This is a genomic window from Candidatus Roseilinea sp. NK_OTU-006, from assembly GCF_012931985.1.
Classification (GTDB): Bacteria; Chloroflexota; Anaerolineae; order J036; family Brachytrichaceae; genus JAAFGM01.
In genome coordinates, this window is the sequence record NZ_JAAFGM010000011.1 from 1 (window position 1) to 57671 (window position 57671).

51 protein-coding genes and 1 tRNA gene (1 of these 52 running past the window's edge) are annotated in these 57671 nt (G+C 64.1%); 26 read left to right on the forward strand and 26 right to left on the reverse strand.

Annotated features, from left to right (window positions below; all coding sequences use genetic code 11):
* Positions 1–157: 157 nt before the first annotated feature.
* The 4 genes from GXH28_RS07840 to GXH28_RS07855 all read right to left on the reverse strand — a co-directional run bounded on the left by GXH28_RS07840 (position 158) and on the right by GXH28_RS07855 (position 4513).
* Entirely contained in the window at positions 158–1639 is a 1482-nt protein-coding gene (locus GXH28_RS07840) for a CCA tRNA nucleotidyltransferase (RefSeq protein ID WP_169238470.1), read from the reverse strand.
* A complete protein-coding gene (locus GXH28_RS07845; protein ID WP_169238471.1) occupies positions 1636–2496 on the reverse strand; it encodes a substrate-binding domain-containing protein in 861 nt (286 codons plus the stop codon). Before GXH28_RS07845 ends, GXH28_RS07840 begins: the two co-directional genes overlap by 4 nt.
* Positions 2493–3680, reverse strand: a complete 1188-nt coding sequence (locus GXH28_RS07850; protein WP_169238472.1) for a M20/M25/M40 family metallo-hydrolase — start codon at positions 3678–3680, stop codon at positions 2493–2495. The genes GXH28_RS07845 and GXH28_RS07850 overlap by 4 nt, the downstream gene beginning before the upstream one ends.
* 353 nt (positions 3681–4033) lie before the next feature.
* Positions 4034–4513 carry a plastocyanin/azurin family copper-binding protein gene (locus tag GXH28_RS07855; RefSeq protein ID WP_240550274.1) on the reverse strand — a complete coding sequence of 160 codons (480 nt, stop codon included), beginning with the start codon at positions 4511–4513 and terminating at the stop codon, positions 4034–4036.
* 131 nt (positions 4514–4644) lie between these two features.
* Between GXH28_RS07855 and GXH28_RS07860 the strand changes: the two genes are divergently transcribed.
* The 7 genes from GXH28_RS07860 to GXH28_RS07890 all read left to right on the forward strand — a co-directional run bounded on the left by GXH28_RS07860 (position 4645) and on the right by GXH28_RS07890 (position 11264).
* A complete protein-coding gene (locus tag GXH28_RS07860) occupies positions 4645–5277 on the forward strand; it encodes a regulatory protein RecX (RefSeq protein ID WP_169238474.1) in 633 nt (210 codons plus the stop codon).
* Positions 5278–5411: 134 nt separating this feature from the next.
* Positions 5412–6959, forward strand: a complete 1548-nt coding sequence (gene rny / locus GXH28_RS07865; protein WP_169238475.1) for a ribonuclease Y — start codon at positions 5412–5414, stop codon at positions 6957–6959.
* A gap of 129 nt (positions 6960–7088) precedes the next feature.
* Entirely contained in the window at positions 7089–7829 is a 741-nt protein-coding gene (locus GXH28_RS07870) for a YebC/PmpR family DNA-binding transcriptional regulator (protein WP_169238476.1), read from the forward strand.
* 3 nt (positions 7830–7832) lie between these two features.
* Positions 7833–8324: a crossover junction endodeoxyribonuclease RuvC gene (gene ruvC, locus GXH28_RS07875; RefSeq protein WP_169238477.1), complete on the forward strand. Its 492-nt coding sequence runs from the start codon at positions 7833–7835 to the stop codon at positions 8322–8324.
* A gap of 46 nt (positions 8325–8370) precedes the next feature.
* Positions 8371–8946 carry a Holliday junction branch migration protein RuvA gene (gene ruvA, locus GXH28_RS07880; RefSeq protein WP_320447933.1) on the forward strand — a complete coding sequence of 192 codons (576 nt, stop codon included), beginning with the start codon at positions 8371–8373 and terminating at the stop codon, positions 8944–8946.
* A 114-nt stretch (positions 8947–9060) separates the two neighbouring features.
* Positions 9061–10728, forward strand: coding sequence for a murein biosynthesis integral membrane protein MurJ (gene murJ, locus GXH28_RS07885; RefSeq protein ID WP_169238479.1), 1668 nt, complete (start codon positions 9061–9063; stop codon positions 10726–10728).
* A complete protein-coding gene (locus tag GXH28_RS07890) occupies positions 10725–11264 on the forward strand; it encodes a hypothetical protein (protein ID WP_206156767.1) in 540 nt (179 codons plus the stop codon). Before murJ ends, GXH28_RS07890 begins: the two co-directional genes overlap by 4 nt.
* Before the next feature lie 60 nt (positions 11265–11324).
* On the opposite strand, the gene GXH28_RS07895 is transcribed toward GXH28_RS07890, so the two are convergent.
* From GXH28_RS07895 to GXH28_RS07910, 4 genes are all read right to left on the reverse strand, one after another.
* The gene (locus tag GXH28_RS07895) at positions 11325–13211 is read right to left on the reverse strand and encodes a hypothetical protein (RefSeq protein WP_169238469.1); all 1887 of its coding nucleotides are present in this window, start codon (positions 13209–13211) and stop codon (positions 11325–11327) included.
* A gap of 603 nt (positions 13212–13814) precedes the next feature.
* Positions 13815–14858: a phenylalanine--tRNA ligase subunit alpha gene (pheS, locus tag GXH28_RS07900; RefSeq protein WP_169238481.1), complete on the reverse strand. Its 1044-nt coding sequence runs from the start codon at positions 14856–14858 to the stop codon at positions 13815–13817.
* A 46-nt stretch (positions 14859–14904) separates the two neighbouring features.
* The gene (locus GXH28_RS07905; protein WP_169238482.1) at positions 14905–15477 is read right to left on the reverse strand and encodes a hypothetical protein; all 573 of its coding nucleotides are present in this window, start codon (positions 15475–15477) and stop codon (positions 14905–14907) included.
* On the reverse strand, positions 15474–16766 hold the full coding sequence (locus GXH28_RS07910; protein WP_169238483.1) for a cytochrome c biogenesis protein ResB: 1293 nt from the start codon (positions 16764–16766) through the stop codon (positions 15474–15476). Before GXH28_RS07910 ends, GXH28_RS07905 begins: the two co-directional genes overlap by 4 nt.
* Before the next feature lie 205 nt (positions 16767–16971).
* On the opposite strand from GXH28_RS07910, the gene GXH28_RS07915 reads away from it, so the two are divergent.
* Positions 16972–18204, forward strand: coding sequence for a S1C family serine protease (locus GXH28_RS07915; protein ID WP_169238484.1), 1233 nt, complete (start codon positions 16972–16974; stop codon positions 18202–18204).
* Positions 18205–18276: 72 nt separating this feature from the next.
* Here the strand turns inward: GXH28_RS07915 and GXH28_RS07920 are convergent, their stop codons facing one another.
* Complete coding sequence (locus GXH28_RS07920; protein ID WP_169238485.1) at positions 18277–19545, reverse strand: MFS transporter; 1269 nt, start codon at positions 19543–19545, stop codon at positions 18277–18279.
* 63 nt (positions 19546–19608) lie between these two features.
* On the opposite strand from GXH28_RS07920, the gene GXH28_RS07925 reads away from it, so the two are divergent.
* A complete protein-coding gene (locus GXH28_RS07925) occupies positions 19609–19896 on the forward strand; it encodes a hypothetical protein (RefSeq protein WP_169238486.1) in 288 nt (95 codons plus the stop codon).
* Here GXH28_RS07925 and GXH28_RS07930 read toward each other — a convergent pair.
* Together GXH28_RS07930 and GXH28_RS07935 are read right to left on the reverse strand one after the other, a co-directional pair.
* Positions 19893–21461 carry a cryptochrome/photolyase family protein gene (locus tag GXH28_RS07930; RefSeq protein WP_169238487.1) on the reverse strand — a complete coding sequence of 523 codons (1569 nt, stop codon included), beginning with the start codon at positions 21459–21461 and terminating at the stop codon, positions 19893–19895. The genes GXH28_RS07925 and GXH28_RS07930 overlap by 4 nt on opposite strands.
* Positions 21462–21493: 32 nt before the next feature.
* On the reverse strand, positions 21494–22450 hold the full coding sequence (locus GXH28_RS07935) for a cellulase family glycosylhydrolase (RefSeq protein ID WP_338140945.1): 957 nt from the start codon (positions 22448–22450) through the stop codon (positions 21494–21496).
* Positions 22451–22623: 173 nt separating this feature from the next.
* Between GXH28_RS07935 and GXH28_RS07940 the strand changes: the two genes are divergently transcribed.
* Together GXH28_RS07940 and GXH28_RS16825 are read left to right on the forward strand one after the other, a co-directional pair.
* Positions 22624–23712: an SH3 domain-containing protein gene (locus tag GXH28_RS07940; RefSeq protein WP_169238489.1), complete on the forward strand. Its 1089-nt coding sequence runs from the start codon at positions 22624–22626 to the stop codon at positions 23710–23712.
* Between the two features lie 96 nt (positions 23713–23808).
* Positions 23809–25290, forward strand: coding sequence for a M1 family aminopeptidase (locus GXH28_RS16825; RefSeq protein ID WP_169238490.1), 1482 nt, complete (start codon positions 23809–23811; stop codon positions 25288–25290).
* A gap of 41 nt (positions 25291–25331) precedes the next feature.
* Here the strand turns inward: GXH28_RS16825 and GXH28_RS07950 are convergent, their stop codons facing one another.
* Positions 25332–25493 (reverse strand): hypothetical protein, encoded by a 162-nt coding sequence (locus tag GXH28_RS07950; protein ID WP_169238491.1) that lies wholly within the window; start codon positions 25491–25493, stop codon positions 25332–25334.
* Positions 25494–25773: 280 nt separating this feature from the next.
* Here GXH28_RS07950 and GXH28_RS07955 point away from each other — a divergent pair, with 280 nt between their 5' ends.
* The 8 genes from GXH28_RS07955 (at position 25774) to GXH28_RS07990 (ending at position 32946) form a co-directional block, all read left to right on the forward strand.
* Entirely contained in the window at positions 25774–27090 is a 1317-nt protein-coding gene (locus tag GXH28_RS07955; protein ID WP_169238492.1) for a lactate racemase domain-containing protein, read from the forward strand.
* Positions 27091–27131: 41 nt separating this feature from the next.
* Positions 27132–28583 carry an FAD binding domain-containing protein gene (locus GXH28_RS07960; RefSeq protein WP_169238493.1) on the forward strand — a complete coding sequence of 484 codons (1452 nt, stop codon included), beginning with the start codon at positions 27132–27134 and terminating at the stop codon, positions 28581–28583.
* Positions 28558–29601: a GTPase Era gene (gene era / locus GXH28_RS07965; RefSeq protein ID WP_169238494.1), complete on the forward strand. Its 1044-nt coding sequence runs from the start codon at positions 28558–28560 to the stop codon at positions 29599–29601. Before GXH28_RS07960 ends, era begins: the two co-directional genes overlap by 26 nt.
* A 49-nt stretch (positions 29602–29650) precedes the next feature.
* Complete coding sequence (locus GXH28_RS07970) at positions 29651–29818, forward strand: hypothetical protein (protein WP_169238495.1); 168 nt, start codon at positions 29651–29653, stop codon at positions 29816–29818.
* A gap of 31 nt (positions 29819–29849) precedes the next feature.
* The gene (locus tag GXH28_RS07975; protein WP_169238496.1) at positions 29850–29999 is read left to right on the forward strand and encodes a hypothetical protein; all 150 of its coding nucleotides are present in this window, start codon (positions 29850–29852) and stop codon (positions 29997–29999) included.
* Positions 30000–30139: 140 nt separating this feature from the next.
* On the forward strand, positions 30140–31942 hold the full coding sequence (locus GXH28_RS07980) for an ABC1 kinase family protein (RefSeq protein WP_169238497.1): 1803 nt from the start codon (positions 30140–30142) through the stop codon (positions 31940–31942).
* A 65-nt stretch (positions 31943–32007) separates the two neighbouring features.
* A complete protein-coding gene (locus GXH28_RS07985) occupies positions 32008–32643 on the forward strand; it encodes an MBL fold metallo-hydrolase (protein WP_169238498.1) in 636 nt (211 codons plus the stop codon).
* Positions 32644–32667: 24 nt separating this feature from the next.
* Positions 32668–32946 (forward strand): hypothetical protein, encoded by a 279-nt coding sequence (locus GXH28_RS07990; RefSeq protein WP_169238499.1) that lies wholly within the window; start codon positions 32668–32670, stop codon positions 32944–32946.
* On the opposite strand, the gene GXH28_RS07995 is transcribed toward GXH28_RS07990, so the two are convergent.
* From GXH28_RS07995 to GXH28_RS08020, 6 genes are all read right to left on the reverse strand, one after another.
* Positions 32947–33912: a ribose-phosphate diphosphokinase gene (locus GXH28_RS07995; RefSeq protein ID WP_240550275.1), complete on the reverse strand. Its 966-nt coding sequence runs from the start codon at positions 33910–33912 to the stop codon at positions 32947–32949.
* Between the two features lie 202 nt (positions 33913–34114).
* Positions 34115–35278 carry an SRPBCC domain-containing protein gene (locus GXH28_RS08000; protein ID WP_169238500.1) on the reverse strand — a complete coding sequence of 388 codons (1164 nt, stop codon included), beginning with the start codon at positions 35276–35278 and terminating at the stop codon, positions 34115–34117.
* 138 nt (positions 35279–35416) lie between these two features.
* On the reverse strand, positions 35417–36694 hold the full coding sequence (locus GXH28_RS08005) for an ABC transporter permease (protein ID WP_169238501.1): 1278 nt from the start codon (positions 36692–36694) through the stop codon (positions 35417–35419).
* A 77-nt stretch (positions 36695–36771) separates the two neighbouring features.
* Positions 36772–38022, reverse strand: coding sequence for an ABC transporter permease (locus GXH28_RS08010; protein ID WP_169238502.1), 1251 nt, complete (start codon positions 38020–38022; stop codon positions 36772–36774).
* Positions 38019–38705, reverse strand: a complete 687-nt coding sequence (locus GXH28_RS08015; protein WP_169238553.1) for an ABC transporter ATP-binding protein — start codon at positions 38703–38705, stop codon at positions 38019–38021. Before GXH28_RS08015 ends, GXH28_RS08010 begins: the two co-directional genes overlap by 4 nt.
* A gap of 249 nt (positions 38706–38954) precedes the next feature.
* Positions 38955–40466 (reverse strand): efflux RND transporter periplasmic adaptor subunit, encoded by a 1512-nt coding sequence (locus GXH28_RS08020; protein ID WP_169238503.1) that lies wholly within the window; start codon positions 40464–40466, stop codon positions 38955–38957.
* 159 nt (positions 40467–40625) lie between these two features.
* Between GXH28_RS08020 and GXH28_RS08025 the strand changes: the two genes are divergently transcribed.
* Complete coding sequence (locus tag GXH28_RS08025) at positions 40626–41327, forward strand: metal-dependent transcriptional regulator (protein WP_169238504.1); 702 nt, start codon at positions 40626–40628, stop codon at positions 41325–41327.
* A 244-nt stretch (positions 41328–41571) separates the two neighbouring features.
* Here the strand turns inward: GXH28_RS08025 and uidA are convergent, their stop codons facing one another.
* The 7 genes from uidA to GXH28_RS08060 all read right to left on the reverse strand — a co-directional run bounded on the left by uidA (position 41572) and on the right by GXH28_RS08060 (position 52603).
* Positions 41572–43722 (reverse strand): beta-glucuronidase, encoded by a 2151-nt coding sequence (gene uidA, locus GXH28_RS08030; RefSeq protein ID WP_169238505.1) that lies wholly within the window; start codon positions 43720–43722, stop codon positions 41572–41574.
* Between the two features lie 41 nt (positions 43723–43763).
* Positions 43764–44669, reverse strand: coding sequence for a hypothetical protein (locus GXH28_RS08035; RefSeq protein ID WP_169238506.1), 906 nt, complete (start codon positions 44667–44669; stop codon positions 43764–43766).
* A 19-nt stretch (positions 44670–44688) separates the two neighbouring features.
* Positions 44689–48597, reverse strand: a complete 3909-nt coding sequence (locus GXH28_RS08040) for an NAD(P)-dependent oxidoreductase (protein WP_169238507.1) — start codon at positions 48595–48597, stop codon at positions 44689–44691.
* Positions 48590–50125, reverse strand: a complete 1536-nt coding sequence (locus tag GXH28_RS08045; RefSeq protein ID WP_169238508.1) for an aldehyde dehydrogenase family protein — start codon at positions 50123–50125, stop codon at positions 48590–48592. Before GXH28_RS08045 ends, GXH28_RS08040 begins: the two co-directional genes overlap by 8 nt.
* A gap of 245 nt (positions 50126–50370) precedes the next feature.
* On the reverse strand, positions 50371–51063 hold the full coding sequence (locus GXH28_RS08050; RefSeq protein WP_206156769.1) for an ATP-dependent Clp protease proteolytic subunit: 693 nt from the start codon (positions 51061–51063) through the stop codon (positions 50371–50373).
* A 107-nt stretch (positions 51064–51170) separates the two neighbouring features.
* On the reverse strand, positions 51171–52508 hold the full coding sequence (gene tig / locus GXH28_RS08055; RefSeq protein ID WP_169238509.1) for a trigger factor: 1338 nt from the start codon (positions 52506–52508) through the stop codon (positions 51171–51173).
* Positions 52509–52521: 13 nt separating this feature from the next.
* Positions 52522–52603, reverse strand: a tRNA-Leu gene (locus tag GXH28_RS08060).
* A 221-nt stretch (positions 52604–52824) separates the two neighbouring features.
* Here GXH28_RS08060 and GXH28_RS08065 point away from each other — a divergent pair.
* From GXH28_RS08065 to rsmD, 3 genes are all read left to right on the forward strand, one after another.
* Positions 52825–53199 (forward strand): hypothetical protein, encoded by a 375-nt coding sequence (locus GXH28_RS08065; protein ID WP_169238510.1) that lies wholly within the window; start codon positions 52825–52827, stop codon positions 53197–53199.
* Positions 53200–53224: 25 nt separating this feature from the next.
* Positions 53225–53752 carry a histidine phosphatase family protein gene (locus GXH28_RS08070; protein WP_169238511.1) on the forward strand — a complete coding sequence of 176 codons (528 nt, stop codon included), beginning with the start codon at positions 53225–53227 and terminating at the stop codon, positions 53750–53752.
* A 62-nt stretch (positions 53753–53814) separates the two neighbouring features.
* The gene (gene rsmD / locus GXH28_RS08075; protein ID WP_169238512.1) at positions 53815–54363 is read left to right on the forward strand and encodes a 16S rRNA (guanine(966)-N(2))-methyltransferase RsmD; all 549 of its coding nucleotides are present in this window, start codon (positions 53815–53817) and stop codon (positions 54361–54363) included.
* 48 nt (positions 54364–54411) lie between these two features.
* On the opposite strand, the gene GXH28_RS08080 is transcribed toward rsmD, so the two are convergent.
* Positions 54412–55272, reverse strand: coding sequence for a phosphodiester glycosidase family protein (locus GXH28_RS08080; RefSeq protein ID WP_169238513.1), 861 nt, complete (start codon positions 55270–55272; stop codon positions 54412–54414).
* Positions 55273–55310: 38 nt separating this feature from the next.
* Here GXH28_RS08080 and trmFO point away from each other — a divergent pair, with 38 nt between their 5' ends.
* From trmFO to GXH28_RS08095, 3 genes are all read left to right on the forward strand, one after another.
* Entirely contained in the window at positions 55311–56747 is a 1437-nt protein-coding gene (gene trmFO / locus GXH28_RS08085; RefSeq protein WP_169238514.1) for a methylenetetrahydrofolate--tRNA-(uracil(54)-C(5))-methyltransferase (FADH(2)-oxidizing) TrmFO, read from the forward strand.
* Positions 56748–56840: 93 nt separating this feature from the next.
* Complete coding sequence (locus GXH28_RS08090; protein ID WP_169238515.1) at positions 56841–57461, forward strand: redox-sensing transcriptional repressor Rex; 621 nt, start codon at positions 56841–56843, stop codon at positions 57459–57461.
* Between the two features lie 111 nt (positions 57462–57572).
* On the forward strand, positions 57573–57671 hold the 5' portion of the coding sequence (locus tag GXH28_RS08095; RefSeq protein ID WP_169238516.1) for a hypothetical protein. It continues 300 nt past the right edge of the window; the window shows 99 of its 399 coding nt (coding positions 1–99); its start codon is at positions 57573–57575; its stop codon lies beyond the right edge, outside the window.

Below are 57671 nucleotides of genomic sequence, written 5' to 3' on the forward strand. Positions count from 1 at the left end.
CTTCTCCTGGCGATACAGGGCATACAACTGCTCGACGCTCTCAGCGATCTCAATCGGTTGTCGCGGTCGTCCTGTTCTCATACGCCAAGTTTATTTAGCACACCTTGACTCCGCAAGCGGTATTAGAGATTGGAGATTGGAGATTGGAGATTGGAGATTAGCGATTGGAATCATCGCTGATCGCAAGCCGACGCGCCAAAGCCAAAGCTTCATCACGCGCGCCGATCTCGCCGATCATCTGCGCTTCGCGCACGGCCTCTAGGATCTCGCCGACGCGCGGCCCGGGCTTGACGCCGAGCGCGATCACGTCTCTGCCGGTGAGCAACGGCGGCGGCGCGACCGAGCGCTCGAAGCGTGCGTAGTATTCGTCCAGCAGTCGTCGGGCAATTTCGACGCTTGGCGCGCAATCCTCGGCGGCAGTCTGCGGGCCGCCTTTGCCCACGCAGTCGGCAATGGCGAACAGCGCCAGCTCCGGCGCGCAATCGCCGACGTCGCGGAAGAAGCGATACAGGGTGCGCGGCGTAGGCGCATGCGCTTGCCGCGCCATGAAGTTTGCCCGCATGTGATGACGAACGATCGTGTGTACGCGAGCGACTTCGTCGCCGCTGAACCGCAACGCGCGGGCGCGCGCAGCCACCAATGCGGCGCCGGTCGTTTCATGGCCGTAGAAGTGCGCGCGGCCGTCCTCGCCGATCGAGCGCGTCGCCGGCTTGCCGCAATCGTGCAGCATCGCTGCAAAACGGAAGACCGCGGCGCGCGTGTGGTGCTCGGCCGTGATTGTACCGAAATGATCGGCCAACCGCTGCTGATCGGACAATTCAAACCGCACGCCGCCCATCCCGAACGCCCAATCCCCCAGCAGGCGATCGAGCGCCTGCATCACCTCCCAGGTGTGCCGCAGCACCGTGAAGCGATGAGGCGCCGGCTGATCGCACGCGCGCATCGGCTCGACTTCGGGCACGATGGGGACGAGCACATCGAGATCATCCAGCATCTGCACGGCGCGCCCGGCATCGCGCAGGTTCAGAATGGCCATGAGTTCATCGCGCAGCCGCTCGGCGCTGGGCCGGCCGAGCATCGGGCCGGCGGCGCGCACCTGCGCCAGCGTCGCCGGCTCGATGCGCATGCCCAATGCAAATGACAAGCGCACGGCGCGCAACGCGCGCACGGGATCATCGGCCATGGCATGTTCATTCGCGGCGCGGATCACGCGCGCATCCAGGTCGGCCAACCCGTTGGCCTCGTCCACCAGTGCGCCGTCGTCTAAGTTCACCGCAATCGCGTTGATGGTGAAGTCGCGCGCGAAGGCATCGGCGCGCCAATCCGGGCCGCGACACGCGGCGAAGTCCATCGTCATGCCGCCCGTTGGCGTTCGCTCGCGCGTCAGCACGCGCGCCGTTCCCCGCTCGGCGTCGAGCACGTAGAACGATGCGTTCAGGGCGTTTGCCACGGCGCGCCCCAACGCCGCCGCATCGCCTTGAACGGCGAAGTCCAGATCGCGCGGCAGAGGCTGACCGAGCAGTGCGTCGCGCACCGCGCCCCCTACCAGCAAGGTGGGCGCGCCCCGCGCGCGCGCGAGTTCGCGCACGACCTGCACCTCGGGCCGGCCGACAAGCGCCTGCAACGCATCGAAGTTCATGGGAACGTAGCGTAGCCTAGGGATTCGATAAGCGCCTTGCCCTGTGGGCCAAGCGCCCAAGCGACAAAATTGCGCAGCTCGCCCTGTGGTTCATACAGGCTAACCAGGTTGAGCGTGCGCGCCAGCGGATAGTCGCCGCTCCTCAGTTTCTCGGACGTCAACGGGACACCGTCCAGGGCGAGCACCTTCACGCGGACGTTAAGGCCGGCCGCGCCGCTGCGTTGTCCCAGCGCGCTGGCCGATGGCGTGTAGCCGATTGCACCTGGCCGCAGGGTGACGAAATTCAGCATCGTCTCGACCGAAGGCATCACCAGCGCGTCGAACGTCAGGCGCTGATCGCCCATCACCACGCGGTCGAAGACCACCCGCGCGCCGTCACCCGCTTCGCGCACGGCGACCTCAATGTTGCCGAGTGCATCTTGGCCGTAATCCGCCCATGTGTTGCGTGCCCCGGCGAAGATGTCGCGCAAGTCGTTCAGCGTCAGCCCATCAATCGGGTTATCGGCGTGCACGATCACGGCTACGCCATCGAGGGCGAGATCGGCCAGCCACCACTTCAAGCCCCCAGGTGCAGGCGGCACAAGCGAGGTCGCGCCCAGCAGCACCTGGCCGGAGCGCAGCCGCTCGGCCACGCGATCCGGCGCGCCCTGCTCAATCGTGAACCGCGCATACGGGTTCACGGACTCCGCGTAGGCATTGGTCAGTCCGCGCATGAGCGGGTAGGTTGCGCTGTCGGCGATCAAGCGATAGTGCTCGGCCACCGGCGTCGGTTGGGGTGGCTCGGCCCGCGCGCACCCGGCGAACAGCGCACACGCCGCCAGCGTCATCGCGCGCGCCGGGTTCGACCAACGCCTCATGCTCCATCCTCCGCATCAATCGCCTGCAAAAGGCGCCAGGCAAATTCCGTCGCGCGCTCGAGCGTCCCCTCGTCAAGATGGTCAATCACATCGCTGAGCGTGTGCCAATTGGGCAAGTCGCCCTCCGGCGTCAGCCCGATCAAGCCCAGTGGGCGCAAACCATACTTTGCTCCGACAGACAGCTCACTGTATGCTCGATCGAAATCGCGCACCTGTACGCTCAGTTCCGGCTGCGCATCGGCGACACGCTGCGCCATCTGCACCAGATGCGGATCACACCCGACGCGTCGCAGGAACTTCTCGCTGCGCACAACCGTGGGCCCCAAATTGCGCCCTCGTAGGCCGCCAACATGATCTATGACGAGATGAACGGCGCCCCGTAGGTCCTGGCGTCGCGCGCGGATGAGCGCCTCCGCGCCGTATGCGCCCACTTCTTCGCAACCCGTGAAGGCCACAATCACGGTGCGATGCCGGAGCGGACGATGCGCCAGACGCTCGGCAAGGGCAAGCGCAACCGCTACACCGCTGGCGTTGTCGTTGGCGCCCTTGGTCAACGGTGAAGTTGCGGCCTGGATCATGAGCAGTAAGATGACCGCGACCAGCGCGCCAGGCGCAAGCGCCAGCTCACGCAGCGCACGTGCAGGCGAGAAGATGCCAACGGCGAAGATGACGACGAGCGCGGCGAGGCAACCCAAGCCGGCTGGCATCATGATGCGGAAGGCGCGGCGCCAAGCGGGCGAGCTGAATAGCAGCGGCGCGCGATGCGTATCGAGGTGCGCCGTGATCAGGATGGGCGGTCGCTGCTCACCCGGTTCTGCGGCGGGGATGGTTGCCAACACGTTCTGGCTCCAGCCGGTCGGAATGACCCAGCGGAGGGGATTGTCGTTAGAAGTCAGTTCGAGCAACACAGCGCCGAGCGCGGTCGCGGCAAGCAGAAACGCGGCAGCGGCACCAACCGGCTGCGGCTGCCAGAAGAGGAGCACGCCCAGCAATGCCGCGCCGGTGACCACTATGAAGGGTGCATAGGCGGATGTCGCGCTGAGCACGGGCTGCCGTTCCGGCTGCAGCCCCCACCCGCTGAGGCGCTCTTGGACGTAGTCAGCCGCTTGAGCTTCACCCTCGGTCGCGCTTCCGCGCGGGCCGATGTCTTCGGAGAGATGACGGATATGCCCCAAGAGCGACATGCGCGGCATTGTAGCAAGCCACACCCACCGGCGATGACGAGGAGGGCCGTACTTCCTACGTCGAGCGCTTCTGGAGCGGGGGGCGCCCCGGCTGGACCGCGGCGATCATCGCCGCTTGTTGGCGCACCAGTTTCTTGGGACGATCGTGCTGAAAATGTGTAGGGGAAGCGTAGGGGAGACGTCCAGAGTCAAGCGCACGCATGCGAATAAATGCGCAAGGGCTTCGGGGTGGGCCTTTCGCTTCTCCTTTTGGTCAGAGAGCCAGCTTTCGGTGTAGCTGGCTCTCACGCGTTTTGAACGAAGAAAACAGTTCAGACCACCTGGGGCAGTCTGAACTGTTGGTGCTGATTCGTCTACTTGACGATGAACTTGCCGCGCATGAGGGTGGCGTGACCGGGGAAGGTGCACAGGAAATCGTACGTGCCAGGCGCCGGTGCGTCGAACGTCACCGAGACCGTCTCTCCCTCTTTGGCCAACTTAGTGTGGGCGATCACGCGATTGTCATTCGGCTTGAGATAATCATTCGCTTCGCCGGCGGCAATCCCGTCCGCTGCGACCGCGTCAATCGTGCCCGGCCGCACCAGCACCCAGTTGTGATACACCCCTGAGCCGGGTGAGGCGTTGTTCTTAAAGTTCAACGTGACTTTCGACCCAGCCGGCACCTCGAACGAGGTCTTATCGTACTCGAGTGCATCTCCCTTCGAGCCAATCTCCAGCGTCACAGGGGCGCCACTCGCTGCGGGTGCTTGGGTCGGCGCAGATTCGCCGCCGCCGCATGCCGCGACCAGGGCACCCCCCACGAACAAACCACCCGTGACGACTACCGTCCTCAAAAATCCTCGGCGTGAAATATGCGTTGCCGTCATTTGAACCTCTTCAGTTATGCTTGATTCTAGGCGAAGTATATCATCAGTCCAGTGCCAGGCTGCCGCCAGTGACGACCTGCACTAAAATCATAGGATAAATGGCAGGCGTGATCACCGCCTTGAAGGCGCAGCATGGCAAGGAGCGCGTGAACGTCTATCTAGACGGCCAGTTCGCGTTCGGCCTGGCGCTGGTGCATGCGTTGTGGCTGAAAGTCGGCCAAACGTTAAGCGACGATGAAATCGCCGAACTTCGAGCCGCCGATGCGCTAGAGCAAACGCGCCTGCGCGCGCTGGACTTGATCGCGTATCGTCCGCGCAGCGTGCGCGAAGTGCAGCGCCGGCTGAAGCGCGCCGGCGCCGATGACGCGGACATCGCGGCAGTCGTCGAGCGCTTGAAAGAGGTGGGCTTGCTGGACGACGATGCGTTCAGCCGGGCCTGGGTGGATAGCCGAATGCGTGTCAGCCCGCGCAGCAAGCGCATGATCGCCTGGGAGCTGCGCCGGAAGGGTGTGAGCAGCGCCGACATTCAAGCGGCCTTAGAGGAGGTGGATGAGGAAGATGCCGCCTATCGCGCTGCCATGCAACGCCTGCCCAAGCTTCGGGGCCTTGCGCCGCTGGAGCGCAAACGTAAGTTGTATGACTATTTGGCGCGCAAGGGGTTCGACTACGAGACGATCGAGCGCGCCGTGCAACAGGTTGAGTCGTCGGTAAAGCGGGAAGTTGATCGTTGAAGTCATTTGTGCCGGATTCACGTTGATCGAGCGATCTGAGCATGGGAGATCGTCCATCAGAAGAATTGACGCACACATGCTGAACGAACTATCAACTCCTTGGCCCGACGGCTCGGTTCACAGCGAGAAGACACATGGATGCATTGATAGTGATCGAGGCCGTCATCGGGGTAATCGTGGCGATGGTGGTCGGGTGGCTAGCCTATCGCGTCGGCCGCCAGCAGGCGAAGGATGAGAGAAACGCGCTGCGCGCCGAGGCGGAGAAGACGCTGAGCGAGGCGCAGGCTAAGGCGCGCCAGATACTGGTCGAAGCCAAAGACGAAATCATCAGAATTCGCGACGAGACGGATCAGGAGATCAAAGAGAAGCGGCTGGAGCTGCAACGGGAAGATGACCGGCTGAAGAAGCGCCGCGAAGAGCTGGAGATTCAACGCGAACGCATCGAGCAGCGCGAGAAGAAGCTGAACCAGCGCCAGTCGGCGCTGGATAAGCGCGAAGCGGAGCTGGAGCGCCTGCAAAAGGAGCGGGTAGCCGCGCTGGAAGCAAAGTTGGAGGAAGTGGCCGGCATGACGCGCGAGGATGCGCGCAGCGAATTGCTGGCCGCGGTGCGCGAGGCGGCGCGCAACGACATGGCTCGGGTGATTCGCGAGGTCGAGGCGCAAGCGCGTGAGACGGCCGAGCAACGCGCCCGCAAGCTGGTGATCGAGACCATGCAGCGCGTTGCGACCGACGTCGTGGCCGAGCGCGCGGTCGTCACCATCGAGCTGCCCAGCGAGGAAGCCAAAGGGCGCATCATTGGCCGCAATGGCCGCAACGTGCAGGCCTTCGAACAAGCCGCCGGCGTGGACGTGATCGTGGACGATACGCCGGAGACGGTGACGATTTCCTGCTTCGACCCGGTGCGGCGCGAGATCGCCCGGCGTGCGTTGGAGTCGCTGGTGCGCGATGGGCGCATCCATCCCACGCGCATCGAGAAGGCGCTCGAAGACGCTCGGCGGGATGTGGAGCGCATTATGGCCGAGGAGGGCGAACGCGCCACAGTCGAAGCCGGCGTGACCGGCTTGCCCACGGAGATCGTCAAGACGCTGGGCCGGTTGAAGTACCGCACAAGCTACGGCCAGAACCAACTCTACCATTCGGTTGAGACGGCCAAGCTGGCCGGCCTGCTGGCATCCGAGTTGAAAGCCGACGTAAAGGTGTGTAAGATGGGCGGCCTGCTGCACGACATCGGCAAGGCGCTGGACCGGGAAAGCGAGGGCACACACGTGCAGCTCGGCGTGGATTTGCTGCGCCGGTTTAACATCAATCCCAAGGTGATCCACTGCGTTGAATCGCACCACCACGATGTGCCGCAGGAGACACTGGAAGCCGTCATTGTCGAGATTGCCGACGCGATTAGCGGTTCGCGACCCGGCGCGCGCCGTGAGACGCTGGAGACCTACGTCAAACGTGTGCGCCAGCTCGAGGAGATCGCCAAGTCGTTCAAGGGCGTGAGCGAAGCCTATGCGTTGCAGGCAGGCCGTGAGCTGCGCGTCATCGTCAAGCCGGAAGCGGTGGATGACCTGGCGTGCATCCAGCTCAGCCGCGATATCGCCAAGCGCATCGAGGAGACGATGGAGTATCCCGGCCAAATCAAGGTCACCGTGGTGCGCGAGACGCGGGCGATCGAGTATGCGAAGTAGAATGTGGAGCAGCACAAATCGCGCGAAGCCCGATTGCCCACCCTCCACTCCCGAACTCGGGCGCTGTGAGTCGAGAGTGGAAAGTCGGAAGTGGCAAACGCGCAAGTCAGGAATAATGAGGTAAGAGCGATGTCAGGTCATAGCAAATGGGCAACGATCAAGCGCGCTAAGAGCGCCAACGACGCCAAGCGCGGCGCCATGTTCACGCGGCTCGCTCGCGAAATTACGGTCGCGGCGCGTGAAGGCGGCGGCAACCCCGATGCCAACTTCCGTCTGCGCCTGGCGATAGACAAAGCGCGCGCTGCAAACATGCCGAAGGAGAACATCGAACGGGCCATCGCCCGTGGCACCGGCCAAGGCGGCGAAGCAGAAGCCCTGGAAGAAATCATCTACGAAGGCTACTTGCCGCACAAGGTGCCCGTCATGATTCAGGTGTTGACGGACAACCGCAATCGCACCGTGGCTGAAGTGCGCAAGGTGCTCACGCGCGCCGGCGGCCAACTCGAGGGCGCTTCCGTGTCCTGGCAGTTTCAACGCAAAGGGGTGATCGTGATCGAGCGCAAGGATGGGGTGAATCCGGACGCGGTGTTTGAAACCGCGCTCGAGGCCGGCGCCGACGACATTGACATCGGCGAAGAAGCCATCGAGATCACCACCTCGGTGGAAGCCTTCCGCGATGTGCGCGAGGCATTGGTCAAGCAGGGGTACGAACTGGCCAGCGCCGAGATCGCCCTGGTGCCGAACAGCTATATCGAGCTGGAGCGCGACAAGGCGGAGCAGGTCCTCCACGTGATTGACGCGCTGGAGGAGATGGACGACGTACAGCAGGTGTATCACAACCTGCAGATCCCTGCCGAAGTCGCGGCGTAGCGGGTGATTACCATTGGCATAGACCCCGGCATCGCGACGACCGGCTATGGCATCGTGCGCGAAGAGGCGGATGGTCGGCTGGTCGCGCTGGCGCACGGCGCGATCGAGACGCCCAAAGGCGAGGCGCTGCCGCGCCGACTGCAGATGTTGCAGCGGCAGCTCGAGGCGCTGATTGCGACGTGGCAACCCAAAGAAGCCGCCGTCGAAGAATTGTTCTTCGCCACCAACGCCAAGACGGCGATGATCGTCGGCCAGGCGCGCGGCGTGGTGCTGCTCACGCTGTGCAACGCGCAGATCGAAGTGCACGAATACACCCCCTTGCAGGTCAAGCAAGCCGTCTCTGGCTATGGCCAGGCCGACAAGCGCCAGATGAAGGAGATGGTGCGGCTGTTGCTCGATCTGCCGGCCATTCCCAAACCGGATGACGCAGCCGACGCGCTGGCCATCGCCGTCACCCACCTGCAGGGCCGCCGGTGGGTCAAATTGAACGTCTGATTGCGCGCAGCGTGATCGGCTCGTCCCAACAGCCTGGCTCCACACGGTGATTTCCAGAATTCGCGGCGTTGTGCTTAGCCTCAAGCCCCCGACAGCCATTGTGGATGTGCAAGGGGTGGGCTTTCGCGTGTGGTGCTCGCAGGCTGCGCTCGATGGGCTTATCCTCGGTCGGCCTTGCGATCTGCATACGCACCTCATCGTCCGCGAGGACGGGCTGGCGCTCTATGGTTTCGCCGGCGAGGAAGAGGCCGAACTGTTCTCGCTGCTGCTCAGTGTGCAGGGCGTCGGCGCGCGCACGGCGCTGGCGTTGCTGTCGAAGCTCCCGCCCGAGGCGCTGCGCCAGGCCATTGCCAACCAGCAAGTCGAGGCGCTTGCGCGCGCGCCCGGCGTGGGCAAGAAAACGGCAGAGAAGATCATCTTCGCGCTTCGCGGCAAGCTGAGCGGATTGGACGCGCGGCCGCCCAGTGCGCCACTCTCGGCCATGGATGCCGAGGTGATCGCCGCGTTGACGGCGCTTGGCTACAGCGTGGTCGAAGCGCAACAAGCGCTGGCGTCGCTGCCGCGCGACGTGCCACTCGACCTCGAGGAGAAGATTCGCCGCGCGCTGGCTTACTTCGGCTGATGCCCTGCGCCACGCTCCCTCACGATCGCAGGAGCGGCGCCGTTGGCGCTGAGCGCAGGCAGACGCCGCGGGCCGCCCGCGGCGCAGCGCCCTTAGCGCGTAGAATCCGGCATCATGCGAGCCACCGAGACCGAGCCGCTGCCCGCACCGGCGCTCGCGCCTCTGCCGGTTGACCCAACTTCAACGGGGAACGCGCCTCGGACGAATCTCGTCGGCGTCCAACGTCGGATTGCCTGGGCCGCCGCGATCACCTCGCTTGGCAACCTGAGCAGCCGCGTGATCGGCCTGGCGCGCGAGATGGTCAAGTCGTTCTATTTCGGCAACGGCCAAGCGGCCAGTGCCTTTGAGTTGGCGGCGAACATCCCTACACAGTTCTACGATCTGCTCGTCGGCGGCATGCTCAGCTCGGCGCTGGTGCCGACGCTCAGCGGGCTGGCTGCGCAGGAGGACGACGAGGCCCGGCGGCGCGAGTTTGGCGCGCTGCTGGGCGCATTGATCGGCTTATTCACGCTCGGCCTGTCGGTTCTCATCGCCATCTTGTGGCTGTGTGCGACGCCGATCGCGCACCTCATCGGCGGCGGCCCAAACCAAGACGCCGAACTTGTGGCCTCGCTGCTGCGCATCACGATTCCAGCTATCCTGTTCTTGAACCTGAGCGGGATCGTGAGCGCCGCGCTCTTCGCCCGACACAAGTTCGGGTTCACGGCGTTCACGGCCACGATCTTCAACCTAACGCTGATCGTGTGTATGGCGCTGTTCGAGTCGCGGCTTGGTGTGGCGTCGCTGGCGCTGGGGCTGTTGGCCGGCAGCGCGGCGCAGGTGCTGATTCAGCTCCCCGGCCTGCGCGGCGTGCCGATCCGGCTGTCGTTGAACTGGCGCTTGCCCGGTGTTTCCCGAGTCATCCGGCTGTTCCTGCCGGTGGCGGGCGGGCTGGTGCTGGCGCAGATCGCGGTGCAGGCCAGTTTCATCTTCGCCGGCCGCATCAGCGCCGAGGGGCCAGCCACCATGCGCTACGCCGCTCAGGTGATCCAATTCCCGCTGGGCATGATCGTCACCGCCGTGTCGGCAGCGATCTTGCCGTCGCTCTCGGCGGCGCGCGGCGAGGCGTTCAAGGCGACGCTGGCGCAAGGGCTGCGGCTGGTGTGGGTGCTGATTGCGCCGGCGACCGTTGGGCTATACGTGCTGGCGACGCCGGTGATCGCGCTGCTCTTTCAACACGGCGCGTTCACGGCAGAGAGCACGGCCTACACAGCCGTCGCATTGCGCGCGGCAGCGCCCGGTTTGCTATTCGCCGCCATAGATACGCCGCTGATCTTTGCCTTCTACGCCCGACGCGATACGCGCACGCCAACGCTGGTCGGGCTGGTCTCGACAACGTTCTATCTGGTCCTCATTGGTGGGCTGGCCCAGGCGTCACAAGCCGGGATGCGCCCGTTCACTTTGGCCGACCTGATCCTGGCTAACTCGCTCAAGACCGGCGTGGACGCGATGCTCATGGGATTCTTCCTGTGGCGCGAGATCGGCGGTCTCGGCGGCTACGGGTTGGCGGGCCTGATCGCTAAGGTCAGCTTGGCCTCGTTGGTCATGGGCGGCGCCGTGTGGCTGGTCATGTCGGCATTGCTGACGCGCTTCGGGCTAGAGACGTTGGGGACGCAAGCGTTGGTTGCCATCGGCGCAGCGCTGGTCGGCGGCGTCGTGTATGTCCTTTGCGCATCGGCGTTACGCATCCCAGAATGGATGGCGATCAGCAGCGCCGTGCGCCAGCGGTTGGGGGTTGGATGAGGGAAATCCAACGCCGAATCCGCACGGTGGCGATCGTCAAGGCGATCGTCGCAGCCGGCTTCCTGCTCATCGTGCTGTTCACGCTGCGCCACCCGATCAGCATCGCCTTCGGCCTAGCCGACCTCGCGCTCATCCCATTCTTCCTCTGGCTGGCGCGGCGCCATCCGCGCGTTGCGGCCTATGGGCTTACGGCGCAGACGGCGCTCTTCCTCACGCCGCGCCAGTTCGTGCAGGGCTATGTCAACGGCGTCAACTGGCCCATCTACATTGTGCTGCCGCTGATCGCCGGCTATGTGCTGATGGAACGGCGCGCCGCGCTGATCGGCGGCGGGTTGACCGGCCTGATCGCCGCGCCGGCGATGTTCTTCGCTGCGCTCATTCTGCCGCCGGGCATCACCCGCGCCGATGTGTTGACGCTGGCGACATTTGTGATCGGGCTAACCGCAGCCGTCGCAATCATCGCGCGGGAGCTGACCACGGATTCGTCATCGAAGCCGAAGCGATCAATGACCGCACCCAGCGACGGCGGCGCGTGATTCCCGCTTCGGACGGCGTCCTATGACGTGCGCCGATGGGGCATTTTGTCATCGGCGGCGTCATGGAATGCGCTCCGGCAGCGCGATCAGCGGCTCGATACCGATGCGGAGGGTGGCCGAGGGTTGATCTACGACGGTGGAGAAGCCGAACAGCGGGACATTGACGCGCACCGGCCCATCGTTCACAATGGAGACCCGCACGCGACCGTCGGAGTCGGTAAACGCCTGACCGAGCGGCGCGCCGCTTCGTTCATCGGATAAGCGCACCGGCGCGCCGATGATGCCCTCGCCCGGATCGAGCAGGCCATTGCGATTGCGATCGTTGAATATCTGCACGTCAATCAAAAGCACGCGCGGTGTGGGCGTAGGCGCAACGGTCGGCTGTGACAGGCTAGGCTCGACCGGCCGAACAACCAGGTTCTGCGCCGGCCGTGGGGTGGGGAAGGGTGTTGGTGTGTCTTCCGGCGGACGCGGCGTCGGCGGCAGTGGCGGAGGCGTCGCCGTGGGCGGGAAGGGATTGGGCGTAGGCGTCGGCGTGGGCGGGAGGCCGATGTTGCAGATGAGCGAATAGCTGCGGATTTGGCCTTCGTTTGCGCGCGGCGGGTTCACCTCGCCGATCAAGATATAGGCATAACCGGTGTAGCCCGAGAGCCAGACGAAACGACTCTCGAACCGCCCAATCGTTTTGTTCTCCGGCGAGATGTCGTCGTTGCCGCCGATGCCCACGCGATCCTGGTTGTAGACGATGATGTTGGTATCCGCGCCGCCGGCCAAGTCGAGCGTCTCGCAGGTGTAGTACACGCCTTGCTTCACCGGCATGCGGAAGAAATCGTTATCCACCGTGTCAGGCGAGGGCGGCTGGAAAGGCACAAAGTTAAGGTTGTCGTACTTGACGCCGGGCGCGATGAGGGTGGCGCTGTCGAAATCGCCGTTGTATTCAAAGCGGTCGGCCCCCCCTGGGAACGGCGTCGGCGAGGAAGTCGGCGTTGGCGTGCCAGGCGCGAGTTCGACCACGGTCAAGCTGTAGGTCTGTCCGCCGATTCGTGGCGAACGGTCCTTGTTCCATAGCTTGATCCAATATACCCCCTCGTAGGGCGCAACGAAGATCACTTGCGAGCCGCGATCCAGCGGCTGGTAATCATCGTTTGCGGCCACTAAACCCGCGTTGGTGAACAAATTGTTCGGCGGCAACTGGTCGTAGCGATAAATAAACAGCTCGGTGTCCACGCCGGGTTGCACGGCAGTCGTCACACGGTAAGTTGAGCCGGCTCGGCCGTAGAAGAAATACCAGTCCACATCTCCCTCATGGAAGATCGGTGGTTCGCCATTCGAGCCCAGCGCAGAGGTGTAGAAATTCAAGTTGGTAAGCTGTTGGCCAACGTTGATGAAGCTGACGTTGGTCTGCGTCACTTGCTGCGGGGTGTTGTTCGGCTCATACGCATCTGGCACAGCGCCCAGTGGCGTCGGGGTCGGCGGCGGCGGCAACGGTGTAGGAGTAATGGTGAAATCGGATTGACACACCAACAGCGCGTAGGTCTTCTGTTCGGGATTTGAGACCGAGGGGTTGGTCGCGCCGACGCGGACGAAATACTGCGACCCCAAATTGAGGTTGTATGTGGTTAGCGTGAGAGGCTGGGCATACGTGACGATGCCGCCGGCCAGCACGTTGCTCCCCGTTGCGTCGAGGAGCTGAACCAGCAGGCTGAGGTCGTTGGAAATTCCTCCCTGGACGGTGGTCACCACAGTGATCACGCGCTGGGCCGATGGTATGAAACGGTAGTAGTCTATATCGCTGGCAGGCGGACTAATCCCCGCGCGGTACAAGGTTAAGTTAGGGATTGGGAATGCTGTGGAACAGGTCGCAATCGGTATCTGCGAGGCCGTGCCGGTCGAGTCGTTGTTGATCGGACCGGCGTCATACGTGTCGGTGAAGATGCTGGTTGACACGTGCGGCGCATGCGGGCTCCATCCGCTGGGCGCGCTGGCCTGCGCCGGAGGGGCGCTTAACCACCAAACGGCAAGCGCAACAACAAGCGCCGTCGCCGCCAGCAACGTAAACAGAACCGCTCGGCTACGCATGGTGTTGCTCGCTGGCAAGGATTTTATATTGACCGTCACAGACTTGCATGACGACACACATACGAATGTCCTTCCCGATCCCCTGCTTGGCTGGTTCACGCGACAACGGAGCACCATATCATCGCCACTGCGCGTAAGGCGAGGCCCCACCGTGCCGATTTGCAGGCGCCACGGCCTCCGGGCAGGATGCGTCAGGCGCATCGCTGATGAAGCGTCGAAACCGCTTGAACGAGATGGCGTGGGCCGCGCTGGGGCGTTCGGCCAGGATCCGGCAACTGCTCGCCCTGCTCAATGCCGCTACGGGGGCGGGGCGCGCTGCGCCGCATGAGCTGGCTTGGGGAGCTGCGAGTCAAAGATCAGATGGGTCAGGCCGAAGCCGCGCATGGCTGCCGCCGCCGCGGAGCTGGCGCAGCCCTTGAGAAAGTCTCTTACCCGCCTTGGTCGTAGCCAAAAGCGCTATCCTGCGCCGCATCAAAATTGCTCGAGGAAGCGTAGGTCGTTCTGCCAAAAGTAGCGGATGTCGCTGATGCCGAGCAGGCGCATGGCCTGGCGCTCTGGCCCCATGCCGAAGGCAAATCCGGACCATTCGGCCGGGTCGTAGCCCCCATTGCGCAGCACGGTTGGATGCACCATGCCCGCGCCGGCGATCTCCAGCCAGCCGGTGCCTTTGGTGATCATCCGGTCGCGCTCGGTGGCCAGCCCCCAGTATACGTCCACCTCTACGCTTGGCTCGGTGAAGGGAAAGTACGAGCATCGAAAGCGGATGCGCGTATCGCTGCCGAACATGTGGCGGGCAAATTCAGCCATCACGCCTTTCAGATCGGCGAAGGTGATAGTGCGACCGATGGCCAGCCCTTCGACTTGGTTGAATTGCATCTCGCTGCGCGCCGTGACCTGCTCGTAGCGGTAGACCATGCCGGGCAAGATCACACGGATGGGCTGGGCGCCGTTGGCGCTGCGCTCGCGCATCACGCGGATCTGGCCGGGTGAGGTATGCGTGCGCAGCAGCACACCGGGTTGTGTGGTGTAGAAGGTATCCCACATATCGCGCGCGGGGTGCTCCGGCGGCATGTTGAGCAGGCCGAAGTTCATCTCGTCGGTCTCCACCTCCGGCGAGCGATACACCTCAAAGCCCATGCGCGCGAAGATGGCGATGATGCGCCTGAGGGTCAGCGTGCTGGGATGCAGCCGGCCGCGCGGGATCGTCGCGCCGGGCAACGTCACATCGAGCGCGCCGGCCTTCATCGCCGCTTCCAGTTCTGCTTCCTTTACTGCTGCCTGCTTGGCCTCGAACGCAGCAGCGAGCGCTTGCTTCACCTCGTTGGCGCGCCGGCCGAAGGCCGGCCGTTCGGCCGGGCTGAGCGATGCAATTGCCGACATCGCCCGCTCCAATTCGCCCTTGGCGCGCTTGGTGCCGAAGTACTTGCCGTGCCAAGCCTGCAGCGCGGCGCTGGTGTCGGCTTGCGCCAGCGCCGCCAGCGCCTCGTGTTCAAGTGCGTCGAGTGATGGAGCCATGTGCTCGGCGCGGATTATAGCCAGGCCGGTTGATCACGCTGCGCCGCTACAGCTTAGCGTAGAGGAACCAGAACTTGTCGGCGGGCGCAGCCGGAGCCAGCTCCGGCTCCCAAATGAACGCCCCCGGTTGGAAGCGCATGCGCAATCGGCCGTCCAACAAGCGTAGCCGCGCGAGCAGATCGCTTAACTGCGCCACATCGTCCTTGAGCAACTCCAGCCGAAAGCGCGTGTGGACGCGCTCCGCGTAGCCGGAGCGCGGCGCGTTATACGGCTCGGATCGCGCGGTGGCCTCGTGGCGGTCGTTGAGGAACATCTCCCAACTGTCCAGGCGACTCTTGAACTCGCGACGCGCCTTGTTCTGATACAGGTCGGGGATGCGATGGCGCACTTTGCGCACCGTCGCCTGCGCTGAGGCAAGCGCGTCGCCGATTTCTTCGGGATAAGCCTCGCGCAATGCGCTCAACCGCCATTCGGTCTCCAGCCATGCGCCGATGGTGAGCTGCGGCATTTGCATCCCGTCCACGCTGCCGATGGGGTAGAAGAGCACCTCGGCGTGCAGGTAATCATCCATTTGTTCTGCTGCGACGCGCGCAAAGGTGAGATCGTGCTTCAGGTTCATGATGGATTTGCTTCACGGCGGGATTCGACCAGGCGCGCCACCTCACGCCGGCTGTAGCGCCCGCTGGCGTAGAACTCCGTCCACTCCCCGCGGCGGCGGATGAGGAGGCGCTGCATGGGATAGACGAGGCTGCCGATTGCGCCGACCAGGGTCGTCGTCAGACCCAGCCACCACAGCAGGTCGCCAGGTGCGTAGCGCACATCCATGATCGCGCCCTGCGCCGGCTGGAAGCGCAACTCGGCATCGCCAACGACCAGCGTTGGCTGAACCGCCGTGTCGGTGATAGCCTCGCCCGAGGGTAGGGCAAATGCGCGTAGCCGGGCGGGTTGGCTGGCGGAATCCGCTGCCGTCAGCGCCAGCGCCAGCCGCGCTTCTGGCACCGCAATGTAGCGCTCCGGCTCATCGGCGTCGAGCGTGACCAGCACCTCCGTCGTCGGTGAGAGGAAGTTCGACGCGCGGATAAGCAAGGGCCGGGCTTGTGAGTTTGTTGCGCTTAGGCGATAGCCGGGCACGATTCGGTTGAGCGCAAGGTGCAAGCCGGCGACGTGGGCTTGCTCGCCCTCCCCAAGCGTGACCGAAGCGTCGTTCGGTTGCAACACGATCGTGACGCGCGCGGAATCACCGGCCGCATCGGCCAGGGTGAGCGCATGACCATTGCGCAGCAGCAAGGATGCGCCGGTGGCCACCGTCTGGTTCGTCGCCTCCCAGCCGACGACCAAGTTGAGTGACAAGCCAACCGCCGCAAACACTAAACCCAGGTGCAGCGCGGCAGAAGCCAGCTCCGCCCATGGGGTGCGGTCGGCGACCAACACGTCGTCGCTATGCCGGAGAATGCGATAGCGCCGGGCGCGCAGCCGATCGGCGAGGTCGTTTAGCGGCGGCGCGTGTAAGGTCACACGCACACGTCGCTCATCGCGCAGCTCGCCATCGCGCGCGCCGCGCCGCGCGTCTACAAGCCGGATGAGGCGGTCGGCGAGGCGCAGGCCCGCGATCGGCATGAACGCAGCCAGCGCCATCCGCCACCAGGCCGCCTGTGCGACATTGTTGAGGCCCAAACCGTTCAGCGGCACATACAGCGCGCCCTCGCGCTGCTTGGCTTCGGCCTCCCAGCGGCTGTAAGCCACCGGATCCGAGACGCCGGCCGACGGCTGCTGCGGCAAGATCACTGTCGCAATCAAGCCGGCGGCGACGACCGCGCATAGCCCAATCAGCAACCCATCGTGAGTCAGCAGCCGCCACAAGGTGCGCCATGGATCACGTTCTTCTATCGGGTCAGCCCAAATGGTCATGCGCAAGTTGTGAGATATTAAACTTTCTCATGCTCTATTATTCACAACGGCTTCAGCCTCGTCTAAAGTTGTTGACGATGATTGAGCATGGAAACCGCTGGCGACTGGCCGGCGGCTCGAAGTCGGATTATAGATATGCGCGCTGCTCGACGCGCGAGAGTGACGTTGTCGTCGGGCGGTTTTAAGTCTGAGGTAAACGAAAATCATGAAGAACAAGCGACTGTTTTCGATCATCGCAGCGACGGCCATCTTGCTGTCGGGCTGCAGTTCGATCTCATCACTTGCGCGTTCGTTGGCCGACCAGGCCGAGGTGCGCGCCGCGGCCTTAACCCGCAGCGACGAAACAGAGGCGATCACATCGGTGGTTCACGCGCCGGTCGCCATCCAGCCCACGCCAACGGCCATTCCCGCCACTGCGCGCGCCCGGTTCGACGAAGAGGAAGCCGTGCTCATCAACCTATACGAGCGCGTCAACCGTGCGGTGGTCTCGATTTCCGTGCGACGCAACACCGGCAGCGGATTCATCGGCGCGGGGTCAGGATCGGGCTTTGTGATTGATACAGCCGGTCACATCGTCACGAACAACCACGTTGTGGATGGCGCGGATCGGATCAACGTCATCTTCTCCGATGGCACATACGCGCGCGCCGAGCTGGTCGGCGCCGACGCTTACAGCGACCTAGCATTGCTGAAGGTGGATCGCTCGGCCGAGCGGCTGACGCCGGTCGAATTGGCCGACTCGGATGAAGTCAAGGTGGGTCAACGCGTCGTCGCCATCGGCAACCCGTTCGGGCTGGCCGGCACCATGACGCTGGGCATTGTGAGCGCGCGCGGGCGCGTGTTGCCCGAACCGTCGTCCAGCGGCCAAGGGTCGTTCTCCAACCCGGACATCATTCAGACCGATGCAGCGATCAATCCGGGCAATTCCGGCGGTCCGTTGCTCGACATGCGAGGCCGAGTGATTGGCGTGAACACGGCGATCCGAACCAACAACATGGCTGGGTTCGGCCAGCCGGTCAACAGCGGCGTGGGCTTTGCCGTGCCCTCGAACACGGTCAAGCGCGTGGTACGGGCGTTGCTTGAAGAGGGGCGAGTGCGCTACCCCTATCTCGGCATTCAGGGTGCGTTCAGCCTGGCCGAGGTCGGCGATCAGTTCGACCTGCCGATCGAGCGCGGCGTCGTGGTCGGCGGCGTGGTGGAGCGTGGGCCGGTCGCGCGCGCAGGGCTGCGCGGCTCGACCATCAGCCGCAGCACCGGCCAAATCATCAGGCTGGGCGACATCATCCTGGCGTTCAACGGTCAGCCGGTCAGCAACTATGAGGAGTTGATCGCACTGCTGGTCAAGAATCATCAACCCGGCGACCGCGTCACACTGACCGTGTGGCGCGACGGCCGGCAGCTTGACCTCACGGTGACGCTGGGTGAGCGGCCGCAATAGGGGCGCGACGCTAAACGCACGAAAACAGCCGCCAACTCCCCCGACTTCCTGGAGGAAGCCGGGGGCTTCTTTTCAACCCTCAAACCGGCGCACCGTAGGCGTCTTCAGGTGAATCACGATGTGGGTTGCCAGGCAGGCCAGGCCGCTGAACAGCGCCGCCGTCGGCGCGTCCCACGTCTGCGCAATCCAGCCGATCAACAGGCTGCCGAACGGCGCGACGCCCTGGAGCGCCCACAAATAAGTGCTGATCACGCGGCCGCGCAGCGCGTTTGGCGTGACGAGCTGGATGATGGTATTGCTGGTTGCCAGCGCGGTGACCGTCCCCCAGCCGAACAGCGTCAGGATCGGCAAGGTGAGCGCGATGTTGCGCGAGAGGCCGATGCCCAAAAGGGCAATCGAGAAGGCGAACTGCCCCGCCGTCATCAGGCAGCCCTTGCGGCGAAAGGCGCTGAGCAGCGCGAGCATAGTTGCAGCAAGTAGCGCGCCGACGCCCTGGGCCGTCACCATGGCGCTGTTGCGCGCGGCCACGGCAGCATCGGTGTCGCCTGGCTGCGCCAATACGTCGCGCGCAAACGCAGGGATTTGCTGGATAACCGGGAAGGCCAACAGGCCCGGCACCGCCGCCATGATGATGATCAACCCGATCAGCGTCGTCTGACGAATGTAGCGCTGACCTTCGCGAAACCGCGCGAGCGCATCGTTTGGCGAGGCTATGGCGGGATGTTCACCCGCTGCGGCCCTATCGGCCGCTTTCGGATGAATCGCCAGTAGTCCAAGAATGACGACCAAGTAACTGACGCCGTTGAGGAGAAAGGCCCATCCCTCGCCGCGTTCGGCAAAAATCAGCAGCAGCGGCGCGGAGAGCGCCGGGCCCACCACGCGCGCCACGTTGAACGCAGTCGAGTTCAGCGCAATTGCGTTGGGCAATCCCGCTTTGCCGACGACCTCGACCATCATCGCCTGACGCGCGGTGATCTCGATCGAGTTGGCCGCGCCCAGGACGAAAGACAGCCCGGTGATCCACCAGATCGTGACGACGCCGGTGAGGGTGAGGCAGGCCAGCGCCAATGCCTGCGCCATCATCAGCGCCTGGAAGGCGATGACGGTTTTGCGCTTATCGAGCCCTTCCACCCAAACGCCGCCGGGCAACGTGAATAACAGCGAAGGCACGCTGCTGGCGACGCCGATCAAGCCGAGGTAGATCGGCTGGCCGGTGATGCGATAGGCCAGATAGGCCTGCACCGTATTCTGCATCCACGTGCCGATGAGCGAGATGAGCTGCGTGATCCAGAAGATGCGGAAGTCGCGTGAAGCAAGCGCAGGGAAGCGCGGTCTCATCATGGGCGCCGGCGCTATTAAACCCCAACTCGCTCCCATGCGACAAACGGCGCGATAATCGTCATCATGCACTATGCCGAGTTCAAAGCATCATTGGCGTTGAATCAGCCGCCGGCTGGGCTGAGCCTGGCCGCGCAAGCGCTGTGGTGGGACGCTAAAGGCGATTGGCACAAAGCGCACGCTTGCGCCCAGGCGCAGGACGACGCAGACGGCGCATGGGTGCACGCTTACCTGCACCGCAAGGAGGGCGATATCTTCAACGCCGGCTACTGGTACCGCCGGGCGGGCAAGCCCGCCTTCACCGGCTCGCTCGAGGCGGAGTGGGAGTCGCTGGCGCAGGCGCTGTTGCGTTAGGCCAATGAGTCGAGAAAGTGCTTCGCTTGCGCGCGCAGTGCTGCCACCTCATCGGCTTTCATCTTGCGCAGCGCCATCACGGGCATACCGGCGCGCGGGTTTGCGCTCAGGATGTCGGCGTTGCGCGCTACGAAGTCCCAGTACAGCGCGTTGAATGGACACGCGCGCTCACCTAGGCGTTGCTTGGGGTCGTAGCGGCAGCCCGCGCAGTAGGTGCTCATCTTGTGCATGTAGTTGGCGCTGGCGGCATAGGGCTTGGTGCCGACGATGCCGCCGTCGCCATACATGCCCATGCCCACCACATTGGGCGTCACCACCCAGTCGTAGGCATCTACATACGTCGCGAAGAACCACTCGTTGACTTCTTGGGGGCTAACCCCGGCGAGCAGCGCGAAGTTGCACAGCACCATCAGCCGCTGGATGTGATGGGTGTAGCCGCGTTCCCACACGCCTTGTACGCACGCGCGCAAGCAGGCCATCTCCGTCTGCGCGTCCCAGTAGAACTTCGGCAGTGGCCGCGTCGCGTTCAGGGCGTTCATCTCGCGCAGCCGGGGCATCTCGCGCCAGTAACAGGCATAGACGAATTCGCGCCAGCCGATCAGTTGCCGGATGAACCCTTCGACGGAATTGAGCGGCGCGCGGCCTTCGCGATAGGCCTGCTCCGCCATCGCGCACAGCTCGTCGCGCTCCAGCAGGCCGATGTTGAGCAGCGGCGAGAGCATCGAATGGAACAGCACCGGTTGCCCGCTCACCATCGCGTCTTCGTAAGGGCCGAAGTTGGGCAAGCGATGGGTAATGAAATCGGCGCAGAACTTCAGCGCGTCTTCGCGCGTCACCGGCAAGGCGAAGCCATCCAGCGCGCCCCAGGCCGATGCCACTTGCGCGACTTCGGCGATGACCTCACGGGTGATGGGGTCAGGGGCGAATGCAGGCAAGTTGGGAATCGGGAGTGGGGAGCCGGACGCGCGCCACGCGCGCGGCGGCGGTCGGCGGTTCTCGTCGTCGAAGTTCCACTTGCCGCCGACGGGTTGGTCCCCGTCCATCAGGTAGCCGGTGCGTCGGCGCATCCGGCGATAGAACGTCTCCATGAGCGGCGACCGGCTCGCGCCTAGGTCCTCTGGCTTGGCCAGGAAGAAGCGCGAATCGAGCAGCAAAAATTCAGCGACTGGATGGCCTCCGGCCCGGCTCAACTGCTTCACGAAGGCCCGCCCCTGCCAGGTGTTGGGCTGCATGACGACGACGCGCGCGGGCGCATGCGCCGCGATGTGCGCGCGCAGGCCGGCCTCGAACGTCGCAGCTTTGCGATAGTCCACCGGCCAGCCCAGGTCGCGCATGGCCTGGGCGAAGTGGCGCATGGCGCTGAGCACCAGGACGAGCTTGTGCTTGTGCCATGGCCGCGAACGGATCTTGGCCGCGCTCTCGATGAAGAGCAGCCTCGTGTTGGTCGGGCCTAACCCCGCGTGGGCTAACCACTCCGGCCAGCGGTGCGAGAGTTGATCGCCGAGGATCCAAACCGTCGTGTGGATCCCCGATTGGGGATGATCAATTCGGGATTGACGATTCATCCGCACAGACTTTCCAAGCCAAGGCCGATGGCTCATTCGCAGGGTTGGCTCGCGCGCCACAGCCCTGCGAGATCGGTTGGCCGGACAGCCTCGGTTGCGATGCTCCACACCCGCGCATCCTGCACTGCCTGGACGCCGGCGCCGTCGAAGTCGGTCAGGATGAACGGCGCGACATCCAGCGGCCAATCATCCAGCGAGGACACGGCATAGACGATGCGGTCGCCGACCAGCGGCGCGTCCGAAGTGTCCCGCAGCCAATCTGGAGCGCGAACCACGATGATGTTATCGGCACGGTAGCCGCGCGCGACATCCACCATCCGCTGGTTCATCGCGCGCCACTTCGGCGTGGCAATGGGCTGGGCAAAGGGTTCAAGCCACACGCCGGGCGCGTTGCGCAGATACGTCAGGACCAGCCGCAGCCACTCCTCGGCCGCTTCGCCTTGCTGGTTCAGCGTCTCGCCAGGGTCGTTGCGATAGGCGAGGACGACGAGCATCCCCAGCGCATTCGCCTGTTCAACGAAGGGGGATACGGCCGCCGGCACGAACGTCGGCACAATCTCGCTGGGATCAACCGGCAAGCGCACGATGCGCGCGCCGGCCTCGGCCAGGTCGCGGAGGCGCTGTGCAGCCTGGCGATCGCTGTGCGCCATTTCCGTCAGGGTGGGCAGGCTCGCCCCATGCAGGATGACCACGTGGCCTCCCGCATCAACGACCCACCGCCCCTCGACGCGCAACGCGCAGTACTGCGGGACCACCGGTATCGGCGTGGCTGCGACGGCAAGCGGGCGCCCGCTGCATGCGCACAGCAAAAGCGCGCTCAGGGCGATCGCTGACCGGCTCAGAGGCATCCGCGACAGGCGGCCCCGCCGATGGCTTACCGAGCGATCAATGTCCACCTTACCGAGTATAAACCTCTGCCCATCGGGCATTGCATCCCGTGCGACATCTCGATGCGCCGTGCGACCGTGGTATAAAGCGCAGGTGATCATCGCCTGATACCGTTGCTCATGTCAGCCCGGGGTTGAGCCTGTGATGCAGCGGGCTGAGCAACGCGAGACAGCGCTAGAACGATATGGCCGCCACAAATCCAATGCGCAAGACGCTTATCACAATCATCGTATTGGGCGCTCTGGCCTTCACGACCTTGCCACGATCCGATAATGTGGCAGGCCTGCGCGCGGCTGCCGCTCAAACGGGCGCACCATACCGGCCTGGCTACAACTTGCTCATCAATCCGGGACATGAGCACCCGGGAATCTATTTTGCCGGCCGCGGCGAGATCAACGTGGCCTGGGGATGGGTGCCCTTCTGGGAAGAGCCGCCCGAAGGCGTTGACCCACGCGATCCTTACTTCCGCACGCCGGAGTTCCGGCCCGTCTTCCAACACGAGTATCCCTATCGGGTGCACAGCGGCGGCGGCTCAAACCGCTGGTTCAATTTCTTTGCTCTGAACAAGAAGGCCGGCATCATGCAATACGTGATCAACCTGCCGATCGGCGCGCCGATCCGCTTCACCTCCTGGTTGCAGCTCTGGTCGAGCAACCTGAGCGAGCAGGCCGAGATCCCGCCGAAGTCCATCCAGGACGGCAACCTGAAGGTGCGCGTATGCATTGACCAAGATGGCGGCCCGCGCGACATGACCGATCCAAACCTGGTCTGCTCCAATTGGGCGCAGCCCTACGACCGTTGGGAACAGATAGCGGTGGACGGCGTGGCGATGAACAGTGTGGTGAACGTGCTGATCTGGAGTTCAGCAGAATTTCCGGTGGAACACAACGACGTCCACGCCGACGATAGCTGTTTTGAGATCTTGCCTGCACGGGGGGCGAAGGGCATCTGCCTGGGCCAAGGATTCATCGAGACCGGGCCAGGCGTCGTCCCTCCGCCGGAAAACGTCGCCAGCATCAAAGCGCCTGCTACAGACCAGGCGCAAGCAAAGCCCAAGCCGGCGCTCACGCCCGTGAAAGCGCCTACGGGCGCACAGCCGGCGCTCGCCGTCAACGCGCCCAGCAGCCTGAACATCCGCGCCGAGCCGAACCAGAAGGCCAAGATCATCGGCAACGCCAAGCGCGGCGTGGTCCTGCCCGTGCTGGGAAAGAGCAAAGACGGCAATTGGTTCCAAGTTAGGCAGCAAAATAAGCGCGGGTGGGTGCTGGCCAGGTTGACGCTCCCTAACGCGGCAGCGCGGGCAATGCCGACCATTACGCTTGGCACCGATGAAGAATCGGTGAGGAGCGATGGCAAGCAGTGAACTTGTGGGGAGCGGGATAGAAACCAGCTTCCTCCGAGGAACCCGGTTGCTCGTTTGCGCGACATGCGGTGCGCCGTTGTGTGCTGCTCGATTGTCGTGTTCGCGCTTGCCGCGTGCACGCGCACCGGTGCATCGGGCAAACCGATCTTGATCCCGACAGCCGTCGTGCGCAGCGGCGACATTGTGGGCCGCTTAATTGGTGGCGCGCTGCCCACGCTGGACGATCCACCTGAGCGTCCGCTCTACGTGCTCAATGTCACGCTGGACTACGCCGGTGGCAACGTGCACACCCAGCAACGGATCGAATTCGTCAATCCCACCGGTCAGACCACCAGCGAGGTGAAGTTCAACCTGCCGCCGGCGCGACGCGCCGGCGCCGTCGAGTTCCGCGACGTGCGCATCTTTGGCCAGGCCGAGCCGCTGCCTTTCGAGCTGACCGACGCTGTGCTCACCGTGCAACTGCCGGCGCCGCTGCCGCCCGGTAAAGCTATCGCTATGACCTTCAACTTCACCTTCAAGGTGCCGCTGCAGGAAATGATCACCGGCATTGGCGGCGACGACACCTCGCGCGGGCCTCACAGCCTGATGTGCGGTCACTGGTACGTCATGCTGGCGCCGTTCCGCGACGGCCAATGGGACACGCCCGCCTATGTGCCGATCGGCGATCCCTACACGTCGGAGCTGGCCGACTACGAGGTGAGCATCCTCGCGCCAGAAGGTGTGACCATCGCCGGCGGCGGCGATGAGATGCGCGACGGTCGCTTGTGGCGCTATTCGCTGCCGAAGGCGCGCGTGTTCGCCTTCGCGGCCAGCGACGTGTATGAAGTTGATGCGCTGGAGGAAGACGGCGTCACGTTCATCCACTACGTCTATCCCGAACACCGTCACACGAGCGCGGCGGTGCTGAACACCGCCGCGCGCGCAGTGCGGCTGTTTACACGGCTGTATGGGCCCTATCCTTACCGGACGCTGCGCATCGTGGAGACCGGCCGGCAACAGGGCCAGGAATACAGCGCCATGGTCGGCATCGGCGCGACGATCTACGCCGGCTATTCCGGCCGTGGCGCGCGTCACGACCTGATCGCGACGACGGTGCATGAGGTGGCGCACCAATGGTGGTTCAACGTCGTCGGAAACGATCAGATCCGTTCGCCCTGGCTGGACGAGGCCTTCGCCCGCTACGGCGAGCTGCGCTTCTACCAGGAGTACTACGACGCCGACGCCGATTGGTGGTACGGCCACTTCATCCTGGGCAAGGAGCGCGGCCGGCTGACCGGCGCGATTGACCTGCCCCTGAGCGCCTACCCCGATTCACGCGCCTACATCAACGCGGTCTACCGGCGCGGGCTAATGTTCCTCAACGACATCCGCAAACAAGTGGGCACAGCGACGCTCGATGCTGCGATGAAAGACTACTACCAGTCGCAGATCTACAAGATCGCCGATCAGGATGCTTTCTTCGATGCGCTGGCCCGCCACACTTCGGAAGACCTCAGCGGGCTGGTGAAGGGCTACTTTGCCGGCGCGGTGGATTTGCCGTGCCGTATCAGCAACAACGCCGCCGGCTGCCGGCGGTGAAGGCGCGCCCTCATATGCTGAGCGCCAACCCACTCCTGATGTCATCCGGCCGAGCTGCGTCCGATGCGCAGGCGCCGGCTTGGGATCGGCAGGGGGCGCAGCGCGTGCAACTGGTTCTTCGTCGCCTCCACGATCGCTGTCGCCGCGACGGTCGTCAAGGTGATGAGCGCCGTTCTCGGCTTGGCGAGTTCGACGAGATGCAACCCTGCCGGTGCCTGACGCGCGCTCTTCCCGATCAACCGAAGCGCAGGGCGAGTCGCTGCGGCGTTGCGCCGGGCCTGTGCGCAGCAGCACGATAAAAGACGTTTACCGAACGTTCATGCAAGCGAGGTATAGCATCCCGCGTTGCAACGTGCGCGATGCGTATGGCGATTGTCGAGTCACCATCCGCGCGAATTGCCGGATGAGGGATACAATCGCTGGTCAAGTCGAGGTGTAGACGTGTACGAGGAAGACCGATGCTTCTTTATCAGTTCCTACGGTTTGCCAACTCGGTGGCAAATCGAACAGACCGCTGCTGCCGCTGCCGTGCCGCTGGCGGCCGTAGATGCGGAAGTCGAAATCCGATTGTCCAACCCGCTCAACTCGCTGCCACTGGCCGATCTGTGCGGCGCGAATACTAACGTCGTCATCGTCTGCGATCGTGCGCCCCTGGACGAGGCGCGCTTAGCAATCCTGCGCGGCGTATTGTCGCACCTGGAGCGCGCCGGCATCGCGCCTCATCGGGTGACGCTGCTGATCGCCGCAATGGACGACGAGATGCCCAACAGTGCTGAACCGCTGCATGGCGTCCATACTGCCCTCAACGGCCTGGGAGAGTACGCGAATTGCATTCACATCGCCCAGCACGATCCTGAAGACGTGCGTGAGCTGGACGACATGGGCAGCTTCGAAGGCGTGCCGCTCACGATCAACTATCGAGCGGCTGAGGCCGACCTGCTGATTGCGATTTACCTCATGCAACTAGGCGACGATGCCTGCTGCGCCGGCAGTTGCGCCACCATCACTCTGGGTGTGGTAGGAGCGCCTGCGCGGCGCGAACTGCGCACCACGCGCTTCTACGACGACCGCATCGAACCGTCTGCGCTTGATCTCCCGCTCTTCCAGCGCGTCGTGCGTGAGGGCGCTCGGCGCGCCGGTTTGATGTTCGCCGTTGGCGCGCTGGTGGACGCGAAAGGCCATCCGCTGGCCGTCTATGCCGGCGCCCCGATTAACGTGGACGACGCCCTCGCCGATGCAGCCCGCGCGCTGCAAGAGTGCGACGTGGACGCGCCGAGTTACGACGTTGTGCTGGCCGAGCCTAACCGCAGTGGGCGCGCTGGCGGAAGCCTGTTCGACGCCGGCCTGGCTGCCATCCACATCAGCCTGGCGCGCACCCCGATCTTGCGGCGTGGCGGATCGTTGATCTTGCCCATCGGCCGTCGCGACGATGACGGCGCATCGGCGCGTGCCTTCTACAATGCGCTGACGAATGCGCCATCGCCCGAGTCGGTGATCAGACAACTCCGAGGGCGCAGCCTGCAAACCGGCGAGGCGCGCGCCTACTTGCTCGCTCACGCTATGCAGCGCCATCGTGTGATTGCCGCCGGACCACAATGCGAGCAACTCGCCCGCGACATTCACTTTCTCTCCTCGTCCAGCGTGCGCGAAGCCGCCGAACTGGCCGAGAACTTCACCGGCAAGCACCCTCGCGCGCTCATCGTGCGCCATGCGCTGAGCACGACGCCGGTCTTCCGCGGGAAACTGTTCACCCACGACGCGTTCGACGCGCCTGAACTCGTCGCCCCGCGCTGGAACTGAGGGGGTGATGATACGATTGCGCCTGAGACACTATCAAAGTCATGTGGCGCGACTACTTCATCCCCGATTCGCTTGACCGAGCGCTGGCGCTGCTCGCCGCACACCAAGACAAGGCGCGGGTGATCGCCGGCGGAACCGACCTGATCGTTGAGTTCGACCGCAAACTTCGCCCACCGTGCGCGCTGATAGACATATCGCGCCTGCCCAATTTGGACGCCATCCGCCTGGATGCAGACGGGTGGATTCACCTCGGTCCGCTGGTCACCCACAACGACGTGGTGGCGTCGGCCCTGTGCGTGTCGCGCGCGCTGCCGTTGGCGCAGGCCTGCCGGCAAGTCGGCGCGCCGCAGATCCGCAATCGAGGCACGGTCGCCGGCAACCTGATCACCGCATCCCCGGCGAACGACACCATCACCGCGCTGATGGCGCTGGACGCGCAGGTGACGCTGCGTTCGCTGCGCGGCGAGCGTAGCATGGCGCTGGCCAACTTCTACACCGACGTGCGCCGGACGGTGATGCAGCCCGATGAGATGCTCACCGATATTGCCTTTCGCGCGTTACAGCCGAATCAGCGCGGCGTATTTCTCAAACTCGGCCTGCGACAGGCGCAAGCGATCGCCGTGGTGAATTGCGCCGTGGTGCTCACCCTGAGCGACGATGGACGAATGGACGATGCGCGGATCGCCTTGGGCGCGGTCGCGCCAACGATCATCCGCGCGCCCGAAGCCGAACGCTGGCTGGTGGGCCGGATGCCTGACGAAGAGGCGCTCCGCAGCGCGGCCGAGTTGGCTGCCCAGGCTGCCCGGCCGATTGACGACATTCGCAGCAGCGCCGAATACCGACGCGATGCGGTTGCCGTCCTCGTACGCCGCGCGCTCTCCACGGCGCTGGCGGCTGCGCCGGGGGCAGGATGGCCGGAGCCGCCGGCGTTGCTGCGGCTTGCGCAGAGGGATGCCGGCGACGTGCCCATCCGCGCGGGGGGGCGCCCGATCTCGACCATCCACACAACGGTCAACGGACGCGCCTATTCAATCGGCCACGCCGAAGCGCGCGAAAAAACGTTGCTGAGGCTGTTGCGCGAAGACTGCGGCCTGGTCGGCGTAAAGGAAGGGTGCAGCGAGGGCGAATGCGGCGCATGCACGGTGATCCTGGACGGGCGCGCGGTCATGGCCTGTCTGACGCCCGCGCCGTGCGCCCATGGCGCGACGATCTTCACGATCGAAGGTGTCAATGCGCTGCAAGCGGCGCCCGGCGACGAACTGCACCCGCTCCAACGCGCCTTCATCGAAGCGGGCGCTGTGCAGTGCGGCTACTGCACACCCGGCTTCATCATGAGCGGCGCGGCGCTGCTCTGCGAGAATCCACACCCATCGGACGCGCAGATCAAGGAAAGCATCAGCGGCAACCTGTGCCGTTGCACGGGATACTACAAAATCATCGAGGCCTTCCAGCGCGCGAGGAATGCGTATGAGCGATCAAGCGCAAACGCATGACGAGACCGAACGGCTGATCCAAAGCTTTCTGGGCGGCGAGGAACCACCGCCGCCGGCGGATCACCGCAGCGGATACGTAGCCGTGGTGGGCAAGCCCAACGTCGGCAAGTCCACGCTGGTCAACGCGCTCATCGGCCACAAGGTCGCCATCATCTCGCCCAAGCCGCAGACCACCCGTCGGCGCATCTTGGGCATCCTCACCCGCGAGGACGCCCAGGTGCTCTTCCTCGACACGCCCGGAGTGCACGAACCGAAGCAGGCGCTCAACCGCTACATGATGCGCGAAGTGGACGCGGCGCTGAAGGACTGCGACGCGATCCTGTTCGTCACCGACGTCAGCCGGTTGCCGACCGACGAAGACCAACGCGTCGCTGAGCACATCTCCCGACTGCCGCAACCGAAGCTGCTGGCGATGAACAAGGCCGACCTGCTCGACCCGCGTGATGTGGTTGAGCATGTCGCAGCGCATGAGGCGCTGCTGCCCCAGCCACAGACAGACGCCGCCACGGAGGCGCCCGGGCAAGCGCAAGCCCGCTCGGCCGCCGCCATCTTCGACCTGCAAACCTCGATTCTGACTTCGGGCACGCGCGGCGACAACCTAGACAAATTGCTGAACATGATTCTGAACACGTTGCCCTACGGCCCGCGCTATTTCCCGCCCGGGCAGTTCACCGACCAGAACGCGCGCTTTCTGGCGGCTGAATTCGTGCGCGAGCAAGCCCTGCGCTTCCTGGAGCAAGAAGTGCCGCACGGGATCGCGGTCGCCATCGAAGAGTGGCAGCCGCGCCCGAACGGCGTGATCTATATCGCGGCAACGGTCTACGTCGAGCGCGAATCGCACAAAGGCATCCTGATCGGCAAAGAGGGCGAGATGCTCAAGAAGATCGGCGCAAATGCGCGCAAGGAAATCGAGCGCGAGCTGGGTACGAAAGTCTATCTGGAATTGTGGGCGAAGGTGCGTCCGGGTTGGCGGCGTGACGATGTTTGGGTCGCACGCCTGATGGGCGCAGGTGCATAGTCCACACCACAACCCTGGGGATGATGACCTCACCGCATTGCATCATCGAATGGGTCACGCTCGAGGGTGCATGCGCGCCGTGCGCATGCAGAACCCGTTCATGACGGTGGGCGTACTGCCGGACAAGGGCGCGGGCATCTTCGCAACGATCCGTCGCATGGACTTCGTGTGGGGCGGCGCACCGTTCCTGGGTGAGCAACTGCGGTTGCAGAACTGATCCGGCTTACGGCGGCGGGTGCTGCTGCGCTGTGCCAGGCGCGACCACGCCGTGGCCATTCGCGCAGGGCAAAGACGGCCGGCTGCTCGACTGGCGCGGGTTCGTCTCGCAGTGTGAACGCAACTTCTTCATGGGCGACTTGAGCCGCTGCGACGGGCCGCCATGCGATCCGGCGCGTTGAATTGGACCGGTCGGCGGTCCGGTAGGCGCGCGAGGATGTGGGGTGGGAGAGACGCATGGTGCTGCGTCTTGGCCATCTCCCGATGCGTCTCCTCATCTCACGCTCACCCCTATGGCTACAATGCCCTCGGAGGTTTCTACATGTCGTTGCTTACCGACATCGGCCTAGAACAGTTGAGGACGCTTGTGGAAAGGCAAGCTGACTCGGCCGCGCCCGCGCGACGGGCTGACGAGCCGCCCCCAGATCGGCGTGCGCTGCGCGCGCGCGCGGTCAAAGCCCTTTGGTTCGGCGCAACCATGGTCGCTGGATTCGTCTGGTGGGAGCTGATCCTAGCGAGGATTGTCGGTCAAGCGCGCGTGGCGCAGGGGCGCATGGATCGCCTGATCAAACTGGCGGGCGACTTTCGCAACCTGGCCATCGAGTTGGGCGGCGTGTGGATCAAGCTCGGCCAATTCCTCAGCAGCCGCGTCGATCTGCTCCCGCCGCAGATCATCGCAGAACTCTCCGGCCTACAGGACGCCGTGCCGCCTGCGCCGGCCAGCGTCATGTTGCCCGTGATCGAACGCGAGTTAGGCCAACCCATCGAGGCCGTCTTCGAGGAGTTCGACCCCCAACCGGTCGCTGCCGCGTCGTTTGGGCAGGCGTATCTGGCTACGCTGCGCACCCCATCGCCGAACGGCAAGGCGACGGCCCAGCGGGTCGTCGTCAAGGTGCAACGGCCACACATGCAGGCCATCGTGGATACCGACCTGCGCTCGTTGAAGACCATCGCCGGATGGTTGAAACTCTACAAGCCGATTCGCCGGCGCGCGAATCTGGATGCGCTGGTCAGGGAGTTCAGCGAAGTGGTCCTGCAAGAACTGGACTACGCACAGGAAGCACAGCACGCGCAGGAGTTCGATCGCAACTTCGCTCAGGACACCGGCGTGCGCGTGCCCAAGGTATACACCGATCTCACCACCCGTCGGCTGATCGTGATGAAGAACGTCGAGGACATCAAAATCCTGGACTTCGAGGGGTTGGAGAGCGCTGGCGTGTCGCGGCGCGAAGTGGCTAACAAGCTGTTCGACACGTACCTGCGCCAGGTGTTCGAGCACGGCTTTTTTCACGCCGACCCGCATCCTGGCAACCTGTTCGTGCAACCGCTGGATCGCGCCACCGCGCGCGCGTGGAAGGTGCCGATCGGCCAAGGCACGCCCTTTCGTTTGACCTATGTGGACTTCGGCATGATGGGGCGCATCCCGCCGGCCTTCATGCGCGAGCTGCGCGAATTTATCATCGCCGTGAGCTTAAAGGACGCGCGACGCTGGACGGCCGCCGCGCAGCGCATGGGGTTCTTCCTGCCCGAAGCCGACCTGGACCGCGTGGAGCAGGCCGTCGGCGCACTGTTTGACCGCTTCTGGGGCGCGGCGGTGAACGACATCAGCAATGTCGAGTTCGGCGAGATGTATGCCTTTGCCACCGAGTTCCGCGATTTGCTCTCCAGCTTGCCCTTTCAGATTCCGCAGAACGTGCTGTATCTGGGACGCGCGGCCAACATCCTGGCCGGCATGCTCACCGCGCTGGATCCGGCCTTTAACCCCTGGCGAGCGATTCAGGCCTTTGCAAGCGGCCTGGCCGGATCGACCACAGCGCGCACGGTGCAGGACGTGCTGAATGAGGGCGCGCGCCTGATCCGGCAGACGATACAACTGCCCAACCAAAGCGACGCATTTTTCTCACACGCGCTCAATGGGCAGCTCGAGGTCCGCGCCCAGTTGAGCCCGAAGTCCACCGAGGATCTGCGACGCATCGAGGCCGGCGTATCACGGCTGACGTGGGCGGTGGCATTTGCGGCGCTGCTGGTGTGCGGCACGTTGCTGACCATCAACGCACTAAGCGCCTTGGGCGCAGTCTGCCTGGCGTTGGCTGCGATTGCATTCTTCCGACTGTGGCTCTCATAACGCTGGCGTAAGCCGGGGCGCCTTGCCGGACCATAGCGCGCCTAGGCTGCTATACAATCGCTCGTATGGAGATTACGTGGTACGGACAAAGCTGCTTCCGCATGACCGAACGGGCCACGCTTGCCATCGTCACCGATCCTTATAGCGCCGACGCTGGCCTGGAGCCGCCCAAGCTGAAAGCTGATGTCGTCACGATCAGCCGCGACCATCCGCGCCACAACAACATCAACGCGGTGATCGGCGCACAACGCGGCGACGTGCGTAAGATCACCGGGCCGGGCGAATACGAGATGGGCGGTGTATTCATCACCGGCGTGGCCATGCGGCCGGAGAAGAAAGGGGCGCATCAGAAATGCACGGTCTATGCCTTCAACTTCGACGGACTCAGCGTGGCGCATTTGGGCGGGCTGGCTTTCGTCCCCACGCAGTCGCAGATTGATGCGCTTGAGACGGTAGATGTGTTGCTCGTGCCGATCAGCGGCGACGAGGAGCTCAACCCTGCACAGGCTGCCGAGGTGATCAGCATGATCGAACCCGCCCTCGTCGTCCCGATGGGTTATGGCCCGAAGAGCAAAGACAGCCTCAATAAGTTCCTGAAAGAGATGGGGCGGACCAGTCCACAGACGCAAGATGCGCTCAAGGTGACGCGCGGCAGCCTGCCGGAGGACACTCAGGTCATCCTGCTGGAGATGAAGCATTGACGCCGCTCATCGCCATCCATCGCCATGGTTAGACTCATCTTCAGTTGGAACATCAAATCGGATGAAGAGACTGCCTATTTTGAGTTCATCGTGCAGGAGTTCGCGCCGAAGATCATCAAAATGGGTATTCGTCCAACCGAGGCTTGGTACACGGTATACGGCGAGGGTCCGCAGATCATCATGCCGGCCGTCGCCGCCGACCAGGAATCGCTCCGGCAAGTGCTGGAAAGCGAGGAATGGCTTGAGCTGGTGAACAAGCTCAAGAATTTCGTCACCGACTACCAGTACCGCATCCTCGACTGATCACTCGTTGAATAGCTCGCCCACGCTGCGGCCTTCGTGCACGCGGCGGATCACCTCGGCCAGCAGCGGGCCGACAGACAGCACCTTGATATTCGGCAGCATGCGCTCCGGCGGGATGGGCAATGTGTTGGTTGTGACAAGTTCCTTCACCGGCAACGCCCGCAGGCGCTCGATCGCCGGCGGCGCGAGCACCGGATGGGAGCAGCTCACGTAGATATCCCGCGCGCCGTGCTCTTTCACCACCCGCACGGTGTTTGCGATCGAGCCGCCAGTTGAGATTTCGTCATCCACGATGATGACATTCTTGCCGTCCACATCGCCGATGACCGTCAGCGCTTCCGAACAGTTGTCGTTTCCGGTGCGGCGTTTCTCAACGAAGGCCATCGGCACTTGGAGCCTGGCCGCGAAGTTGCGCCCCTTCTTGGCAAATCCTAGGTCGGCGGTCACAATCACCACGTCCTCAAGCTGTTTTTGGGCGAAGTATTCATTCAAGATGTGAAAGGCGGTGATCTCGTCGCCGGGGATGCTGAAGAAGCCCTGAATTTGCCCGGCGTGCAGATCCACCGTGATGTAACGATCGGCGCCGGCGATCTGGATCATATCGGCCAGCAGGCGCGCTGTGATTGGCACGCGCGGCTGGTCCTTTTTGTCGCTCCGCGCGTAGGCCAGGTAGGGCACCACGACGGTGATTCGGCCGGCGGAGTCACGACGCAGGCAGTCAATCGCGATGAGCAACTCCATGATGTTATCGCTCACCGGCGGGCACATGGTTTGGATCAGAAAGACGTCTTGCCCCCGCACACTTTCGTGTAACTGCACGAACAGGTTCTCGTTGGGGAATTTGATGATCTCTCGGCCGCTCAACGGCACGCCGAGATAATCCGAGATCTCTTGAGCGAGCGCAGGATGGCTGGTGCCGCTGAAAAGTTTGATGCCGCCGTACATGCTACACCGACCGCAATTCATGGCAGTCGCAAGAATGCCAGAGCCGTGACCCTCCCGGGGGGAAATCTTGAGCGCGGGGACGGTTCGACATCATACGCGCGCTGCATATTGTAGCGATGTCGCCGCTGCAAGCAATGCACGCGCTCAGGTGGATTCGACGCGGGTTCCACCCGCATCGCCGCCTCCAAGGCGTGGGCAACCCCGGCCTGGCTGCCGCTCGTACTCAGTGCCTCACGGCGGCGACGATCTGGTCGAGATGCTCGCGGGCGTGATCGGGCCAGGAAAGCATCCGCAACGCCAGGCGCCGGTAGCTGCCTTTGCGAGCGACGAACTCATCGGGCAGCGCGTTGAGCAACGCCACCGTCTCGGCTTCGTTGCGCTTGAGCTCGGTCAACAGTGCTTGAACGGTCGGGAAGCCGTTGATGACGGCGTCGAGCCGGATGCGCAATGCGCCGGTTGCCGCGTCATACCACGGCTCGTTGCCGGCGATCAAATCGGTGAGCCAGGTATGCAGGTTGCGTTCCTCCGCGATCAAGTGCGCCAGCACATGGCGCGCGCTCCACTCGCCCGGCGCCGGCGCGCGAGCCGCCTTCTCTTCGCTCACACCCTTGAAGGCTTGCGTCAGGTCGCGGTTGACTTCGGTGTATTTGCGCGCCACGATTTCGGCCAACTCCTCAGCGGTCGCCGGCACTTCGGGCGCCGGTCGCGCCGAGAGGGTGACGGTGGCATTCATCGTCTTGCCGTTGCGTCGGAAGACGACCTTGACCTTGTCGCCTGCGGCGTGGCCGTTCAATGCTGCGCCGATCGCGTTCCAGTTCGGGGTCTTCTTGCCGTTTACGCTCAGGATCACGTCGCCTTGCTGCAGGCCGGCTTCACACGCGCCCATACCCTCGGTGACGCCGTCCAGCCGGACGCCTTCATCCCCCGGCTGTGTTTCGCTAATCTCCACGCCCAGCACCGGCTGCCGGGTCTGGCGTAGATCAATACCCGTCTCCAACACCGACTTGAGATTATCCAGCGCAGCATCCCATTTGGCCTGGCGCTCGTCGGCTGTCTTGATCCACAACTTGCTCTCGCTGGAATCGCTGAGCTGCAACGTGGTGACGTCATCTTTGGCGGAAAGGGTAATGACGCACTGGGAATAAGTTCCCTCCTCGTCGCCGCGCAAGTCGAGGGCGATCTTCTTCTCCGGGGTCAGGGCGGTATATTTGCCCATCAGGGCATGGCCATCCTCCCATTGACAGTACAATCGGCCGCCCACGCGAGGTTGCACCATGGCACCGTCACAGAACCACTCCCGCAGCGATGTGGCATTGGTGAAAGCGCGATAAACATGGGCGATTGGGGCGTTGAGGGTGCGTTTGAGAGAGAGAGTCTTAGTAGCCATGGCGCATCAGCGTAACTACAGCAACAAGCTCCTCTTTGCCGATACCGAATGTGCACGAGAGGGCATTTTGAGCAATCGAACGATATGTTCCGACTTTGCTCTTATGATAGCACATTCGTTCTAGACGGTCAAATGCGGTCACTCATAGCGCAGCGCCTCAATCGGGTTGAGTTGTGATGCGCGCCAGGCGGGATATACACCAAACAAGATGCCGACGAACACCGAAAAGCCAACTGCCAGGGCCACGGCGTCGGCCGTCACCAGCGCCGTGAATTGCCCCTGTGAGAGCAGCGCCACGAGGTTCGCCAGCGCCACGCCCAGCACAATGCCGACCAACCCGCCCAGCACGGAGAGGACGACCGACTCGATTAAAAACTGCGTCAAAATCACACTGCGTCGCGCACCGATGGCCTTGCGCAGGCCGATCTCGCGCGTGCGCTCGGTCACGCTCACCAGCATGATGTTCATGATGCCGATGCCCCCCACGAACAAAGAGATGCCAGCAATGGCCGCCAGGAAGGCCGTAACCGCGCCGGTGACTGCGCCGATGGTGTTGAGCAAATCGCGCTGGCTGGCGATCGAGAAATCATCCTCGTCCTGAAAGCTGATGCCGTGTCGCTCGCGTAGCAGGTCGGTCGCCTGCTGGATCACGGCGTCAATGCGCGATTGGTCCACGGCCTGGATCAGGATGATGCCGACCAAAGGCTCCCCTTTGGCGTTGCGCTGCGGGAACAGGCGTTCGGTCGCCGTCGTGATTGGCATGAGGATCAAGTCGTCGTCGCTGCCCTCGGCGCCGCCCACGCGCTGGGCCAGCACGCCGACGACGCGGAGGAGCACACCGTTGATGCGGATATCCTGGCCGGTGGGATCGCCGCCGTTAGGGAAGAGCTTTCGATATGGCACGTCGCCCAGCACGACCACGCGCGAGCCGGCGCTCGTCTCCTCCTGCGTGAAATACCGGCCGTACAGCAGCCGCGCGTTGTTGAGCGCGCGATATTCCGGCACGGTGCCCCGCACCCGCGTTTCGTATTTTTGCTCCCCGGCTACGGCCCGACCGGTGCCGCTCACGATCGGCGCGACGATCTTAGCGTCGGGGACGCGCGACTTGTCGCGCAACGCTTCGGCATCGGCCTGGGTGAGCGAGAGCGCCGTGCCGGCGCGCGCGCCGGGCGCGAATGCGCGAAAGCCGGCTCGGTTGGCGCCGCCGCCGATCTCGACCCGCGCCGGAAACACGAACACCAGATTCGATCCTTGCCCCTCGAACTGGCGGTTGATGAAATCCTGCACGCCGTTGCCGAGCGACATCAGCGCAATCACCGAGGTGACGCCGATGATGATGCCGAGCGTAGTCAACGCGCTGCGCAGTTTGTTGGCGGCCAGCGCGCGCAGGGCCACTTTCAGATTCTCGATGAACATCCTGCTCAAATTTGTGCTCCGACTTTCCGATTTCCCCGCTGAGGGGAGTTGGAAAGTCGGTAGCTGGACGGTTGCAACTATTCGAACCTCAGCGCGTCAATCGGATTCAGCCGGCTGGCGCGCCGCGCGGGATAGATGCCGAAGAACAAGCCCACGGCGACCGAAAAGCTCACGGCCAAGAGCACGGCCCCCGGCTGCACGATGGCGCTGAAGTCCACGAATCGCGTGACGCCGAGCGCAATCCCCACGCCGATCATGATGCCGATCAGGCCGCCGATGACCGACAGCACAACCGCCTCGATTAAGAACTGGCCCAGGATGGCAGCCGGCGTCGCGCCGATGGCCTTGCGCAGGCCGATCTCGCGCGTGCGCTCGGTCACGCTCACCAGCATGATGTTCATGATGCCGATGCCGCCGACCAGCAGCGAGATGGCCGCGATCGCGCCCAGGAACAGCGTGAGCACGCTTGTCACGGCGCCAAACGTATTCAACAACTCGGTCTGGCTGATGATCGAGAAATCGTCGTTGTCGTCTGGAGCGAGCCGATGGCGTTCGCGCAAGATGTCACGCGCGATCGCCTCGATCTGCGGCCGAGCGGCGTCGCTGGTGGCCTGCAAGTAGATCGTGGACACGAGGCGTTCGCCTGTGAGCGCCTGAGCCTGACGCTGGAAGAGGCGCTCTTGCGCCGTGCTGAGCGGAATGAACGCGATCGCATCCTGGTCGCCGAGGAAGGATGACCCTTTCGACTCCATGACGCCGATCACGCGGAAAGGCACGTCGTTGATCTTCACCACTTTGTCGAGCGGGTCTTCGCCGGGGAAGAGGTCGTTGACCACGGTCTGGCCGAGCACGACCACGCGCGCCCGGCTGTTGTTGTCGGCTTCCTCGATGAACCGGCCGCTCATTGCCCGCCAGTTGCGCACCGCTGAGAAGCTGGGCGTGACGCCGCTGACTTGCACCTGCGACGTCCGCGAACCGTAGGAGAAGTTGCCGACCGAGGTGAAATCGGCAGCGTGCGCCTCGATGTTCGGCGCGCCGGCCACCACCGCGCGGTAGTCGCCCATCGTCAAAAAGGATGACTGCCCAAACGGATTTTGCCCGCCGCCGGGGCCGCGCTGGATTCGGCCCGGCACAATGCCGAGCAGGTTCGTCCCCGAACTGGCGAACTGGTCATTGATGTATTGTTGCACGCCCGCGCCGATGGCCATCAAGGCGATCACTGCGCCAATGCCGATGCTGATCCCGATCATCGTCAGGAATGCGCGCAACTGGTTGGCGCCCAACGCGCGCAGCGCCAGCTTGATTGCCTCCACAAGGTCTATGTTCATCGCTCACGCAACGGTTCATCGGGGCACGCGATCACCGGGTCGGCCACCGGCTCATCGCCGACGATCTGGCCATCCGAGATGCGAATGATACGCCGCGTGTGCGCGGCAATGCGCGGGTCATGCGTGACGAAGATGATGGTGTTGCCGTGCTCCATGTTCAGGCGCTGGAAGATGCACATGATCTCTGCGCCGCTCTTAGAATCGAGGTTGCCGGTCGGTTCGTCGGCCAGGATGATCGCTGGGTGGGTCACCAGCGCGCGCGCGATGGCCACGCGCTGCTGCTGGCCGCCGGAGAGTTCGTTCGGGTGATGATGCAGCCGGTTGCCCAAGCCAACCGATTCGAGCGCCGCACGAGCGCGTTCGCGTCGCTCCTTGGGCCGCACACCGGCGTAGATCAGCGGCTGCTCGACGTTATCTATCGCCGAGGTGCGGCGGAGCAAGTTGAATGACTGAAAGACAAAGCCGATCTTTCGGTTGCGGATCTCGGCCAACTGGTTGTCGTTCAGTTTCTCAACATCTACGCCATCCAACTTGTATGTGCCGCTGGTGGGCTGATCGAGGCAGCCGAGGATGTTCATGAGCGTAGACTTGCCGGAACCCGACGGCCCCATGATGGCGACCAGTTCGCCGGGATAGATCTTCAGGTCTACCCCGCGCAGCGCCGGTACCTCGACCTCGCCCATCTTGTAGATCTTGGTGATGCCCTGCACGTCGATAACAGGCGTCGGCGCCTGGTCGCCATTGCGTCGCTCGCCCGACTTTACACTGGGCCGGATGTGATTGATCGTTGTCTCAACCATTTGATCTCCGCTGCTTACGGCTCAGGCTGGTAATTGGTGATTGGTAATTGGTGACGACACCGGATGAGGCGGCGGTCGCGCCTAGGCGGAGCGCCATGAGTGACCAATGACGCATCACCGACTCGCCATCCCTTACTGGCCCAAAAGGTTTGGCGCGCTGGGCGCGACGACGACATCGCCGGGCTTCGCGCCGGAGAGGATCTCGCTAAACGCATCGTTGCGCAGGCCGGTCTTGACCTCCACCTCGGTCACTTGCTGATCGTTCACCCGCACGGTGAGGAAGGTCTTGCCGCTGTTCCGGTCGCGGCGCACGGCCCAGTTCGGCGCCAGCAACACGCCGTCGCGCCGGTCGAGCACAATGGAGGCGTTCGCCGTCATGCCGCTGCGCAGCTCCACGTCCTTGGCGGCGTCAACGCTCACGCGCACGTCATATGACACCACGCCGTTGACCAGCTTCGATGTCGGGGAGATGCGCATCACCTTACCCTTGACCTCGACGCCCGGCAGCGAGTCTAACGTGACGTTGACCTCCTGGCCCACTTTCACCTTAGCGATATCAATCTCGTCTACGGTGATGTCAATGTGGTACTTTGAGAGGTCAACCACGACAGCAGCCGGTTGTCCGCCGGCGCCGACGGTTTCGCCCACCTTCACGTTCAACTCGGCAATGACGCCGTCAATCGGCGATTTGAGCGATGCTTGCTCGAGTCGGCGCTGCGCTTGTTTAACCTGAATCTCGGCCAGCTTCACCTGATTATTGGCGCTGGCGACCTGAATCCCGGCGTTCTTGACCTGTAGGCGCGCCTGCCGAAGTTGCGCCTCGGCTTGGTCGAGATCGAATTGCCGCGCCGGGGTGAGTATTTTGTCGAGGTTTGCTCGCGCGTTGAGCACCTGCTGCTCGGCAGCCTTGATCTGAGCCTCATCTGCGCCTGCGGCGATCTTGTCGTATTGCGCCTTGGCGGAGTTGTAGTTGTTGGTCGCCTGCTCGAGTTGGAGCGCAGCCGGGCTGGCGGCGATGCCGGCCGGATTGAGCCTGAAAGCGACGTCGTAGGCGCTTTGCGCCTGGCGCAGCGCGGCTTCCGCATTGCGCAGCGCGGCTTCGGCTGCGGCCAGCTCTTCCGGCGTCGGCCCGGCCTTCAGCTTGTCTAGGTTCGCCTGGGCGGCGGCCAGCGCCGCCCGTGCGGCGCTCACCTCGCTCGGTCGCGCGCCCGACACGGTGCGGCTGTAGTTGGCCATGGCGACAATTTCCTGCGCCTTTGCATTCTCGACGGCGGTTTCAGCCTGAGCCAGCCCGTGCTTGGCTTGTTCGAGAGAGGCCTGCGCCTGAGCCAGCGCCAGCTCTAGATCGGCTGTATCCAGCCGAGCGATCACATCGCCCTTCTTCACCGCATCGCCTCGCTCGAAGAACACTTCGGCCACGATGCCGGGCTGTTGGAAGGTCAACCGAACTTCGGCTGCGGGCTCGATGTTGCCGGTCGCGTTGACGGTGGCGGTCAGGGTGCCGTTTTCGAGGACGGCTACGCGTTGAGAGGCGGTGTTGGCCGTGGCGCCTGGCCGAGCGCATGCCCCCAACAGCAATGCGCCCGCCAGCGCTGCAGCTGCATAGATCAACTCCCGATGATCGCGATCCAAGCGTGTGTTCATGTGAACTCTCTCTGACTTAAGCTGGAAGTGGAATGAGATGTTCTCATCGAACATCCGACAAAGCTGCTCGATTCTATCGGCGCAGGATTAACGCTGGATAAGTCACTGCGCATGCGTGCCGCAGCGCGCCAGCGCGCTGTGCAATAATCTGGAGCCGAAATGGCCGAGGTGACGACGAATAAGCCGGCAAGCAGAACCAGCGCCGTAGTGCAGAATTTCTTGAGTGAGACCTACCTCGAGGCGAGCGAATCCAGCCGGGTGTCGCTGCGCGCGCTGGCGGCGCGGTTGGGCGTGACGCCCCCGGCGGTCTCGCGCATGGCGCAGCGCCTCGTGCGCCAAGGGTTGGTGCGGCGCGAAGGCGCATGTGGCCTGGTGTTGAGTGAGGCCGGCGAACGCATCGCGCTGCGGGCAATTCGCAAGCGCCGCATCTTCGAGGTCTTCTTGATCCAAAAGCTCGGCTACACCTGGGACGAGGTCTATCCGGTTGCTGCGGCCGCCAGCAACTATCTCGACGATGAGCTGATCGAACGCATGAATGCGCAACTGGGCCATCCCACGCGCTGCCCGCATGGCGACCCGATCCCCTCGCGCGATGGTCGCATCCAGCCGCTTGACGATGCCCGCCTATCTGAATTGGCCAACGGCGTGCAGGGCGTCGTCAGCCGCGTCTCATCGCACGACAGCGATTTGCTGCGTTATCTCTCCTCGCTCAACATCAAGCCGGGGATGCCGATCCACATCGTGTCGCGCGCGCCCTTCTCCGGCCCGCTGCGTGTGCGCGTGGCCAACGGCAACTTCTACGACGAACACGTGATCGGCTCGGAACTGGCGTCCAAAGTCTGGGTCGAAGTCGCGCGTTGAGCGCTGCGAATACCTGCTGCAGACGATGCTCCGGTTTGCTCGGCGGCATACCGAGGGTGTGATCCACCCCGGGCAATCCTTCCGCTTCGAGCGCGGGCAGCGCGCGAGTCGCTCAACGCGGCGCAGCTCGCATGCGATATGCCGATGCCGGCGGCATAGATGAAGATAGATGAAGGATGACGCGATCGCGATCGGAGAAGCCGAGCCGCTTCAGCGCGGGATGGGATTCATGGCTCTGCCCAGGTCAAAAATCCCGCAGGATGGTCAGCGCCTTCAGGTCGCCGCCCACCTTGATGCGGCCGGTGAGGACGGCGGCCATGGGGTTGACTTTGTCGCGAAAGACCTTGAGCGCCATGTCCCCCGCCATGCGCACCCATGCTACGGCTTCGCCATCTCCTTCCACCACCGACACGCGGCCGTCTCGAATCACAAAGCGGTATACGCCATCGCCGCCGAAGTCAAACTTTAGCGTTGTGGTCAGGCCGGGGCGCGTGCCATCAATCCGGCGCGCCACCTCTTCCAACATGACGCGCAGCGCGCTTGTGGGTTGAGCGATGGCTTGGCTCGTTGCCGGCGGGGCGGCCGCCGCTGACGTAACGACGTCAGGGGCGGCCGTAGGGCGTGTGGACGATGGCTCGTCTCGCCACAGCTCGCGCAGCACATGGGCAGCCAGCTTGGGCCGGCGGTCGCGCGTGAAGACCCCTTTCTGGTTCAGCCCGCCCACGCGCCGGGTGGACTGCACCGAGAGGAAATCGGCAAAGTTCCACACATGCGCGCCGATTACAAAATCTTTGCGCCGCGCCGTCGTCACGTAACCACGGATCAACTCGGCCTGGTATTCCTCCGACCACATCACCGGGGGTTGACCGTGTAGGCCTGCCGGAGCGTCGGCGCCGAACTCACTGATCAGGATGGGCTTTTGGAAGGTCTCGTAGATCAGGTCGAGTTCTTGATCGAGGGTTTCTATAGCGCGAGCAAGCTGGCCGCCTTGCTCGTGCCAGCCCCAATAGCGATTGACGCAGATCACGTCGGTCAGCGCCTGCCATTCCAGAGGGGCGCCCATCCGCCCGACGAAGGTCGCCGGCCGGGTGGGGTCCAGGGCGCGGGCGCGGGCGAGCAAATCTCGGAAGAAGTCGTGGGCGTAGGCGGGGGGCGGCGTCGTGTCTTGGCCGCTCAGTCGCGCGATCAGGTTGGGCAAGAGCGGCTCGTTGGCCACCGACCACATCACCACGGCCGCATGATTCTTGTCGCGGGCAATCAGCTCCTCTAACATGCGCAGACACGTCGCTTTGCGCTTCTCCACGCTCGCCTGATCATCGAAGAGAAAGCTCACCGCTGGCAGCTCGTCAATGATGAGGATGCCCAGCCGGTCGGCCATCTGCATCTCCTCTTCGGAATACGGGTAGTGCGAAGTGCGATAGGAGTTCGCGCCTACCCATCGCAGCAGGTCGTAATCCTTCACCAACAGCGGCAGATTCAAGCCGCGCCCGCTGGCGTAGAAGTCCTCGTGCCGCCCGAAGCCCTTGAACCACACCGGCTCATCGTTCAGCAAAAACTGCTTGCCTTGCACCGCGACCGTGCGCAGCCCCACCGGCATGGCATACACATCCTGCCCGGCGACGACCGTGAGGTGATACAGGAACGGATCGTTGGGCGACCACCACCGCGTATGAGAAAGTCGCAGCTCCACCTGGCCGACCTCGTCCGCGCTGTGCATGTCGCTCATCGCCGATGATTCCCCGCCGACCAAACGCACCTGGCCGCGCGCCGGCGCCTCGTTCATGCGCACCGTCACCTGCACGCGCGCTTGCCCGCCCTCGCGCCGGGTGATCACGGTGATGTCCTGAATGTGCGCAGGCGGCGCGCAGTAGAGCACTACCGGACGGTGCAGGCCGGCATACGGGTAGAAATCGAAGCTGGTGTCTGGGTAGCCCTGGGTCAGCTCGATGTCGAGTGAATTTAAGTTGCCGGCGGGCACGCGATCCGGGCGCAGCGTGTTCTCCACCAGGATGGCGATGACGTTCTCATCGCCGAAGCGCGCCGCAGCCGTGATGTCGCAGACAAAGGGCAGGTGGCCGCCCTCGTGCTCGCCTACGCGTTGGCCGTTGACCCAGACCACGGCGCGGTAGTTTGCCGAACCAATGCGCAACACGACGCGCCGACCCCTCCAGTCCGTCGGCACGACGACGCGCCGCACATGCCAAGCCGGGCCGAAGTAACCAAACAGGTCGGCATACTGCTCGTTCCAAGAGCCGGGCACGGCCAACGGGCGCGGCGCCGGCAGGCGATGCATGAATCCTCTCTCTTCCCCTACGTTATCGGGGTCGGGTTGAAAGTCCCACAAACCGGAAAGGTCAAGCACAACGCGAGAAGGGGTTAGGTAGGGATACAACATCTCAGGACTCCTTTCGGGAGGGCAGGCTCACATAGGCGATGTCAGCCTGGGCGTGGCTCCGGCGTCGCGAGCCGGCGAGGGCGACGTCCAAAAGCCCCGATTGCAGCGACGCCGTAGATGATCAATGCAAGGCTGACCAGCGTCAGCCACGACAGCCGGTAATCGGGCAGCAAGATCAGTTGCCAAAATACCGGCAGTCCGATAAACGCTGCGTTATAGCTGGGCACGAGCAAGCTGGCGCGCGCTTTGAGGACGAAGGCCACCTGCGTCAGCACAAAAGCTAAAAAACCGACCACAAACGATGCAGCAAAGATGACGCTGCCCAACACGGTGGTGGGCAGGATGTTCGACGCGCCGCCGTAGTTTTGACCGATGCCTTTGAGAAAGGCATCCAAGCTGCCCAGGCTGCCGGCTACCAGGCCGAACACGACGGCCAGGAAGCGCAAATTGCCTGCGCGCCAGGCCACGATCATGCTGATCACACCGACAAACAGCCACACCCCCAACGCGAAGAAGAAGGCCGACAAGTTCATCGTGAAGCGGTCGAGCGCTGCCGCGCGCAACAGGTTGTCGTAGCCGATGCTCGACGTGCCTAGCACGATGGCGCCTGCGCCGAGGGCCTCGCGCCGGCTGATCGGCTCCTTCAATACCCAGTGGGCATACAGCATCAAGAAGACGAGGCCAACGCCGAACACGCTGCTGAACAGCGCCGGCGGGCCGTAAGGCTGAGCCAAGATCGGCCAAATGAACAGCGTGTTGTTCAAGAAGACGCCGGCAAGGTAAATCAGCGGCTTGCGCAAGCGCTGACCGCTTGGCGCCGGTTGTCCGCGCAGCCGCGCCTGAAGCTGATCGAATACCTCAATCCCCTGGCGCTCCAGCGCCTTGGCCAGATGCGTTTGGATCGTTGAGATGAGGCCCAAGCACAAAACCAAGGGAATGTTGGTCATTAGCGACAGTCTGCTTCGATCAGCCGATGCTCGCGCCGACCTCGCGGAGGAGCTTGACCGTGGCGTCGGCGATGCGCGCCGGCTTCTTGCCGAGCAAGCGACACAAGATGAGCTTGCGCGCCGTGATCTCGATGTTTTCAGTCCAGTCCGCAGCGCGGCGCAAGCTAGAGCCGGCGACCACCATGCCATGATTTTGCATCAAAACGGCCAAACCATGTTTGCGCATCGCCTCCGAAACTGCCTCGGCCAGCGCCTCGCTGCCCGGCATGATGAACGGCACGACAGGCAACTCGCCAATGAAGGCTGCCTCGGTCGAGATCGGCTCGAATTTCATGCCGACCAGCGACATCAAGGTGGCATACTCCGGGTGACTGTGAATGACGGCCTGGACGTCGGGCATTTTGCGGTAGATCGCGCAGTGGATGCGCAATTCACTGGAGGCGGTGTGTTCCGTCGGGCGCACCACTTGGCCATCCAAGTTGATCCGCACCAGCATCTCGGCGCGCAGCTCGCCTTTGAACAGGCCGCTTGGCGTGATCCAAATCTCGTCCGCTTTGTCCGCGCATCGCGCGCTTACGTTGCCGCCGGTCGCGGTGATCAGCCCCTTGGCGTATAGCTCCTGCGTGATCTTCACTACGTTCAACGCATCAGAGTCGCCGGCCCATTGCCCGCCTGCGGGCGGAGCGGAAGGGACGGAAACGATTGATGCCGCTGCGACAGGCTGCGGTGCGACGGCCGGCGAAGTCAACTCGGCCAGGTTGCCCAGCTCCCCAACCGCAGCGCGCGCTTGAGCATACAGGCGGGACATGTGGCCCTGAATGCGCATGAAGGCCATGGCGCGCGCGGTGTCGCCGCTGAACGAGAGCTTGCCGCTGAGGGCGGCTTTTGTGGGATTGACGCGGCCGGTGAAGATGCCGTCCAGAACCTCGGTAGTGGTCTTTAGCCTCACCTCGGCGTGAACGGACGGCGTCCCCACCCCGGCGGTTACCTTGCCGTCAATGAAGGAGAGATAAAACGGCTGATCGAGATCTTTGAGAGTGAACAGGAAGGTGACCTGTTTGCCTTTGGCGAAGGTCGCCAGCTCAGCATCGGCGGCCACGCGCCGGGTGAAATCGTCCAGCAAGGCCAGCACCTTTTGGCGTGTTTCGTTCGTCGCAGGCGGTGCCGAGGCAGGCGTAGCGGAATGTGAGGATGATGAGGGTAAAGCCGGCGTTTGCGCCGCCGTAGAACCCTCGGCAGCGGCGGGCGAACGTCGCCCGGCAGCGGCTGCCTCCAGGTCGGTCACGGCCGGGCCGGGACGCTGGCGACGCTGGTGCAGCGCCGCTGCATCCATCGCGCGTGGCCCGCGCCAGCGAAATGAACGCATAACATCAGGGTTAAGCGCATGATCGGGAGCCTGGCCCGCCAGCAACTGGGTCAGCGCGCGCGCTGCTGCTTCGCCCTGATGCGCAGCCACCTGTTGGGTGTTGCCACCGATGTGCGGCGTGGCAATGACATTCGGCGCGTTCAGCAGCGGATCGTCCGCCGCCGGCGGTTCCACGGCGAACACATCGGTCGCGTAGCCGCCCAGTCGGCCCTGATGAAGCGCTTGGCACACTGCTGCTTCGTCCACCAGGGCGGCGCGCGCCGTGTTGACGAGGAACGCGCCGGGCTTCATTTGCGCTAGCGTCTGAGCATTGATCATGCCCCGCGTCTCATCGGTGACCGGCGCATGCAGGCTCACGAAGTCGCTCTGCGCCAAGAGCTGCGCCAAGCTGACCTTCTCTGCGCCCATGCGGGTGATTTGCGACTCGCTCAGGAAGGGGTCGCAGATCAACACGCGCGTGCCGAAGGGGAGCAGCCGCGCTGCTACCTTGCGGCCCACTGCGCCGCCGCCGATCAGCCCCACCGTCTTGCGCCACAGCTCTACGCCGAGGAAAGCTTCATGAGCCTGGCCGAGCCGGCCCAGGTCGCCCGCTTCGCCCCCCGGCTGATGCAAAAAGGCAAGCGCCGATGGAAGCTTGCGCGCCAGCGCGAGGATGAAAGCCATTGTCAAATCGGCTACGGCATCGGCGTTGCGCGCCGGCGTGTGTGCGACCACCACCCCGGCCAGCGAGCACGCCTCCACGTCCACGTTGACCGGGTTGCCGCGACACACGATCACGGCACGCAGATCGGGCAATTGCAACAGCACCTCGGCATCCACCACGTCCACCTCGGTGATGAAGACGTGGCAACCTTGTAAGGCCTGCGCCAGCTCGTCTCCTGTCAGCACCACGCCCGCTTCGCGATAGGGTCGGTAGATCACGTCGGCTAATCGGCTCAACTGCGCTCGCGATGCCTCGTCTATCTCGGCGCTGACGAAGACGCGCGGGCGGAAGGCATCTGGCACGGGCGCAGCCTGCTGAACCGTTGGCGCTTCCAGCACCGCCTCGGTGACGTGCTCGCTTGCCAGCGCGTCCGCTTCGCGGCGCGCCTGGCAGAGCTGCGACCAGGCGGCGTAAAGCCGATGATAGGTGGCCGATTGAGCGCCGGGCCGATGAGCTTCGGCGGGGCGCACGAGCGCCTGCGCGGCCGTGGTCAGGCTGTCGAATAAGCCTGCGCCGACGCCGGCGCAGAAAGCGGCGCCGAGCGCGCTGGCTTCGACCACAGCGCTGGCATAGACCGTTTGTTCCAGCACATCGGCAAGCAGTTGCCTCCAGAAGGGGTTGCGGCTCATGCCGCCGGCCAGCCCAAGCCGCTGCATTGGTCCTGCGACGGCGGCGAGCTGTTCTAGGTTGGCCCGGATGGCATACGCCATTCCTTCCACCACGGCGCGGGCGAACTGGGGTACGGCGTTCGGCAGCGCTTCGGCGGCGAGCGCTGAAAACGTGAACGTGTCCACGGGCATCGCCAGCGCGCGCGCGTCGAAGCGGCGCGCGCCGATGGTGGAGTAGGCGTCGGAGGTGGGTTGCCGAGCTGCCTCGGCTTCGGCCAACCAGCGAGCCGTGGGCTGCGGGTCGGCAGCAAAGCATAGGCGGGCCAGCCAGTCCAGTGTGGCACCCACGCTGCCGGCGTTGCTCTCCAAGATGTAGCGGCCTGGGAGAAGATGTAGACCGGCCCACAAGCCCGCATCGGCTGTGATCGGCCGCTCGGTCACCCATTGCACCGGCGCCGTTGTGCCGGCCACGATGCCGACCTCGCCCGGCGCAAGGATGCCCATGCCGAGCAGGCCACACTGCGTGTCCGGCCCGCCTACTGCCACCGGTGTGCCGGGCATAAGGCCCAGATCGTCAGCGGCAGCGCGCGTCAAGTCACCCAGGCGCTCGCCGGCCGTGCGAAGCGGCGGAAGCACCTGATCGGGGATCTCTAGGCGGCGCAGCAAGGGCTGCGCCCATGTCCGCTGATGGATATCCAGCAGCATGGTCTCGCCGGCCTGGGCGGATTCGGCGGACGGTACGCCGGTCATGCGGTAACCGGCCCAATCGCTCAAGCTCATAACCCACGCTAACGAGTCGAAGGCCTGTGGCTGCTCCTCACGGAGCCAGAGCAGCCGGGCAGCCAGGAAGATGGGATTCGGGTAATGCCCGCCGATTGCCTGAATTGCCTCGCCGTGCTCGGCAGCCAGTTGTAGCGCCTGGCTGGCGGCGCGGGCATCGCGGTTGGGGGTCATCAGCAATACGCGCCCTGTCGCATCTAGCGCAACTGTTGTGTGGCGCATGCTGGCGACGGCCAGCCCGGCGACCTGCGCGGGGTGGACGCCGGCCTGGCGCAACACGTCGCGCGTTGCCTCCGCTATGGCTTGCCACACGACGTCGGGATCTAGGCGGTACGCGAAGCGCCCGGCCTCCGGTTCGGGAATCAACGACCAGGCGCAGTGCGCCGCGCGCGTTTCGCGGGTGGCGAGATTCAACAGCAGGCAGCGTGCGCCGCTGCCGCCGAGATCAATCCCGATCAAGTATTCAGGCATTGCCTTGACCTCCGTGCAGCAGAAATCGAAGGATGTTCTTCAGCGCTGAAGCGCGCTCCCGCCCTGTGCCGAAGAGTAAGTAAAGCAAGGCGCGCACAAAGTCCACTTTTGCTGCCGAGTAGGGGAAGCGCATCAAGGGCAAGTCCAGCCTGGGCCAGGAGAGATGCTGCCAGATGACCATCTCATACAAGCCCTCGACGCCTCGCGTGCGGCCGAAGCCGCTGGCTTTGCGGCCGCCCCAGCCCACCTCGGCGTAGGTGCTGGAGGCGCCGTGTTCGTTGATCGAGGCGTCGCTGACGGCGAGCCGCGCCAGCAACTGCCGCCCCCGTCGCACGTCACGCGTCCAGATGCTGGCCGTCAGGCCATAGGGGCTGGCGTTGGTGAGCTGAATGGCTTCCTCCACATCGCGCACCGGCCGGATCGGCAGGAGCGGGCCAAAAGTCTCGTCGCGCATGAGGGCCATGTCGTCCGTGACGTTGGTCAGGACGGTGGGAGGGAAGAAGCGGCCAGGTCCGGGTAGAGGCTGGCCGCCGGTGAGCACGCGCGCCCCACGCTGAATCGCCTCCTGCAACTGCTGTTGCACGACGTTGAACTGCGCCTCGGTGGTGATAGCTCCCACATCGTTGCAGGGGTCGGTGGCCGGGCCCACGCGGAGGCGCTGGGCTTTCTCCACCAGCTTTTGGGTGAACGCTTCGGCGACCGGTTGCTCCACGTAGATGCGCTCAATCGCCAAACAGGCTTGACCGGCGTTGAGCAAGGCACCCCACAGCACGCCCTCGGCAGCGCGATCGAGGTCGGCGTCGGCCAGCACGATTGCTGCGTCTTTGCCGCCCAGCTCCAGTGTGACCGGCACCAGATGCTGTCCGGCCAGCGCGGCGACCTTGCGTCCATTGGCCGCGCTGCCGGTGAACACCAGCTTGTCAATGCCGCCGGCGATCAGCGCCTGGCCGGTGGTCGCGTCGCCGGTGACCACCTGCACCAGCCCCTCCGGCAATCCGGCCTGGCGCGCCAGCTCGCCGATCTTCAGCCCGATCAGCGGCGTGTATTCCGAGGGCTTCAATACAACAGCGTTGCCGGCCACCAGCGCGGCGCTGAGCGGATCCATGCTGAGCATGAGCGGATAGTTCCACGGCGAGATCACGCCGACCACGCCGTAGGGCTGGGCGATGAGGCGATGCGCCCGCAGTGCGCCTAGGCGCGGCCATAGCCTGCGCGGGCGCAGCGCGCGCTCGGCGCGGCGCGCGTAGAAGCTTAGCAAGTCCAACGAGGAAAGCACCTCGCCATACGCCTCGATCTGATCCTTGCCTTGTTCGGCCACAATGAGCTGCGCAAGCGCATCGGCCTGGGTTAACAACAGGCGGCGCAGAGGCTTGAGCGCATCCAGGCGCTGGCGAACGGTCAACGCGGCCCACGCGGCCTGGGCGCGGCGCGCTGCCTGCACAGCCGCGCGCACATCATCGGCGCTGCAGATCGGCGCGCGGCCCAGTTCTTCACCGGTGACGGAATGGCGGGAGATCAGTTCGGTCATGGCTCAACTCATCACGGCTTCGCTCGATTGAACGCTGCGCTCGAAGCCGCCCGACGGTCGGTGATAGCGACCCAGCCAACCGAACGGGCGTTCAATTCCTCGTTTGGTCCGCGCGCTCCGGCCCGCAGCTTGAGGTGGACGGCATGCAATCGCCAGCGTCTGGCCGAGGATCAACTTGGCCCACGCCACGCGGATGCCCTCTAAGCGCCGGTCTGCCTCGAGAACCGGCGCTTCATCTGCGCCGGTCAGGCCTTGTGAATCTGGTCGGCCGCAGGCGACGTTTCCGCCTTCGGCTGGCTGAGTAGCGCCACTTTGTTGGGGTTGAGTTCGGCGATCGCGTCAATCACGCCCAGCGCTTTGGCCTGCTCCGGCGTGAAGTACACATCGCGGTCGGTGTACCGGATGACCTGCTCTTCGGTCATGTGGGTGTGGCGCATGATGATCTTGTTGATCGTGTCTTTGATGCGCAGGATCTCGCGCGCTTGAATCTCGATGTCGGACGCCTGACCTTGGGCGCCGCCGAGCGGCTGATGCATGTGAATGGTGGCGTTGGGCAAGGCGTAGCGCTTGCCCTTGGTGCCGGCCAAGAGCAGCAGCGTGCCGAAGCTGGCCGTCAGGCCGACGGCGAATGTGGCTACCGGCGCCGAGATCATCTGCATCGTGTCGTAGATGGCCATGCCAGCATAGACCGAGCCGCCTGGCGAGTTGATGAAGAACTGGATGTCCTTCTCGTTGTCCTCTCGCTCCAGGAAGAGTAACTGCGCCACGATCAAGTTGGCCACCTGGTCGTTGATCGGCGTGCCGAGGAAGACGATGCGCTCTTTCAACAGCAGCGAGTAGATGTCGTACGCGCGTTCGACGCGACCGTTGGTCTCGATCACCATCGGGATGACGTTCTTGATCGCGTCGAACCGTGCCTGAGAATAGATTGGAACCATACTTAATCCCTTTTGTGGCCATCCGCGCAACAGCGTTGCCGGATGGCTCAACAGAAGCTCCGCGATTCGCAAGTACTACCGCGCCGTCATTAGCCGAACGTTGGCGATCAGGCTGCCGCCGGCTCGGCCGAAGGCTGACCGGCCGGTTCGGCCGCCAGTTCGCCCTTGGCGATCCGCATCATGCGGTCCAACACTTTAGTCGAGAGGAGGCTGTTCTTGAGGGCGCTGCGCGTATCGGCTCGGGCCAGCACCTTGCGCACTTCGGCCTGGCGGCTGCCATAGCGCTGGGCGGCCAGCTCGACTTCGGCGGCGATCTCCTCCTCGCTCACGTTCAGGCCCTCGGCGCGTGATAGCTCGCGCATGACTAACCCGCGCCGGCCGCGCTGCTCGGCGATTGGCCGCAGCTCTTCGCGCACTTGCTGCTCAGTCTTGCCTTGCAGCTTCAGCCACTCTTCGAAGGGCATCCCTTCGACTTTGCGAACGTCATCCTTAAAGTCCGCGAACAGACGATCCAGTTGGTCCTCGATGAAATCGGGCGGATAACGCACCTCGGCCAGCGCGGTGAACGCGTCAAGCGCCTGGAGGGCGAATGACTGATCGGCCTGGCGCTGCTTGTATTCGATCAGCCGACGACGCAAGTCCTCGCGCAGCTCGGCCAGGGTCGAAAAGGCGCTGGCCGCCTGGGCGAGTTCGTCGTTGATGTCGGGGAGCGTCCGGCTGCTGACCCGCTGCACATCAATCGCGACGTCAATCGTCTGGCCGCGCAGCGATGCTTCGTCGAAGTCATCCGGCAAGGTCAGCGTCGCGTCCTTGTGTTCGCCGGCGCTCATCCCGACGATGAGGGCGGACAGCCCGGGCAACACTTCGTCCTCTGCTTTGAGCACCAGGCCGCGCTTCGGCTGGAAGCGGAGCGCTACTTCATCGCTGCCTGGCAGTTTGCCCACCACACTCACCTCGACCAAGTCTCCCATCTCCGCTGGCCGCTCGACCAGTTGCACGATGGCGTGCTCCTCGCGGATGAACTGGAGCTGCTGCTCGATTTCCTCATCGGTGACGACGACCGACGGCGCCGGCAGGCGAATGGATCGGTAATCCCTCAGGTCCACCTTCGGTTCGAGCGGCACACGCGCGACCAATTGGTAAGGCGATTGTCTCACCTCCTCAATCCGGCCGGGGCCATAGGGGTCTATGCCGGCCTCATCCAGCGCTTTCGGATACACCTCGCGAGCGACGCGATCCACGACTTCGGCATCGAAGACCGACTGGCCGCCGACGGCGCGGATAACGGCTGCCATCGGCGCGTGACCGGGGCGGAAGCCGGGGATGCGCACCTGCTTGGATAGCTCACGAGCCACATCGCGACGCGCCTGGTTCACGACGTCATCATCTACAGTGATGGTCAGGCGCACTTCGTGCGTATCGAGGGTTTCAACTTGGAAGTTCATGGTTTTGATCCGATGGGGACGGTGGGACTTGAACCCACATGCCTTGCGGCACATGATCCTAAGTCATGCGCGTCTGCCAATTCCGCCACATCCCCACAACCTGCAAGGGGCTTATTCGCGTCTGCGGTGGGCAGCTCGGCACCCCCGGCGCATCCTCCAATGGGCGGCCGCGCGCTCCGGTTGCGCTTCGGCGAACGCGCCCACGTCACTGTGCCCTCAGGCGGGGAGATTATACTAGCTGCCTCGATGTGACGGAGATGTGATGGATCGGACCGGCTGGCGCGGTGCGACCGTTTGGGTTGACCTGTGAGCGCGTATGAGCAAGACGAGATTGTGGTTGGAACGCATCGGAGTGGGCATCATCGCTTTCTTGTCGTTGTCGGCGCCTTTCGTGTTTGGATTGGTGTATTACCTCGGCGTGACCGATGGCATAGACATCAACGCCGGCGACCCGCTGCGCGAATCGCGCATCTGGATGATCTACGAGCGAAACGGCCCGACGGGCATCGGCTGGCTGTACACCGCCCCGACCGACAGCCCGCGGCCGGGCGTGCAGTGCGCCCGCTCACAACTAACCGTGCTGAATTGGGGCGGCGGTCCCTTGCTCGACACCAGCGCCAAGTATTGCCGCTGTTATGAGCCGGCAGCCGGCAACCGACTTAAAGAATCCCCGGTGGCCTGTCGCGAATGAATGACGCGCCACACAACACAACGCTATGCTCAAAGCACTTTATCTCATTCGCCATGCCCACCCACAGCCGAACACCGGCCTCGCCTATGATCGCGCGCCCGGCCCGCCACTCTCCGAGGTTGGACGCCAGGAAGCCCGCGCGACCGGCTTGTACCTGTCGCAGTGCAACCTGGAGCGACTGTTCGTCTCGCCGTTGGAGCGCACCCAGGAGACCGCGCGCTTGATCGCGGAGCATGCGCAGGCCCCCATCCAGATCGAAGAGGCGCTAGCCGAGCACCGCAGCGACGAGAGCTTCGAGAGCGTCAAGGCCCGCGTGCAGGATCTGCTGGCGCGCGTCGAGGGCGATGCGTTCGCCTGTGTGGGCTTCGTCACTCACGGCTCGCCGACCAAGGCCCTGCTGCAAACGCTGTCGAACGGTACGCTGGACCTATCGCAGTTCGTCTTCGACAACGGCAATCCCGCGCCGACGGCCGGCGTGTGGCGCGCAGAGCGCGGGGATGACGGTTGGCATTTGGACCTGGTGTTCACGCCGGCTATGGTGCGGATGAGCTAAATCCTCTCTTGCTCCGTTGCTGCGCGTGCTGTGGGTTCGTTCGGGGAGGTGATTTCGCGCACATGCAAGTCAACACCGGCAGCGCCAAAGGGCGCAGGCTGAAATCCGTGCCCGGCGACGCGATCCGCCCCATCACCGACCGCGCCAAGCAAGCGATCTTCAACATCCTGATGGATGACGTGCGCGGCTCGCGCTGGCTAGACCTGTTCGCCGGCACCGGCGCCGTGGCGATCGAGGCGCTCAGCCGCGGGGCGGAACATGCTACGCTGATTGACATCGCGCCGCAGGCCATCCAAGTGATCCGCGAGAACCTTCGCATCACCCGTCTCGAATCCAAGGCGCGCGTGATCCGGCAGGACGCCTTCGACTACCTGCAAGCGCGGCCCAACGCGCGCTACGACTACATCTTCGTCGCCCCGCCGCAGTACCAGGGGCTGTGGTCGCGCGCGCTGATTGCGATTGACGAGAACATCGGCTGGTTGAGCGAATCTGGCACGGTCATCGTTCAGCTCGACCCGAGGGAGTATTTCCCGATCGCGCTCGACCACCTGGAACTGGGCGACCAACGGCGTTACGGCAAGACCATGCTGTTGTTCTACGATCGCCTCTAGCTGACCGGAACCGGCGAACGCACCGCCTTCACCTCTCTCGCGCGACTCTCACCGGTCGAAGATGGCGATCACCGCCGGCACTGGATCGAACGAGTTCATCGAGAGGCCGCCGAGGGTCTCATCCAGCCACAGGCCGGACGACCCGCCGCCGTCTAAGTTGAGCGCGCGCGCGACACGCAACTCAGGCGATGCCGCCAGGAAGTCCGCCAGGTCGGTCAGCGTCCACTGCATCATCTGCGTCACGCCTAGCAACACATAGCCGTCGCGGTCGAGCGCCACGAAGCTGCGCCGGTGGCGCTGTCCGTTATCGCCAATGCCGGCCACCCGTTGCCCATCCACCACCAGCATCGGGAAACTCTGCACGGCGTGTTGAATGGCGGGGTCAAAGCGGTAGGGCTGGGTGCGCAACCATTGCACCAATGGCCTGCCGTCGCGCAGTGCAAACATCCCGCCGAAGCCGCGGTAGCTTCGCCCGAATACCCGTCCATCTGTGATGAGCAGGCCGGTCGCTCGATTGGCCTCATCGAAGAACCCGCCGTTAATCATGAGCGCGGCGCCGGTGGCGCGCTGCCAATCGCGCAAGGTGCGAGGCACCTGCGGGTCATAGAGCACGCGCATCGTCGCACGTTGCCAATCCACGCGCGCCACAATGAGCCGCTCGTCGAAGTTGTTGCTGTGGCCTCGCAGCAGCAAGAGGGCTATCGCCGGCGTGAGGGCGCGCCACTGCCCATCATAAGCCGGCGGTGTTGCCGTGGCTGCCGGCGTGTGGGTCACGACGACCGGCTGCGTCGGGCGGACCGCCGGCGAGGGGAAAGTCGTCGGCTGCGCCGATGGCGTTTTCGGCGCATCGCTGCAAGCGGTCAATAGGCCAATGACCACCGCGGCGCCAAGCGCGCCCAAGGAACGCATGGCGTTGGAATTCTACGCTGTTAGAATCATGGCGCGCTATGCGCGAGACCGACTGGATCACGGTGATTGGCGGCGGCCTGGCCGGCGCAGAGGCTGCATGGCAGATCGCCCAACGCGGCGTGCGCGTCAAGCTGTACGAGATGCGCCCGCGCAAGATGACGCCGGCGCACACCACGGGGTATCTGGCCGAGCTGGTGTGCAGCAATTCGCTGGGCGCCGACCAGGACGACAAGGCGCCCGGACTGCTCAAACGCGAGATGCGCATGCTCGGCTCGTTAATCCTGGTGTGCGCCGAGCGCGCAGCGGTGCCCGCCGGCAGCGCGCTCGCTGTGGACCGAGAACGGTTCGCGCTGGAGGTGACCCGCCGCATCGAATCCCACCCGCTCATCGAGGTGATCCGCGAGGAAGCGATCCGCATTCCGGAGGGGGTCAGCGTGATCGCCAGTGGGCCGCTCACTTCGGATGCGCTAGCCGCCGAGATCGCCCGACTCACCGGCAGCGAGTACCTCTACTTCTGGGACGCCATTGCGCCGATCGTGACGCTCGACTCGGTTGACCTCACGATCGCCTTCCACGCCTCGCGCTACGGCAAAACGCTGGGCAGCCGGAGCAGCGATGCACGCCCTGCGCTGCAACCGACCGACGGCGACTACATCAATTGCCCGATGACGCGGGAGGAGTATTACGCCTTCGTCGAGGCGCTGACGACGGCCGAGACGGCAACCCTGCGCGACTTCGAGCTGCGCGATGAGCGCTTCTTCGAGGGTTGCCTGCCGATCGAGGTGATGGCGCGGCGCGGCAAGGATGCGCTGGCCTTTGGGCCGATGCGGCCGGTGGGCATCCGCGATCCGCGCACCGGCCGGCGACCGTTCGCTGTGGTGCAACTGCGCCAAGACAACATCGCCGGCACACTCTACAACCTCGTCGGCTTCCAGACCAACCTCAAGTTCCCCGAGCAAGATCGCGTGCTGCGCATGATCCCCGGCTTGCAACACGCCGAGTTCGTGCGCTACGGCCAAATGCACCGCAATACATTCATCAACGCTCCTGCGCTGCTGAGCGCTACGCTGAAACTGAAGGATGCGCCTCTCGCGCGCCAGCAGCGCCCGATTCCCGATCCGCGCCGCGCGATTTTCTTCGCGGGCCAAATCGTCGGCGTCGAGGGCTACGTCGGCAACGCGGCCACCGGCCTGCTCGCCGGCGTCAACGCCGTCCGCGCGCTGCGCGGCGAGCCGTTGGTCACGCTGCCGCCCACGACCATGCTGGGCGCATTGTGCCACTACATCGCGCATGCGGATCCGAAGCACTTTCAGCCGATGAAAGCGAACTTCGGCATCTTGCCGCCGCTGGCGCACCCCCCGCGCGATAAGCGGCTGCGCGGCGCAGCCTACGCCGAACGCGCCCGGCGCGACTTACAGACGGCGATTGAGTCGCAGGGCATCCTCAGCGATATGCTGGCGCCCGTTCAAACGTAATCGGCGCATACGACAGCGCAGGATAAGCGTCATCGCTGCGCCTGGCTACGCATCGCATCGCCAAAATGGCCGCTTCACCTTTACCGATGTGATATGTCTGCGAAACACGTCCCGGACATCGTTGTTGCCCGGTTGCCGCTGTATCTCCGCGCGTTGAGCGCCATGCAAAACGGCGGGAAGGTGTTCACCTCGTCACAAGAGATGGCGCAATGGCTCGGGATCAGTTCGGCCCAAATTCGCAAAGACCTGTCGCATTTCGGCGAGTTCGGCAAACAGGGCACCGGCTACTCCGTCGCCGGTCTCCAAGAGAAGCTGCGCCAAATCCTCAACCTGAAGCACGAATGGCCCATCATCATCATCGGCGCCGGCAACATCGGCAGCGCTGTGGCGAACTACCCCGGCTTCGCCCATCGCGGCTTCCGCGTGTGCGCCGTGTTCGACAACGACCCCAAGAAGATCGGCCGCTCGGTCGGCGCCTGCAAGGTATACGACGTGCGCCAACTGCCGGAGTTTGTCCGCGAGCACAATATTCGGATGGCGATGATTGCCGTGCCGGCCGAGTCGGCGCAGGAAGTGGCCGACCTCGCCATCGCCTCGGGGATCGTCGCAATCCTCAATTACGCGCCGGTCAACCTCAGCGTGCCCGCCCATGTGCGCGTGGAGAACATTGACCCCGTGCTCCACTTGCAGCACATGACCTACTACCTCGCCTGATCGTCCAAGCCGAGAACGCGAGTTCGTGTCACTTCGTCACAAACTCTTGACAAACCTGTTGCGTTCATTAAGATTGGCGACAAGGCTTCTCATTCACTCGAATTCTGGAGGATGATGATGAATAAGCGAATCGTCAGGGTGATCGCTGCCGGCGTCGGCGCTGCTCTCGTGCTCACTGCTTGTGCAGTGAGCAATCGTCAAATCGTAACC

What these genes read in the sequence shown, in the direction of transcription:
- GXH28_RS07840 (WP_169238470.1), bottom strand. Translation starts at nt 1,639, where the DNA reads ATGAACTTCGATGCGTTGCAGGCGCTTGTCGGCCGGCCCGAGGTGCAG.
- GXH28_RS07845 (WP_169238471.1), bottom strand. Translation starts at nt 2,496, where the DNA reads ATGAGGCGTTGGTCGAACCCGGCGCGCGCGATGACGCTGGCGGCGTGT.
- GXH28_RS07850 (WP_169238472.1), bottom strand. Translation starts at nt 3,680, where the DNA reads ATGTCGCTCTTGGGGCATATCCGTCATCTCTCCGAAGACATCGGCCCG.
- GXH28_RS07860 (WP_169238474.1), top strand. Translation starts at nt 4,645, where the DNA reads ATGGCAGGCGTGATCACCGCCTTGAAGGCGCAGCATGGCAAGGAGCGC.
- rny (WP_169238475.1), top strand. Translation starts at nt 5,412, where the DNA reads ATGGATGCATTGATAGTGATCGAGGCCGTCATCGGGGTAATCGTGGCG.
- GXH28_RS07870 (WP_169238476.1), top strand. Translation starts at nt 7,089, where the DNA reads ATGTCAGGTCATAGCAAATGGGCAACGATCAAGCGCGCTAAGAGCGCC.
- murJ (WP_169238479.1), top strand. Translation starts at nt 9,061, where the DNA reads ATGCGAGCCACCGAGACCGAGCCGCTGCCCGCACCGGCGCTCGCGCCT.
- GXH28_RS07890 (WP_206156767.1), top strand. Translation starts at nt 10,725, where the DNA reads ATGAGGGAAATCCAACGCCGAATCCGCACGGTGGCGATCGTCAAGGCG.
- pheS (WP_169238481.1), bottom strand. Translation starts at nt 14,858, where the DNA reads ATGGCTCCATCACTCGACGCACTTGAACACGAGGCGCTGGCGGCGCTG.
- GXH28_RS07905 (WP_169238482.1), bottom strand. Translation starts at nt 15,477, where the DNA reads ATGAACCTGAAGCACGATCTCACCTTTGCGCGCGTCGCAGCAGAACAA.
- GXH28_RS07910 (WP_169238483.1), bottom strand. Translation starts at nt 16,766, where the DNA reads ATGACCATTTGGGCTGACCCGATAGAAGAACGTGATCCATGGCGCACC.
- GXH28_RS07915 (WP_169238484.1), top strand. Translation starts at nt 16,972, where the DNA reads ATGAAGAACAAGCGACTGTTTTCGATCATCGCAGCGACGGCCATCTTG.
- GXH28_RS07920 (WP_169238485.1), bottom strand. Translation starts at nt 19,545, where the DNA reads ATGATGAGACCGCGCTTCCCTGCGCTTGCTTCACGCGACTTCCGCATC.
- GXH28_RS07925 (WP_169238486.1), top strand. Translation starts at nt 19,609, where the DNA reads ATGCACTATGCCGAGTTCAAAGCATCATTGGCGTTGAATCAGCCGCCG.
- GXH28_RS07930 (WP_169238487.1), bottom strand. Translation starts at nt 21,461, where the DNA reads ATGAATCGTCAATCCCGAATTGATCATCCCCAATCGGGGATCCACACG.
- GXH28_RS07935 (WP_338140945.1), bottom strand. Translation starts at nt 22,450, where the DNA reads ATGATCACCTGCGCTTTATACCACGGTCGCACGGCGCATCGAGATGTC.
- GXH28_RS07960 (WP_169238493.1), top strand. Translation starts at nt 27,132, where the DNA reads ATGTGGCGCGACTACTTCATCCCCGATTCGCTTGACCGAGCGCTGGCG.
- era (WP_169238494.1), top strand. Translation starts at nt 28,558, where the DNA reads ATGAGCGATCAAGCGCAAACGCATGACGAGACCGAACGGCTGATCCAA.
- GXH28_RS07970 (WP_169238495.1), top strand. Translation starts at nt 29,651, where the DNA reads ATGGGTCACGCTCGAGGGTGCATGCGCGCCGTGCGCATGCAGAACCCG.
- GXH28_RS07980 (WP_169238497.1), top strand. Translation starts at nt 30,140, where the DNA reads ATGTCGTTGCTTACCGACATCGGCCTAGAACAGTTGAGGACGCTTGTG.
- GXH28_RS07985 (WP_169238498.1), top strand. Translation starts at nt 32,008, where the DNA reads ATGGAGATTACGTGGTACGGACAAAGCTGCTTCCGCATGACCGAACGG.
- GXH28_RS07990 (WP_169238499.1), top strand. Translation starts at nt 32,668, where the DNA reads ATGGTTAGACTCATCTTCAGTTGGAACATCAAATCGGATGAAGAGACT.
- GXH28_RS07995 (WP_240550275.1), bottom strand. Translation starts at nt 33,912, where the DNA reads ATGAATTGCGGTCGGTGTAGCATGTACGGCGGCATCAAACTTTTCAGC.
- GXH28_RS08000 (WP_169238500.1), bottom strand. Translation starts at nt 35,278, where the DNA reads ATGGCTACTAAGACTCTCTCTCTCAAACGCACCCTCAACGCCCCAATC.
- GXH28_RS08005 (WP_169238501.1), bottom strand. Translation starts at nt 36,694, where the DNA reads ATGTTCATCGAGAATCTGAAAGTGGCCCTGCGCGCGCTGGCCGCCAAC.
- GXH28_RS08010 (WP_169238502.1), bottom strand. Translation starts at nt 38,022, where the DNA reads ATGAACATAGACCTTGTGGAGGCAATCAAGCTGGCGCTGCGCGCGTTG.
- GXH28_RS08015 (WP_169238553.1), bottom strand. Translation starts at nt 38,705, where the DNA reads ATGGGCGAGGTCGAGGTACCGGCGCTGCGCGGGGTAGACCTGAAGATC.
- GXH28_RS08020 (WP_169238503.1), bottom strand. Translation starts at nt 40,466, where the DNA reads ATGAACACACGCTTGGATCGCGATCATCGGGAGTTGATCTATGCAGCT.
- GXH28_RS08025 (WP_169238504.1), top strand. Translation starts at nt 40,626, where the DNA reads ATGGCCGAGGTGACGACGAATAAGCCGGCAAGCAGAACCAGCGCCGTA.
- uidA (WP_169238505.1), bottom strand. Translation starts at nt 43,722, where the DNA reads ATGTTGTATCCCTACCTAACCCCTTCTCGCGTTGTGCTTGACCTTTCC.
- GXH28_RS08035 (WP_169238506.1), bottom strand. Translation starts at nt 44,669, where the DNA reads ATGACCAACATTCCCTTGGTTTTGTGCTTGGGCCTCATCTCAACGATC.
- GXH28_RS08040 (WP_169238507.1), bottom strand. Translation starts at nt 48,597, where the DNA reads ATGCCTGAATACTTGATCGGGATTGATCTCGGCGGCAGCGGCGCACGC.
- GXH28_RS08045 (WP_169238508.1), bottom strand. Translation starts at nt 50,125, where the DNA reads ATGACCGAACTGATCTCCCGCCATTCCGTCACCGGTGAAGAACTGGGC.
- GXH28_RS08050 (WP_206156769.1), bottom strand. Translation starts at nt 51,063, where the DNA reads ATGGTTCCAATCTATTCTCAGGCACGGTTCGACGCGATCAAGAACGTC.
- tig (WP_169238509.1), bottom strand. Translation starts at nt 52,508, where the DNA reads ATGAACTTCCAAGTTGAAACCCTCGATACGCACGAAGTGCGCCTGACC.
- GXH28_RS08065 (WP_169238510.1), top strand. Translation starts at nt 52,825, where the DNA reads ATGAGCAAGACGAGATTGTGGTTGGAACGCATCGGAGTGGGCATCATC.
- GXH28_RS08070 (WP_169238511.1), top strand. Translation starts at nt 53,225, where the DNA reads ATGCTCAAAGCACTTTATCTCATTCGCCATGCCCACCCACAGCCGAAC.
- rsmD (WP_169238512.1), top strand. Translation starts at nt 53,815, where the DNA reads ATGCAAGTCAACACCGGCAGCGCCAAAGGGCGCAGGCTGAAATCCGTG.
- GXH28_RS08080 (WP_169238513.1), bottom strand. Translation starts at nt 55,272, where the DNA reads ATGCGTTCCTTGGGCGCGCTTGGCGCCGCGGTGGTCATTGGCCTATTG.
- trmFO (WP_169238514.1), top strand. Translation starts at nt 55,311, where the DNA reads ATGCGCGAGACCGACTGGATCACGGTGATTGGCGGCGGCCTGGCCGGC.
- GXH28_RS08090 (WP_169238515.1), top strand. Translation starts at nt 56,841, where the DNA reads ATGTCTGCGAAACACGTCCCGGACATCGTTGTTGCCCGGTTGCCGCTG.